We start from the raw sequence: 57,376 nt of genomic DNA on the forward strand, positions 1-57,376 counted from the left end.
TGATCCGTTCGCCGCTGCTCGGGCCGTCCGCACGCTGATCCGTTCGCCGCTGCTCGGGCCGCGCGCACGCTGATCCGTTCGCCGCTGCTCGGGCCGCGCGCACGCTGATCCGTTCGCCGCTGCTCGGGCCGTCCGCACGCTGATCCGTTCGCCGCTGCTCGGGCCGTCCGCACGCTGATCCGTTCGCCGCCGCTCAGGCCGCGCGCACCCTGATCCACGCCACCGTTCAGACCGCCAGCACCCTGATCCCCGCGTCCTCGCACCGCCGTACCGTCTCCGGGTCGACCGCCGTGTCCGTCACCAGGGTGTCCACCAGCTCCGCTCCGCAGATACGGGCGAAGGCGCGGCGGCCCAGCTTGCTGGAGTCGGCGGCGACGACTACCCGTTCGGCGCGCTCGCACAGCAGACGGTTGATGGCGGCTTCCGCCTCGTCGTGTGCCGCCGCCCCGTGCGTGACGTCGAAACCGACGACCCCGAGCACGGCCACGTCCAGTGTGATCTGGCTCAACACGCCGTCCGCGAGCGGGCCGATGAGCTCGTAGGACTGCGCACGCGCCACCCCGCCCGTCACCACGATCTTGAACTGCGGGCGCACGGCGAGCTCGTTGGCGATGTTCAGCGCGTTGGTGACGACGGTCAGCGCGGGCGAGCCGGTGCCGAGATCGCCGCGTACGGCCAGCGCGCGGGCCACCTCCGTGGTCGTCGTACCGCCGGTCAGCCCCACCGCCTCGCCCGGCGCGACGAGTTCGGCCACCGCCTTGGCGATGCGCTGCTTCTCCGAGGCGCGGCGGGCGGTCTTGTAGCGCAGCGGGAGCTCGTACGACACCCCGTGCACCACCGCCCCGCCCCGGGTGCGGACCAGCATCTGCTGCTCGGCGAGCTGGTCGAAGTCCCGGCGGATCGTCGCCGCCGACACCGCCAGTTCGGCGGCCGCCTCCTCGACCTCCAGCCGGCCGCGCTCCACGAGCAGCTCCAGCAGCGCCTTCCAGCGGGCGTCCCGCGACATCCGCAGCCTCCGTTCGCCGACCGGCTCTTCGCACGTCTCCGGTCTCCCGGCGACCTTAGCGCACCCCGGACTGCGCTCGAATGCTTGATTGTGCTCGAAACCTGGCTATATCTTGCAGGAACAATCAGCAAGGGGAGGGTGTGGGCATGACCCATGTCGAGAACGAGCTGAACAGCCAGCCCGAGTGCTGGATACGGGCCGCCGAGCAGGCGGGGCGGCACCGGGGAGCGCTGCCGGCGGCGGGGGAGCGAGTGGCCGTCATCGGGTGCGGGACGTCGTACTTCATGGCCCAGGCGGCCGCCGCGCTGCGCGAGGGAGCCGGGCAGGGCGAGACCGACGCATTCGCCGCGTCCGAGTTCCCGTACGGGCGGTCGTACGACCGGGTCGTCGCCCTCACCCGCTCCGGCACCACCACCGAAGTCCTCGAACTGCTCGGCCGGTTGCGGGGGCGGACGCGCACCACCGCCGTCACCGCCGATCCCCACACCCCGGTCGTGGACGCCGCCGACGACCTCGCCGTCCTGGACTTCGCCGACGAACGGTCCGTCGTGCAGACGCGGTTCGCGACCACCGCACTCACCCTCCTGCGCGCCCACCTCGGGCTGCACACCGACGCCGTCGTCGCCGACGCCCGCACCGCCCTCGGCTCTCCCTTGCCCCGACAGCTCGTCCACTGCACGCAGTTCACCTTCCTCGGACGCGGCTGGACCGTGGGACTCGCCAGCGAGGCCGGTCTGAAGATGCGCGAGGCGTCCCTCTCCTGGACCGAGGCGTACCCGGCGATGGAGTACCGGCACGGCCCGATCAGCGTCACCACCGGGGGCACGGCCACCTGGATGTTCGGCACGGCACCCGGCGGACTCGCCGAACAGGTCCGCGCCACCGGGGCGCTGTGGATCCAGGGAGAACTCGACCCGCTCGCCGAACTCGTCCGCGTCCAGCGGCTCGCGGTCGCCGTTGCCGCCGCCCGGGGGCTCGACCCCGACCGGCCGCGGCACCTCACCCGCTCGGTGATCCTCGCCCCCTGAACCCGCCGGCCCCGTCCCGGAAGGACACCGCACGTGCCCCTCGCACCCACCGGCGAGCTGGTCACCCGGGCCGCCGCCGCCCGCGCCGCCGTCGCCGCGTTCAACGTCATCACCCTGGAACACATCGAAGCCGTCATCGCCGGCGCAGAGTCGGCCCGCTCACCCGTGGTCCTCCAGGTCAGCGAGAACGCCGTCAGATACCGTTACGGACGGCTCCTGCCGCTGGCCCGCGCCGCGGTCGCCGCCGCCGAGAAAGCCGCCGTACCCGTCGCCCTGCACCTGGACCACGTCCAGAGCGACGAACTGCTGCGCCAGGCAGCCGGAGCCGGGTTCGGTTCGGTCATGTACGACGCGGCGCGCCTGCCGTACGCCGAGAACCTCGCCACGACCCGGGCCGCCGCCGACTGGGCGCACTCCCAGGGGCTCTGGATCGAGGCCGAGCTGGGCCAGGTCGGCGGCAAGGACGGCCACCCCCCGCTGGACGCGCACGCGCCGGGCGCCCGGACCGACCCCGGCCGGGCGCGCGACTTCGTCACCGGCACCGGCGTGGACGCCCTGGCCGTCGCCATCGGCAGCGTGCACGCCATGACCACCCGCACCGCCGTGCTCGACCACGGCCTGCTGAAGCGGCTCTCCGCAGTGCTGACGGTGCCGCTGGTGCTGCACGGCTCCTCCGGCGTGCCGGACGGCCAACTGGTCGCGGCCGTGGGCGGCGGCATCGCCAAGGTCAACGTCGGCACCGCCCTCAACATCGCCATGACCGGCGCGATCCGCGCGTTCCTCGCCGCCCACCCGGAGGCGGTCGACTCCCGCAAGTACCTCGGTGTCGGACGGGAGGCGATGGCCCACGAGGTGGCCCGGATCATCGGTGTGCTCCGCACCGCCCCCGCCTGACCGGCCGTTCCAGACGACGGGCGCCCCCGCGGCCGCCGGCTCGCGAGGGCCGGCGACCAGGGACGCGCCCCGCGCTAGCCCCTCTTGACGGCCTTCAGCACCACGAACTTCGGATCGCCGGCGACCAACTGGCTGTTGCCGAAGAGCCGCTTCAGCTTCACGTGGTACCCGAGGTGGCGGTTGCCGACCACCCACAGCTCACCGCCCGGCCGCAGCGCGCGTTTCGCCCCCGTGAACATCCGCCACGCCGTCGCGTCCGTGGTCGCCTGATGGGAGTGGAACGGCGGGTTGTTCAGCACCAGGTCCACGCTGCCCGGCGCCACCCCGGCCAGCCCGTCCCCCACCCGGAACTCGGCGTGCCCCGGCACCCCGTTCGCCTTGTACGTCGCCTCCGCCGAGGCCACCGCCTGGAACGACTCGTCCACGAACAGCACCTCGGCCGCCGGATCGGCCAGCGCGACCGCCGTACCGACCACGCCGTTGCCGCAGCCCAGGTCCACCACGCGCCCGGCCCCCGGGGCCGGCAGGTGGCGGAGGAAGAAGCGGGTGCCGATGTCCAGCCGGTCGGCGCAGAAGACACCCGCGTGGTTGACCACCGTCCGCCCCGACACCGCGCCGACGCCGTCCGGGAGGGCGTAGGCGTACGGCCACGGGTTCGCCGGCCGCTCCAGCGCCGGGTCCGGGGTGCAGAAGATCAGCCGCGCCTTCTGCTCGGCCAGCGAGGTCCGGGTCGGCCCGAGGATCCGCTCGAACAACCGGAGCGTCGAGGTGTGGATCTCCTTCACCATCCCGGCGCCGACCACGACCGTGCCCGCGTGCACGGCGGGCGCCAGCCGCAGCAGCTGGTCCTCCAGCAGTGCCAGGCTCTTCGGCACCCGCACCAGCAGCACGTCCACCCGCTCCGGCGGCGGGTCCTGCGTCGTGAGCAGGCGCACGGCACCCGGCTCGACGCCCGCCCGCGCCAGGTTCGCCCGGCTCGCCTCCTGGCTCAGGAAGGAGTCGGTGATCTGCGTCGGCCGGTGTTCCGCCAGCGCGGTGACCAGCGCCCCCCAGCGGTCCCCGACCACCACGACCTCGCCCGTGAGCGGCACCTGCTCCGCGGCGAGATGGCGCAACAGGTACGCGTCGGACGCGTCCCAGGCGCGCAGCCGGTCGCGGGGATCCTCGGGGAAGCGGGTCAGCTCGACCTCGCCCCACGGTGTCGTCATACGGTCGCTCATCGTGCGTCCAGGCTAGCGGAGCCGCAGATCAGAGGCGGTGGGGCAGGATGGGGGGATGGAAGCCGAGCTGTTCCTCCGGGAGCGTGCGGAGGTCGCGCCGGGCGCCGTGCACGTCGTGGACTGGCTGGACGACGAGCGGCAGCGCGCCCTGCTCGCCGCATGCCGGGAGTGGGCGCGGCCGCCGGCCGGGCTGCGCACGGTCCGCACCCCGGGCGGCGGCACGATGACCGCCCGCCAGGTCTGCCTGGGCTGGCACTGGTACCCGTACGCCTACGCCCGCACCGCCGTCGACGGCGACGGCGCGCCCGTGAAACCGTTCCCGGACTGGCTCGGCGAGCTGGGCCGCCGGGCGGTGGCCGACGCGCTCGGCCCGGACGCCGTACCGGCCGCCCCCTACGACATCGCGCTGATCAACTTCTACGACGGCGACGCCCGCATGGGCATGCACCGCGACGGCGACGAGAAGGCCGACGCGCCGGTGGTCTCCCTGAGCCTCGGCGACAGCTGCGTGTTCCGCTTCGGCAACACCGAGACACGCGCGAAGCCGTACACCGACATCGAGCTGCGCAGCGGTGACCTGTTCGTCTTCGGCGGCCCGTCCCGGGCGGCCTACCACGGCGTGCCGCGCGTCCTTCCGGGCACGGCGCCGCGCCGGCTGGGCCTGACCGGACGGCTGAACATCACCTTGCGGGTGAGCGGCCTGTAGCCGGCGGCCCCGGCCACCCCGGGTCCGGATCATGGGAGACTCGCCCTCATGAACGGCAAGGCGGATCCCCGCACGGCGGGGGAGAGGACCACCTCGAGGGCGCGGCTGGACCGGGGGCGCGGTGCCCTCGGACCCGCGCTGGAGCTGGTGCACACCGGACGGGCGCCGACCCGTGCCGTGCTCACCGCCGAACTCGGCGTCACCCGGGCCACGGCCGGCGCGGTGGCCGCCGAACTGGAGGCGCTGGGGCTGATCCGGGTGGACGCCCGGCCCGGCTCGGCGGCCGGCTCACAGGGGCGTCCCTCGCACCGGCTGGAGGTGGCCGAGGACGGGCCGGTGGCGCTCGCGGCGCAGATCCACGCCGACGGCTTCCGGGCCGCGCTGGTCGGCCTCGGCGGGCGGATCGTGGCGACCGCGCCCGGCTGCGAGACCATCGACGCCGACCCGGCCAAGGTGCTCGGCTCCGTGGTCGAGGCGGGCGCCGAACTGCTGCGCACGACCGGCCGGCGCTGCGTCGGCGCCGGACTCGCCGTGCCGTCCGCCGTCGCCGAGCCCGGCGGCCTGGCCCTCAACCCCCTCCACCTGGCCTGGCCCGTCGGCGCGCCCGTCACCCGCATCTTCGCCGAGCAGGTGCGCGCCGCCGGCATCACCGGGCCCGCGTTCTCGGCCAACGACGTCAATCTCGCCGCCCTGGCGGAGCACCGGCACGGCGCCGGCCGGGGCGCCCGGGACCTGCTGTGCGTGGCCACCGGGCACCGTGGCGTCGGCGGCGCCCTCGTCCTGGACGGCCGCCTGCACACCGGCAGTTCCGGTCTCGCGCTGGAGGTCGGCCATCTCACGGTCAACCCGGAGGGCCGTCCCTGCCACTGCGGCAGCCGCGGCTGCCTGGACGTCGAGGCGGACCCGCTGGCCCTGCTCGTGGAGGCCGGCCGCGAGCCCGGCCCCGAGGTGTCGCTGCTCCAGCAGGCCAACGACCTGCTGCGCACCCAGTACGACGACCCGTCCGTCCGCGCCGCCGCCGAAGCCCTCATCGACCGGCTCGGCCTCGGCCTGGCCGGCCTCGTCAACATCCTCAACCCGGACCGCATCATCCTCGGCGGGCTGCACCGCACCCTGCTGGACGCGGACCCCGGCCGGCTGCGCGCCGTGGTCGCCGACCGCAGCCTGTGGGGCCAGAGCGGCGGCGTCCCCATCCTGCCGTGCAGCCTGGACCACAACAGCCTGGTCGGAGCGGCGGAACTCGCCTGGCAGCCGGTACTGGACGACCCCCTGGGGGCGCTGACCGGCGGCGCCTAGGCCGTGTCTTCCGGATCAGCCCGACTCCGGGGTGCGGTTCGTTGGTGGTGCCGGTGAGCGGGGCTTGGTGCGTGCAGCTGCGAGGCGGAGGAGGGAGTCGACGCGGCGCGTCGGCGACCGACGACAACGCGGCAGATGTGCGTGCCAAGCCCCGCGGCCCCGGGGTGATCCGAAAGACACGGCCTAGCCCGCGGTGCCGCCGGCACACCCTCCGTGCGGGGACCGGCGTTCGCACCGTTCGGGTCCGCGTTCGCGCCGTTCGGGTCCCCGTCCGGACCGCACAGGGACCGTTTCGCGGCGTCAGGCGGCCGCGGGTGTGCGGCGCGGCCTTGGTACCAGTTCGCCTCCGCAGTTGGGGCAGGTCTGGCCGAGGGCCGCTCCGCACGCCTCGCAGAACGTGCACTCGAACGAGCAGATCCGGGCCGGTCCGTCCGGCGTCAGACCGGCGGTCGCGCAGCGTTCGCAGCGGGTGCGCATCTCCAGGGCCATGTGTGTCGTCTCCTCGCGGGCGGTCCGGTTGCTGCCGGTACCCATCCTCCGGGTGGGGACCGGCGGAGAAACCGTCCGGCGGGACAGAGATCCCAAGGATCGGGCCACACGCGTGCTCGGCTCCCGCCGGCCCCGACCGCCCGCCCCGGCACCGCCGACCGCCGCGAGGACGCGGTCCGCCGGTCCGCGCCCACCGCCGCGCCCACTGCCCGCGCCCACCGCCCGCGCCGGCCGCTGCCCGGCCCGGCACAGACGGCGCTCACCACTGGCGTCCGTGCGCCACCAGGCTCCGGCCGGGCGCGGACAGGTGCAGCACCTCGAACACCTCGCCCTCCGTCTTGGGCGCGTCGTGCTCCCAGAGCGAGAAGTGCACCAGCTCCCAGCGGTGCGGGTCCACGGCCGCCGCGGCGAGCACGACACCGTCCTGCCCGGCCCGGCGCTCCGCCTCGGCCACCGCGTCCGCCATCAGCGCCGTCAGCTCCGCCCCTTCGGGCACCGGCTGCCGTCGGCGCACGGCGAGGGCGGGGCGGGCGGCGGTCCCCTCGGCATAGGCCAGGCCGGTCCACTGGTGCACCGCAGGCCGGCCGAAGTCGTCGACGAGGTGCTGGAAGGCGCCGCCCCACAGGAAGCGGTTCATGCCCTCGATGGTGTTCCAGAGGTAGAACGGCGCGTACTGGTTCACCGGCGAATCCCGCACGCCCCGCTCGCGCATCAGGTACGTCTTGAAACCGAGCCCCTCCCAGTCCTCCAGCGCGGGACTGACACGGGTGACCCGGGCGCGGATGATGCCCATGTCGTAGTCGGCGGGCAGGGTCAGCTCGTACTGCATGGCCTGCATCAGGCGTTCCTCACATGGTGACGGGCCTGCTCAGCCCGGATAGTCGGCGGCGGACACATGGCAGCCCCACACGGCGACGGTGTCGTCTTCGGCGGCCTCCGTGACCGCGAGGTGCGTCATGGAGGTGCGCGGCCCGGCACCGTGCCAGTGCCATTCGTCCGGCTCGATCCACACGGTGTCGCCCGCGCGGACCTCCTGCACCTCACCGCCCTTGCACTGCACCAGCCCCTCGCCCGCCAGGATGTGCAGCACCTGGCCGTGCGGGTGCAGGTGCCAGGCCGTGCGCGCGCTCGGGGTGAAGTGGACGTTGAAGACGCGCAGCCGGGACGGGGCCTCGGGGACGGCTATCTCGTCCAGCCAGACCGTGCCGGTGAATTCCTCGGCCGAGCCCTGCCGGGTGTCGGGACGCCGTCGGGTGATGTGCATGCGGTCAGTTCTCCTGTCCGGGTGGCGACGGGGTGAGCAGGGAGAGCAGTCCGCGCACGCCGGCGTCGAAGGCGGCCGGCGAGCCGGAGGCGCGGGCGAGGACGTAACCGCCCTGTACGGTGGCGAGGACGGCGGCGGCGATCTCCGCGCCGTCCAGTGCGGGGGCGAACTGCCCCTGCCGCTTGCCCTCTTCGACGGTCCGGGCGATCAGCTCGCGGATGGCGGTGATCGTCTCGTCGACCGGCGCGCGCAGCTCCTCGCTGGCGAACACCTCGGGGTCCATGGTCAGCCGGCCGATCGGGCAGCCCCGCAGCACGTCGCGCTCGCGCAGCAGATACGCCTCGATGCGGTCGTACGGCGTGCCCGGCCCGCGGAGGACGCCCTCGGCGGCGGACCGCAGCTCTTCGGCGGTGCGCCGGATCGCGGCCAGGGCGAGATCCGGCTTGCCCCTGAAGTGGTGGTACATGCTGCCCTGCCCGGCGCCCGCGCGCTCCAGGATCGCCTTGGGGCTGGTGCCGACGTACCCACGGTCCCACAGCAGCTCGCGGGCGGACTCCACGAGCCGTTCCGAGGTGCTCATGCCCTCACTGTACATACCAGTAGTTACAGCCCGCCAGACCATCCGCGCGTGTCGCGCTGCCTGCGCGAACGGCCTCCGGGGGCGTGGACGGTTCCACGCCCGGCCCCGGCCCGGGTCATGGGCGGCGGCGTGCTGCGGTGGCCGGCGAGGACCCTGCCGACAGCGGCCGGGAGGAACGCGCCGGCGGGTTCCTCCGTGTCCGTGCGGACGGTTCCCCGCCCCGCCCGGGGGACTCGGGCGGGGCGGGGAACCGAACGGGTGCCGGTCGTCGGGGTCGTGCCGCAGTCGTGGCGCCGGTGTGGGGCGGTCCGGCGCCGGAGGGGGCGGGGTCGCGCCCGGTCAGCCGGCGACGGTCGACCGGGCGGGGGCCGGTGCTCCGGCCGCCTTGGGGGAGACGGGCACGGGGGCCGGGGTGGAGAGGGGGGCGGTGGCGGGGGTGGGGGCCGCACTCGTGGCCGGCGCCGGCCTTCCGGCAGGTGCCGGTCCGTCGGTGGGCCCCGGTCTATCGAGAGGCCCCTGTCTTTCGACGTGGGTCGTACTGCCGACGGCGGTCGCCGGCACCGGAGCGGCGTCCTCGGCCGCCGCCGGAGCAAGGGCCGGCACAGGGGCCGCGTCCCCCGCCGGTGCCGGAGCACGCGACGGCACGGCGGCGCTCACCGGCACCCCGGCTCCCGCCGGGACGGGGGTGGGCGTCGGAGTGGCCGGTACTCCGGCTCGCGCCGGGACGGGCGTGGGCGTCGGCGTGGTGGGCGCCCCGGCTCCCGCCGGGACCGGCGTCGGCGTGGCGGCCACTCCTGCCCCTGTCGGGACCGGCGTCGGTGTCGGCGGCATTCCGGTCCCCGCCGCGACGGGAGTGGGCGTCGGTGTGGCCGTGGTCCGGGTCGTGCTCCGGCGCGGGCGGGCCGGGCGGCCGCCGTTCGTCGCCGAGGCCTCCAGGGTGAACCAGACGACCTTGCCGTTCTCGCCGTCCGGCCGCGCGCCCCAGCTCTCGCTGACCGCGGCGACCATCGCCAGCCCGCGCCCGCAGGTGGCCAGCGGAGTCTCGTCCGCCGCGTCCGCGGCGTCGGCCGTAACCGGCAGGCGCGGATCGTGGTCGCGTACCGAGACGGTGAGCCGGTCCGTCAGCAGTTCCAGCTCGACGGTGCACGACTTGTCGGGCCTGGCGTGCCGGTGGACGTTGCTCAGCAGCTCCGTCACACCGAGCGCGGCTCGGTCTATCAACGGGTCCAGATGCCAGTAGCGCAACTGCGCAGATACGATTCTGCGGACCTGGCCGATCCGCGACGGCAGGGCTTGGAGCTCCACCGTGCAGTGCCTGCTTGGGTGACTGATCACGGCTGCGACTCCCCGATGTGAGGTCCGGAGGAACCGGAAGAACACGGAGAACAACGGATCCAGCAGGGTGCTTGCGTCCAAACGTCCGCCTGCTGTCGTGGCCGGCGGGCTGGTTCGCAGCGTTATCGCCGGTAAACCCAGAGTGACGTGTGACCAGCGTGACGCAGCGGATGCGCTCGTGCAACTCGCCGCGACGGTGCGCTGCTCAGCCGCCGCGTCCCGCCGCCCGGCGGACCGCCTCGACGAACCGCCGGGCCGCGGGCGGCCCCGGCCGGCCCGGCGCCGGGTCCTGCGCGCCCAGCGTCAGCAGGTACCGCGTGCCGTTGACGTCGGCCAGCGCCCGGTCGTCCGGCGCGAACCACGGCTGGGAGGCGCGCACCGCCTGCACCGGCGCGCTGTCGATCTCGCTGCCGTAGCTGTTGAGCAACTGGAGCCTGCCGTCGCTGATCCGGACCTGTCCGGCCCGGGTGAGCGAACGCAGGTGTTTGCCGATTCGCACGCCTGTGGCCGTGAACTCCGGCTCCGCCATGTCTCGCCGCCCCCTTGCGGTCTCCCCGTGCTTCCGTGGTGCGCCCCCGTTCGGGACGGTCGTCCCGTCGCGTGCAGTCTGCCCCGGCCCGGCGAGGAGCACCAGTGCGCGCGTCACGTCCGCGACCGGCGCCCGCGGCGCGTGCGCCCATGCGCCCCCGCATGGTTCGCACGTCCGTGCCCCAGGGTGTCTTTGGCTGGCTCAAAGATGCGTTTATGCAGGTGGGAAGCGGTGTGAAAGCTGCCTATGCTCGATGTGCCGGCCCGCGTGAGGCGCCGTCGGTGATCAGCGTAAGGAGCCCCGTCGTGAGCACCACCCACCAGACCAGGACCGGCGCCACCCTCGACGTCGACCGCAGCGACGCCGCCTACCGCGGCTGGCTGAAAGAAGCCGTGCGCAAGGTCCAGGCCGACGCCAACCGGTCGGCGGACACGCACCTGCTGCGCTTCCCGCTGCCCGAGCGGTGGGGCATCGACCTGTACCTGAAGGACGAGTCCACCCACCCCACCGGCAGCCTCAAGCACCGGCTCGCCCGTTCGCTGTTCCTCTACGGCCTCTGCAATGGCTGGATCCGGCCGGACCGTCCGGTGATCGAGGCGTCCAGCGGCTCGACAGCGGTCTCCGAGGCGTACTTCGCGAAGCTGATCGGTGTCCCGTTCGTCGCGGTCATGCCGCGCACGACAAGCGCCGAGAAGATCCGCTTGATCGAGTTCCACGGCGGACGGTGCCACTTCGTGGACGACTCGCGCAAGATGTACGAGGAGTCCGCCCGCCTCGCGGTGGAGACCGGCGGCCACTACATGGACCAGTTCACCTACGCCGAGCGGGCCACGGACTGGCGCGGGAACAACAACATCGCCGAGTCCATCTTCCGGCAGCTGCGGTGGGAGCGGTTCCCGGAGCCGGCCTGGATCGTCGCCACGGCGGGCACCGGCGGCACCTCGGCCACGCTCGCCCGCTACGTCCACTACATGCAGTACGACACCCGGATCTGTGTCGCCGACCCGGACAACTCCTGTTTCTTCGAGGGCTGGACCACCGGCGATCCGGACGTCACGTGCGACTGCGGCTCGCGGATCGAGGGGATCGGCCGGCCGCGCATGGAACCGAGCTTCGTGCCCGGTGCGATCGACCGGATGATGAAGGTCCCGGACGCGGCCAGCGTCGCCGCCGTCCGCGCGCTGGAGCAGGCCATCGGCCGCAAGGCGGGCGGCTCGACCGGGACCGGTCTGTGGAGCGCGCTGAAGATCGCCTCCGAGATGGTGGCCGAGGGCCGTACGGGCAGCGTCGTGACCCTGCTGTGCGATCCGGGCGACCGCTACCTCGACAAGTACTACTCGGATGCCTGGCTCGTGGAGCAGGGGCTCGACATCGCGCCGTACTCCGCCGCGATCGACTCGCTGCTGACCACGGGCGTGTGGCCGGATTGAGCCGGTCCTCCGGCGGGCATCCGGCGCCTGACGGGCGGGTGGCGGCGACGTGAGGGTTTGGTGACGGCTCAATTGGGGCTCTGGGCAAGCGGGTTGCGCCTGCGTGACTGATAAGATCATCCCACTTTTCAGTGGGCTGACGACGTGTCATGAACGCGTTCGGGGGGACAGTCTCAGAGGCACCATCGCGCGCAGGCACGCTCTCGGCGCGATGCGACTTGAAGAGAGTCTCATGACGTCATTGACCCAGGATCCACTGCTGTGGATCTTGCTGGTGGTGCTCATCGCTGCGGTCGTCGCAGTGATGCGGGCCCGGAGAACCAACATGGCGCTCCGAAGAACGAGGAAGGACCTGGAGGCAGGACTCGGGGAAGCCCGCAACGATGTCGGCCAGCTGCACAGCCACATCGCCGCGCTGACCGCACAGCACCAGCGCGATCTCGCGGACGTACGGGCGGATGCGGAGGCGTCGACCAAAGCGGTGCTGAAGTCCGCGATGGGAACGCTCCAGTCGCTCGCCGAGGAACAGCAGGTGCTCCTGGACCACCTGCTGAAGAAGTACGGCGACACCACGGAGATGCTGGCCGACCTGATGGCGGTCGACCACACCGGCAGCCAGTTCGGCCGCCGGGCCAAGGGCATCTCCGTGCTGTGCGGCGGCTGGCTGGGCAGGCGGGAGGGAGCCGCCACCGTCTACGACGTCGCCCGCAGCGCCCAGGGCAGGATCAAGGACTTCAACCGGGTCAGCGTCCACTCCCAGGTCAACGTCTCGCTCGTGGGCAAGGCGGTCGAGCCGGTGGCCGTGGTACTGGCGGAGCTGCTGGACAACGCGACGAACTACAGCGCGCCCGGAACGCCGGTCGAGGTCAACATCCAGACCGTGCCGACCGGTGTCTGCTTCATCGTGGACGACGCCGGCCTCGGCATGGACCAGGAGACCAAGGACCGGGCGGCGGCTCTGCTGTCCGTCGACGGTCCCGTCGACATCACCGGTCTCGGCGATCCGCCGCGGTTCGGCTTCGCCGTGTGCGGCATGCTCGCCGCCCGCTACGGCTTCGCCGTCTCCGTCGGTTCCGTGTCCCCCTACGGCGGAGTGCGTGCAGTGATTCGTGTGCCCGAAAGTCTCCTGGCGGCCGACGTTCCCGCCCCCGCTGCGGACGTGCGGGACACCGCGGATCCGGAGGCGGCCCCCCAGCGCCTGGCGCCGGTCCCGGTCGTGGGCCCCTCGCACGTGGTGGGCACGACCTCCGGAGGCCTGCCCAAGCGCCGGCGGCGGGGTGGCCCCGTCACGGTGGTCCCCGCCCTCGACGCCGCCGGCCAGGACGGGCCCGCCGAGCCGGACAGCGAAGTGACGGCGTCACGGCTCGGGGCGTTCGCGCGCGGAACACAGCTCGGCCGCACCACGAACACCACGGAAGGATCTGACAACAAGTGAAGACCGACCTGTCCTGGGTGCTCAACGACGTGCTCGAGGTACGCGGAGCCCGGCACGCGATCCTCGTCTCGGGCGACGGCCTGCTGTTGCAGCGGTCGGACGACATCGCACGGGACGACGCCGAGACGAACGCCGCCGCGATGAGCTCCATGCAGTCGCTCAGCCGTGCCGTCGCGGGGTTCGTGGGAGCGGGACACGGCATCTGGAAGCAGACGCTGCTGGAGTACGACGGCGGCTGGATCTTCCTGATCGCCGCCGGTCAGGGCTCGTACCTCGCCGTCTCGGCCGCGCTGGACGTCGACATGGAGGCCATGTCGTTCCGCATGCAGAAGACGGTGGCCGGTCTGAGCAAGGCGATGAGCGTGGCGCCGCGCACGGACAACGGTGCCGGCGCATGACCACGCCCGGCGAGGAAGCCTCCGTCACCAGCGACTTCGTCCGCTCCTACGTCATCACCGGCGGCCGCAGGCTGCCGGCCTCGGACGATCTGGCGCTGCACACCCTGGTCACCCTGGCCCCCGAGCGGACCCCTCCGCTGGGGGCCGGCCCCGAGGTGATGGCCATCTGGCGGCTGTGCGCGGGCGGCTACCTGTCGGTCGCCGAGGTGGCCGGCCACCTGGAGCTGCCGGTGGGGGTGGCCCGGCTCCTGCTGACCGATTTATTCGAGCAGGGGCACCTGCTGCGCCGCGCCGAGCCGCCCCGCGCTCAGAACGTTGACAGAGCGACCCTCGAGAAGGTTCTGAATGGTCTCCAATCCCTCATCAGCTGAGACGGCCCCCGGATCCATCTACGTCTCCAGCGCGGTGACCAACGCTGCCAAGATCCTCGTCGTCGGCCACTTCGCCGTCGGCAAGACGACCTTCATCGGATCGCTGTCGGAGATCACCCCGCTGCGCACCGAGGAGAAGATGACCCAGGCGTCCCTCCACGTGGACGACCTCAGGGGCGTGACGGACAAGACCACCACCACCGTGGCCCTGGACTTCGGCCGGCTGACCCTCAGCGACGAACTCGTGCTGTACCTGTTCGGCACCCCCGGGCAGCAGCGCTTCATGCAGCTGTGGGAGGACATGGCGCGCGGCGCGCTCGGGGCACTGCTGCTGGTCGACCCGGCCCGGCTGGAGGAGACCTTCCCCGTCATCGACCTCGTCGAGCGGTACGGCCTCGAGTACGCCATCGCCGTCAACAGCTTCCAGCCGGGCGCGGCGTACGAGGAGGCGGAGGTCCGCGAGGCCCTCGACCTGCTCCCGGACACCCCCGTCGTCTACTGCGACGCCCGCGACCGGCAGTCCTCCGCGCACGCGCTGATCGCGCTCGTGCGCCACCTGCTCACCCGAGTCGCCTGACACGCCAATCCGCCCGGACCAACGGCCCGGAGCCAGTGATAGGAACCCCATGGAACGCCAGTCAGTCCCCAGCCCCGGCGGGGCCAGATGCCCCATGCACGACGCCGCGTTCGCCGCCGACCCCCACCAGGTCTACGACCGGCTGCGCGCCCAGGGCCCGGCCGGGCCGGTCGAACTCGCGCCGGGCGTCGACGCGACCCTGGTCGTCGGGCACGAGACGGCTCTGCGCGTACTGCAGAACTCCACCCTCTTCGCCCGGGACGCCCGCCGCTGGAAGGCGCTGACCGAAGGGCGCATCGGGCTGGACCACCCGGTGCTGCCGATGATGGCGTACCGGCCCAACTGCCTGTTCACCGACGGTGCCGTGCACCTGCGGCTGCGCAAGGCCGTCACGGACAGCCTGGCGAGGCTCAACATCACCCGGATCCGCCGGGACGTCGAGCCGATCGCCGACTACCTCATCGACCAGTTCAGCGAGCGCGGCCGGGCCGACCTCATCCACGACTACGCCAAGCTGCTGCCGCTGCTGCTGTTCAACAAGCTCTTCGGCTGCCCGGCGGACATCGGTGACACCCTCACCAGTGCCATGTCGGCCATCTTCGACGGCCAGGACGCCTTGCGGGCCAACGAGGAACTCACCGCCTGCCTCATGGAGCTGATCGCCCTCAAGCGCCGCCGGCCCGGCGACGACGTCACCTCCTGGCTGATCCAGCACCCCGCCGGGCTGACCGACGAGGAGCTCAAGGACCAGCTGGTCATGCTGATGGGCGCCGGCGTGGAACCCGAGCGCAACCTCATCGGCAACGCCCTGCTCGCGCTGCTGTCCCCCGACACGAGCGGACGCGACTCCGGGCTGCTGATCGAGGAGGCGATCGATCACGTGCTGTGGAACCAGACGCCGATCGCCAACTACGCCACCCACTACCCGGTCCAGGACGTGGACCTCGGGGGAGTGGTGGCGGAGGCCAACACCCCGGTCGTCATCAGCTTCGCCGCGGCCAACAGCGATCCCGCGCTGGCCGAGGCCCGCCGGATGCACAGCAAGGGCGCCCACCTGGCGTGGGGCGCCGGCCCGCACGCCTGCCCCGCCAAGGACCCGGCCCAGGTCATCGCCGTCACCGCGATCGAGAAGATCCTCAACGCGCTGCCCGACCTGACGCTGGCCGTCCACGTCAAGGAGCTGGAGTGGCGGCCGGGCCCGTTCCACCGGGCACTGGTGGCGCTGCCCGTGGCGTTCAGCCCGACACCGGCCACCCGCATGGCCTCCGCGCTGCAGAACCGGGGCGTCACGGCCGCGGCGGAGCAGCCGCTCCCCACGGCTGCGGCGCCCACCGCACGTCACGAGCCGGCCAGGAAAAAGGGCTTCTGGAGCACGTTCCTGGACATCTTCCGCGTCTGATGTGCGGCATGTGACGGGAGCAACACTGTCAGGCGCATGATGAAGGAGAGGGGAAGGGTAGGTTCCGGCGGTAACGGTAGCGCCCAGCCACAAAGGAGCTTCGCGTGACCGCCGCTGGCGTCATACGCGGTACCACCTCCGACCGCCGAGTCGTCATTCCCCTTCTCCGCCGCCTCCGTTCCGCGGAGGGCCAGGCCAACCCCCTGCCCGTCTGGGAGGACTTCCGCGCGCTGGGCGAAGTGGTACCCGCTCCCTGGGGCGGGTACTTCGTGACCGGCTTCGAGCTGTGCAACCAGATCCTGCGCGGCAGGAACTGGCTGGTACCCGACTTCGCATGGCAGGAGCGCCAGCCGGACCCGGCACGCTGGCAGGACCCGGCGACGCGGGAGATGACGCGGACGCTCTCCCGCCTCAACCCGCCCGTGCACACCTTCCGGCGGCGCGCCCTGGGCAACCTCTTCGGCCGCGACACCCTCGACGCCCTGCGGCCCCACATCGCCGCCCACGCCGCCCGCCTCCTGGACCGGCTCGAAGCGGAACTGCACACCCACGGAGAGGCCGACTTCGTCGCAACGGTCGCCGACCAGCTCCCCGTCCACACCGTCGGCCACTGGCTCGCCATCCCGGCCGAGCACTACCCGCACATCCTGGACTTCACCCACCGGCAGGTGCACGCCCAGGAACTGATCCCGACCAAGAGCGAACTGGCGATCTCGGCCCAGGCCACCCTGGAGATGAGAGCCTTCTTCACCGGCCTCGTCGCACGCCGCCGCACCCGCCCCGGCAACGATGTCCTCTCGGAGTGGATCCGCTACTGGGACGCCCAGTACCCCGACGACCGCGCGGCGGCGGACCAGATGCTGTACGACCTGACGATGTTCATCACCATCGCCTCGCTGGAGACCACCGCGACCCTGCTCGCCAACCTGGTGTGGTTCCTGACCCAGGAGCCGGCCCGGGCCGACTGGCTGCGCCGGCACCCCGAACACGTCGACGACGCGATCGAGGAGGCGCTGCGCTACGACCCGCCGATCCACCTCAACTCCCGCTTCGCCGCGGAGGACACCGTCCTCGCCGGCGTCCCCGTCGCCAAGGACACCACCGTGCACGTCCTGTACGGCGCCGCCAACCACGACCCGCGCCGCAATCCGCAGCCCCACGTCTTCGACATCCGCCGCAAGGGCGGCCACCTCACCTTCGGCGGCGGCGCGCACTACTGCCTCGGCACGATGCTGGCCCGCCTGGAGGCCCGCCTCCTGCTCACCCGGCTGCTGGAACGGTTCCCCACCCTGCGGCCGACCGGGCGCCCGACCTACGCGAACCGGATGGTCTTCCGGCGCATCACCTCCCTGAAAGTGACGTCATGAACCCCCTGCCCCTCAAGGCCCTCCCGACCGGCGCCCTGCGCCAGACGCTGCGGACACACCGCGAGGGCCCCGTCCTCACCGTCGAGCTGAACACCCCCGAGCCGGGCAACACGGTCACCGACGCCCTGCTCGACGACCTCCTGGCGGTCCTTGAGGACCAGGACCCGGCGGTCCGGGTCGTCGTGCTCTCCGCGCGCGGCGACGACTTCTGCCTCGGCGGGGACCGCGGCGAGTTCAGCCGGCAGCTCGCCCACGACCCCACGGGCGGCGGCATCCGTCTGTCGGGGACCAAGGCGCGGCGCGTCTGCGACGTCCTGACCGCGAACCCCGCCGTCACCATCGCCCGCGTCCACGGCAAGGCCATCGGGGCGGGCCTCGCCCTGGCGCTCGCCTGCGACCTGCGGGTCGGAGCCGAGGACGCGACCTTCCGGCTGCCCGAACTCGCTCTCGGACTGCCCACCGCCTGGGGCGGCCTCCTGCCCCGCCTCATCAGCGAGGTCGGCGCGGCCCGCGTCCGCGAACTCGTCCTCACCGGACGCGCCTTCACCGCGGCCGAGGCCCACTCCCTGTCCATCCTGCAGCGGGTCGTTCCCGCGCACGAGCTGGACGCGGCCGTCGCCGACTGGGCCAGGCCCATCGTCCGCCGCCCGCCTGCGGCGCTGCGCGTCACCAAGACCCTGCTCAACTCGCTCTCCCACGCCTCCCGCCTGGCCGACGTCTCCGCGCTGGACGGGGAGCTGATGGCAGCGGTGGTGACCGAGTCGCAGCGAGCCCGCGGCCTCGTCTGATCAGGCTGCGCCACGCGCCCGCGGCCTCGTCTGATCAGGCTGCGCCACGCGCCCGCGGCCTCGTCCGATCAGGGCTGCGCCACGCGCCGGCGCGGACGGCACCGCCGGGAAGGGGCAGCGCGGTCGGCCGGGCGGGCCACCATGGCCGACGGCACCTCAGATGTCCGCGGCCTCTTCCCCGGGCTCGCCCGCCACCAGCACGCGCAGGTGCTCGGAGATCTCCTCACGCGCCTCGGCGGGCAGACCCGCGTCGGTCACCAGCGTGTCCACCTGCTCCAGCGTGGCGAACGAACTCAAGCCCACCGTGCCCCACTTCGTGTGGTCGGCCACCACCACGACCCGGCGCGCGGACTGCACCAGCCGCCGGTTGGTCTCGGCCTCCGCGAGGTTCGGCGTGGACAGGCCGGCCTCCACCGATATGCCGTGCACACCGAGGAAGAGCAGATCGAAGTGGAGCGTGGCGATCGCCTGGTCGGCCACCGGCCCCACCAGCGAGTCCGACGGAGTGCGCACCCCGCCGGTCAGCACCACCGTGGCCGCCCCCTGCCGCTGCCCCGAGGTGCGCTGCGCCGCGTGGAAGACGTCGGCGACCCGCACCGAGTTCGTCACCACGGTCAGATCGGGCACCTCCAGCAGGTGCTGGGCGAGCGCGTACGTCGTCGTACCGCCGGACAGGGCGATCGCCGCGCCCGGGGCGACCAGCCGGGCGGCGGCGCGCGCGATGTCCTCCTTGGCGCTCAGCTCCAGCCCCGACTTCGCCTCGAACCCCGGTTCGTGCGTGCTCGCCTCGACCACCGGCACCGCACCGCCGTGCACCTTCTCCAGCACCCCCTGGCGGGCGAGCGCGTCCAGATCACGGCGCACGGTCATGTCCGAGACACCGAGCTTGCGGGTCAGCTCGTTGACCCGCACCCCGCCCCGGCGCCGGACCTCGTCCAGGATCAGGGCGCGGCGCTGCTCCGCGAGGAGGTTCTGATTCTCACTCACGTACGCTCCGGTCCTTTCGCCGCAAACCGTCCGACCCGCCCGGCGTACCTGCTCCGACCTGGGGGTTCCGTCCGTCCGGCAGGGCGCGGGCGTCCCATCCTTTCACGGGTCGGTGCCGGCCGCGCCACCACCTGCCCGCCCGGACCCCGGCGCCCGCAGGGCACGCTCGCCCGCCCGCCGTCACACGGATCGGGGAGATTCCGTGACGAGAGGTGCGCACGCCCGCCGGACCGGAGATCCTGGTGCGCGCACGACACAGACGTCAGGGTGTCACGGGGGAGTGCGATGACAGGGGAACGCGCAGGGGGAAGCGGACAGCGCGGGTTACGCGGGGAGCACGGGTCACGCGCCGCCGACCGGTACGACAACGGTCCCGCCGGGCAGCACACGGAGGATCGCGCGGGGCCGCAGACCGATCTGGAACTGCTGGTGCACGGGGTCGGCGGCACCACACCCGAGAAGATGCTCGGCGACCCGCGTACCGTCCGGGTCACCGGCGACGACACCGCCGCCGTCTTCCGGCGCGCCGAGGACGCCGAGGCCGGGGAGACCACGCGGAAGGGGCCGGTCCGCGAGGCGTACGTCTGGTGCAACCTCACCTCCGGCGACGGCAGCCGCGCCCTGTGGCTGTTGCTGCTGCCGTTCATGGTGGTCAACCTCGCCCACTGGATGCGCCCCGACGCGCCCGGCAGGCCGCGTACCGCCCGGCTCTACGGCCTCCTCGTGCGGCTGGCGGCCCTCACCCTGACGGTGCTCCTGGTGGCCGCCGTCTGCGAGGTCGCCCTGGACCTGGTCGCCTGGCAGTGCGCCGGGGTGCAGGCGTGCGCCCGCCGCCACTCCTGGCTGGACTTCCTGACACCCGCCGCGCCCTCGGCGCCCGCCGGGTCCGGCGGCTGGTGGAGCGCACCGGGCCGCCGGCTCGCGCTCGCCGCGGCGGTCCCGACCGGCCTGATCTGCCTGCTCTGGTACCTCTCGCACCGCACGTGGACCGCCTACGAATCCCACCGGCCCCTGTTCCTCGCCCCGGCTCCGCACACCGACGGGCCCGGGGGAGGCACCGACGGGCAGCAGGAGGGGAGCAGCGACGGGCAGGAGGGGAGGACCGACGGGCAGGAGGGGAGCACCGACGGGCAGGAGAGGAGGACCGACCGACCCGACGGGGACACCGGCGGGCCTGAGCCGGACGCCGGAGATCCGCGGTCGGGCGCCGAGGCTCCCGGGGCGGGAGCCGACGGTCCGGGGGCGGACGTCGGTGGTCGTGGGGCGGGGGCTGGTGGTCTCGGGGTGGGGGTCGGTGGTCGGGTGTCGGGTGCCGGAGGACTCGGGGTGGGCGCCGGTGGTTCCGGGGCCGGTGCCGGCGGGTGCGGGCCGGGCGTCGGCGGGACCGGCACCGGCCCGCACGGGAGTGCGTTGGCGCGGCCCGGCTTCTGGTACGGGCGGCGTCTGGTCGCCCGGCTGCGGGCGGCCCACGCCGCGGCGGGCCTGCTGACGGTGGCCGCCGCCGTCGTCACCCCGGCGGCCCGCTTCGACCACCGGCCGGGCGGACCCGCGGCGCTCGACGCCGCCGGCTGGCTGCTGACCGCCGCCCAGCTCGCCTGCGCCGCGACGGTGGTCGGCGTGGTCTGCAGCCGAGGACGCAGCGAGAACCGGCTCGACCAGCGGCTCGACCGGCACCTCGGCCGCCTCCTGCCGCTCGGCGCGCTCGCCCTGCTGCTGCTCGCCCTGCTCTACGCCGGCTGGTCCCGGCCGGGCTGGCGGTCCACCGGGCGACTCCCGGGAGACTCGGCCTTCGGCACCCTCATGCTGGCCCAGGGCCTGCTCGTCCTCGCCCTCGCGGCCGTGGCCCGGAACCTGCACCGGCGCCGCCCCGACCCGCGCGCCGCGATGCGCGGTCTGGGCGGTCCCGCCGTCACCCTGCTCGCCTGCGCGCTGGGCGGGGTGATGTCCGGCGGGCTAGCGCAGCGCGTCGCCGACTGGCTGGACGGCACCCGCGCCCTGCTCGCCGGGCCGCCCGTCCTGCTGACCTGGCAGGCGTCCGCCATCCCGCCGCTCCTCGTGATCCTGCTCCTGCTGGCCGCCCTGCTCGCGCTGGACACCGGCAGGCTCGCCCGCGCCGAACGCGACCGTGTCCGCGGCGAACACCCCGGGGAACCCGAGGACCCGTCCCGCACCCGCGCCATCGCGCACGCCCGGGCCATGGCCACCCTCACCGACCGGGCGCCGCTGATCGTGGCCGTACTCACCGCAACCACCCTGCTGCTGGGCGGTGCGGCCCTGGCCGGAGCCCTGGTCACCCGGAAGACTCCCGACGGAGCGGCCCGCCCCGCCCACCACCTCGTCCAAGCCGTGGCCGAGACCTCCCAGGCACTGGGCTCCTGGCTGGTCGGACTCGGCTTCCTGCTCTTCGTCACCTTGGGCAGGCGCGCCTACAAGGACGCCTCCGCCCGGCGCACCGTCGGCATCCTCTGGGACGTCGGCACCTTCTGGCCGCGCGCCGCCCACCCCTTCGCACCACCCTGCTATGCCGAGCGCGCCGTACCGGACCTGACCTGGCGCATGGCCACCTGGACCCGGCACACCGGAAGCCGGCTGGTGCTGTCCGGCCACTCCCAGGGCAGCGTCCTCGCCGCCGCGGCGGCCTGGCAGCTGCCACCGTCCGTGCGCGGCCGGGTGGCCCTGCTCACCTACGGCTCACCACTGGAGCGCCTGTACGGCCGCTGGTTCCCGGCCCACTTCGGCCCGCCGGCGCTGGCCGCCCTGCACCACGACGTCGTCTGCTGGCGCAACCTCTACCGCCGCACCGACCCGATCGGCGGCCCCGTCCGCGTATCCGACGACACCGCCCCGGACGTCGACCACGACCCCCTGCCGGACCCCCTCGCCTACGGCCGCACCCTCGACCACCCGCTCCCGGCCCCGATCCACGGCCACTCCGACTACCAGGCGGACCCCGCCTTCGGCCGCGAACGGGCCCAGCTCCTGGCCCGCCTGTGCCCCGAGCTGCCGGGCCAGCGACGCGAACCGCACCAGGACGGCGCCGACGCGGGCTGAACGCGGTGCCCGCCGCACTCAGGGCAGTTCCGGCAGGTCCTCCGCGTACAGCAGGGTCAGCTCGTCGGTCGTCGGGTCGGCGAGCTGGGCGACCCGGCCGGCGTGACGCTCCACCATCGCCTCGAACGTCTGCCGGGCCGTACGGCCGTTGCCGAAGGCAGGCCCCTTCGGCATCGCGGTGAAGTACTTCAGCAGCGCCTCGGACGCGCCCGGAGCCAGCCGGTACTCGTGCTCGTCGGCCTGCTGCTCCACGATCCGCAGCAGCTCCTCGGGACCGTAGTCGCCGAAGGTGATGGTGCGGGAGAAACGGGAGGCCACACCCGGATTGACGGACAGGAAGCGTTCCATCTCCGCCGTGTATCCGGCGACGATCACCACCACGGCGTCCCGGTGGTCCTCCATCAGTTTCACCAGCGTGTCGATGGCCTCCTTGCCGAAGTCCCGCCCGGCGTCCTCCGGGGACAGCGCGTACGCCTCGTCGATGAACAGCACGCCGCCGCGCGCCCGTTCGAACGCCTCCTGGGTGCGGATCGCCGTGGACCCGATGTGCTCGCCGACCAGGTCGACGCGGGACACCTCCACCAGGTGCCCCTTCTCCAGCACACCCAGCGAGGCCAGGATCTCGCCGTACAGCCGGGCGACCGTCGTCTTGCCGGTGCCGGGGGAGCCGGTGAAGACCAGATGCCGTTTGACGGAGGCCGCCTTCAGCCCCGCCCGCTGCCGGCGCCGGCCCACCTCGATCATGTCGGTCAGCGCCCGCACCTCGCGCTTGACGCTCTCCAGGCCGACCAGCGCGTCGAGTTCCCCGAGCACGTCCGTCGACGTCCGCCGCGGCGTGTCCGGTTCCGGCACGGCGACGAGGGGCTCCGGCTCCGGCGCCCGCTGCCCGGGGAGCGAGCCCAGCAGGCCGGCGGACTGCGTCACCGTCTGCACGGCCGCCTCCCGGGCCGCCGGCGGCGTCCGCGGGCCGCCGCTCTCGTCGCTGGTGCAGTCCTCCACGACCGGTCCCGATCCGGAGCCCGCGTCCGGGCCGCCGTCGGCGAACTCGTAGCCACCGCGCGCGCAGCGCTCCGTACGGCACTTGCGCAACGTCGTACGACAGCCGTCGATCACATGGAAGCCGTAGCCGCCGCTGCCGCTGACCCGGCAGCCGAGGAAGCTGCCGCGGCCGCCCGCGGAGACGTAGAAACCGGCCTCGGCGGGGGAGTCCACCGTGCAGCGCTCGATGGTCGGGTCGGCGCCCTTGGTGACGATCACACCGGTCTGGGTGCCGTCCAGGGTGCAGTTGTTGAGCGTGCCGCCGCTGCCGTGGTCACGGAACCAGGCGCCGGTGGCCGCCTCCCTGATCCGGCAGTCGTCCAGCTGCGCGGTCGCGCCGTCGCTCACCGACACGGCCGTGTTGCGCACCTGCGACAGATCGCTGTCCACGACGTCCGCGCGGGAACCGCGGTCCAGCACGAACAGCGCGTCCGGCACGTCGTGCACCCGGCAGGAGTCCAGCACGGCGGTGGCGCCGTCGCTCACCCACACCGCCGGGTAGTCGCCGGTGCTGTCGAAGATCTCGCACTGGTTGGCGTCCACCCGTGTGCCCGGGTCCCACACCGACAGGCCGTTGCGCCCGAACTGACGGACCGTCGTCCTCGTCAGGGTGAGCACCGAACGGGAGCGCAGGTCGACCGCGTTCTCCGGGATGTCGTGCAGGTGGCAGTCGGCGAGCGTGAGCACCGCGTCCGTGTCCAGCGTGATGCCGTCGGCGGTGGTGCGGTGCACATCGCAGTCGGTCAGGTGTGCGGTGGCCCGCTGGGTGACCTGCACCCCGGAACCGCGTACCTCGTAGATCTCGCAGCCCACCGCCTCCAGCGAGGTGTTCTCACCGGTCGCGGTCAGTCCGGTGCCGGAGGCGTGGTGCACCCGGCAGCGGTCCAGGCGCGGATGCGCACCGCCGCGCACCGCCACGCCCGCCTGCCCGGCCGCGACCACCTCGCACTCCTCGAACACCCCACCAGCGCCGTCGAGTACGACGATGCCGATGCCGGCCGGGTTGTCGACGGTGCAGCGGCGCACGGTCGGGCGGGCGCCGCCACGCACCTCGATGCCGGCGGCGGACCGCGTGACGATCCGCACGTCCATCAGCTCGGGCGTGCCCTCCTCGACCAGCAGGGCGGGCGCCGCCGCGTCCTGGCCCTCCACGTGCAGGTCCTGCACCACGGCCGAGGCCCGCACGGTGAGCGGCACCCCGTCCGCGGGCGCGATCCGCACCGAGCCGGGTGAGCCCTCGGGCCCGCGCAGTGTCACCGCCCGCTGGACGACGAGGTTCTCCCGGTAGGTGCCGGGGGCGATCGTGAGGACGTCGCCGTCGGCGGCGGCCTCCAGGGCGGCGGTGAGCGAAGCGTACTCACCCGTGCGGCGCCGCCACCGCGACGTACCGGTGTGCGTCACCTGGACCGTGCCCTGTGCCATGGCGTTGCTGTGCCCCCACCTCGTCGTACTGATGGCTCGCTGCCCGCCGGGGGCGCTGCCGTCGGTGCCGGGACCGCGACCGTGCTCGGCCCCGGGGCGTGAGCGCGCTCGCGCCGCCCGGAACCCGCGCGCCCGGGGTGCACGCACCCGCGGGTCGCCGCCGGAAGCGCTTCGGCCGGTCCACCGTAGCGTGTGCGTGCACACGGAGTTGACCAGAGCCGGAAGCCGGTCAGCTGCCGGTGCCCGCCTTGCCCCAGTCCGGACCCGCGCGGTCCCAGGCCCGGTCCCAGCACGCGTACCGCCGGCGGACCAGGCGCCAGACGGTCAGGCGCCGGCCGGCCTCGACCAGGACCGCGGTCAGCAGGGCCGCGCCGAACCCGGCGAGCACGGCGTGCGCCGTCGCCGTGGTGGAGTCCAGCGGGCGGGTCGATATTCGTCCGTGCGGGTCGGTCCAGAGGTCGAAGTGGTCACCCGGGTGCGGGGACTTGAGGTCGGTGAGCACCGGGCCGTGCTGCCGGGTGCCGTCCGGCGCCGTCCAGTCGGCGAGGACGCGGCTGCGGGCCTCGTCCGCGGAGGAGGTGTCCGGATCGGCCTCCGGCAGGGTCCCGCCCAGATCGCGCACCACGGTGGCCGTGACGAGGTGGCGCGCGTGCTGCTGCTGCCGCACGGCGCGCTGGAGCGAGTCCTGGGCCGACAGACCGACCAGACAGCCCGTCACGGGTGCGGCCACGACGATCAGCACCAGCGCGACGAGGGCCGCCCACGCCTCGGCCAGATCGGTCGTGCGGCGCAGCGGATTGCGCCGCCAGCGCCACAGCCCACTGAGTGCACGCATCTCCCCGCCCCCCTTCCGGTCCGTCATAGCCCCCGGTGACGGCGCCCGCTTCCGGTTCGGACCGGAAGAGAGCGACATCACGTCCACCGCGGCGTGTGACGCACGCGGTCTCACGAATTTCTCACGCCCTCTCAACGACCGGCTTACCGCCCCGGGTTCCCGGCCCGCGTTCCCGGCCGGGCGGTCTCACGGGAGGGGAGAGAGGGGTGGCCGGGGGCGAGCCGGCGGCCTCGGGGTGGCTACTCGAGCACCCGGACCGGGTCGCCCACCCTGATCGTGCCGCGGGATACGGGCACGAGGTTCTTCCCGAACAGCAGCTTCGCGTCGACCCTGCGGTGGCGGGCCAAGGTGTACAGCGGCTCCCGGCCGCGTGCGGCGGTGTCCTGGTCGGTGGTGGTCACGACGCACCGCGCGCTCGGCTTGGGCGCCCGGAAGACCACCTCGCCGACGGAGATCCGCCGCCAGCCGTCCTCGGCCCAGGCCTCGGTGCCGGCCACGACCACGTTGGGCCGGAAGCGGTTCATGGGCAGCGGGCCCTCGTGGGCGTGCGGGCCGGCGGCTATCAGGGAGTTCAGCGCGTCCAGCGAGGCCACCGTGGTGACCAGCAGGGGGTAGCCGTCGGCGAAGCTCACCGTCTCGCCGGGCAGGGCGTACTCGGGCTCGACCGGGCGGCGGTGGGCCGGGTCGTCCATGTGGACCAGGCGGACCTCGATGCCCAGGTAGGCACTGCACCACTCGTGCGCGGCCGCGGTGGCCGGCACCGCCTCCACCTTCGTGCCGAAGACGCTGGCGGGCACGGTCGCCACCGGCGGCGGTACCTCGACCGTCAGCGGCGCCCGGCCGGGCGCGGACAGACGAAGGCCGCCGCCGGCCAGTGGCTCGGCGGCGGCCAGCGCGAGCCGCGGGTGCTCACGCTGCGTGACGACCTTTCCCCCGTGGTCGATCAGTGTCCAGCGTCGGTCCCCGGCCAGGCCCCAGGGCTCCACCACGGCCTCCCTGGGCGACGTGCCCCGGAACGCCTTGACCGGATGGACGTGGAGCGACTGCACTTCGGCGTTTCCCATGCCGTCATCGTGCCAGGAGACACCGACGGCCGGGGGTGCCGGTCAGTAGCCCCGGTACTGCTGGTTGTTGTACGGGTCCTGGTAAGGAGCCGGCGCCGGTCGCGGCGCGGCCGGGCGCATGGCCTCGTACCCGTTGCCCGCGGCCATCGGCCGCTGCGGCTGGGGGGCCTGCGCCCCCGGGTAGCCGCGCGGGGCGCTCGCCTGCTGCGGAATGTACGCCGTGGGCGCGTGCTGCAGCGGCGCGGGCTGCGGCGTCTGCGGGTAGCCGTAGGCGGGCTGCTGAGGGGACGGGGCCGCCGGGAGCGCGGGGAGGGCCGACGGCAGGGCGGGGAGGCTGCTGCCCGTGTCGTAGGCGGCGGGGACCCGGATCGGGGCGATCTGCGGGGTGCCCCGCTCGGCCACGAGCGAGTCGTAGATCGGGGTGTCCGGGAAGGAGGCGGAGTAGTAGCCGCCACCATAAGTGGAGCGGGGGGAGGTCATGGCACATAAGTTAAGCCCACGATGTGCTGGTTGGGGAGACCGATAAGAGGGTTGTTTTCCGTGTCGGCATGCGTCAGGGATCCCCAATCCGAGCGAACTTGGCAAAAAGGGACGCCGATCAACGTTTGGATCGCGTAAAGGGCAGGTTCTTCCGGGGTTACCGCCGGTTGACCGGCGATCTTGCTGTGCCGTTCGTGGGGCGTGAGGTACCCATGGAGAGGTGGTGCGGGTAGGGATGACCCGGACCGCCGGGCAAAACCCGGGAGCCGAGACGCCAGGGGGCGGACATGTCAATGCCGAAAGGTGCGAACACGCCGGTGCCGACGACGGCACTGCGCGTCGAACTGGGCTGGCGCACCGGGCCGGGCGTGCCGGACGCCGATGCCTCGGCGCTGCTGCTCGCCGCCGGGAAGGTCCGCTCGGACGGCGACTTCGTCTTCTACAACCAGCCCGCCCACTCCTCCGGCGCGGTACGCCACGAGGGCAAGCGGACGGCCGGCGGACGCGTCACCGACACCCTGACGGTCGACCTCGCGCGCGTGGAGGGCGCGGTCGAGCGGATCGTCCTCGCCGCTTCCGCGGACGGCGGCACGTTCGGACAGGTCCCGGACCTCTACATCGAGGTGGCCGACGCCGCGTCGGGCCGGACGGTCGCCCGCTTCGACGACCCCGGCGCGACCGTGGAGACCGCCTTCGTGCTCGGCGAGTTCTACCGCCGCCAGGGCGCCTGGAAGTTCCGTGCCGTCGGCCAGGGTTACGGCAGCGGCCTCGAGGGCCTGGCCACGGACTTCGGCATCACCGTGGACGAACCCCAGCACAGCGCACCGCCCACGGCCCCCGCGGCCGCACCCCCGCCCTCCGTCACGGCCCCCGTGCCCCCGCGTCCCGTCACCGCCCCCGCGGCCACGCCGCCCCGTCCCGGTACGGCGGCACCGCCGCCCGCGGCCCCTCCCGCGCCCCCCGCCCAGCCGGTCCGGCTGTCCAAGGTCACCCTCACCAAGGCGTCCCCGTCGGTCTCGCTGGCCAAGCAGGGCGGCACGTCCGGTGCCATGCGGGTGAACCTCAACTGGCAGATGCGCAAACAGTTCCCGGGCTGGGGCCGGTGGGGCGGCGCCGGCGACGTCGACCTCGACCTGTGCGCGCTGTACGAACTCACCGACGGCCGCAAAGGAGTCGTCCAGGCACTCGGCAACGCCTTCGGCTCGCTCCACCGGCCGCCGTACATCCACCTCGACGGCGACGACCGCACCGGAGCCGTGGCGAGCGGCGAGAACCTCACCATCAACCTCGACCACAGCCAGGACTTCCGGCGCATCCTCGTCTTCGTCACCATTTACCAGGGCGCCAGTTCCTTCGCCGACCTGCACGCCACCGTCACCCTCCAGCCGCAGCACGGCGCGCCCATCGAGTTCTCGCTGGACGAGTGCACCGTCGCCTCCCCGGTGTGCGCGCTCGCCCTGATCACCAACACCGGCGGCGACCTCGTCGTCCAGCGCGAGGCGCGGTACCTGGTGCCCGAGCGCGGATCGAGCCCGCAGCGGACCATGGACCGCGCCTACGGCTGGGGCATGAACTGGACCCCCGGCCGCAAGTGACCGGGCCCGGCCCCCGCCGGGCTCAGTGCGCGTCGGGTACGGCGCCCGCCGGGCTCAGCCCTCGTCGGGCACGGCGCCCGGGCGGGCGTAGGTGCGGCCCTTCCAGGCGGCTCCGCGCCCCCGGTAGTGCCGCACGGCCGAGTCGACCGTCATGAGCAGGTACAGCAGGGCCGTGAACGGCAGCAGCGGAGCGAGCCACAGCGGCTGCCGGTAATAGCGCAGCATCGGCAGGTACGTCCCCGCCATCACCGCCCACGCCGCCGTCCCGGCGAGCGCCGTCGCCGCGTCGCTGCCGGCCGCGCCCACGGCCACGGCGGCCGGCGGCACCAGGTAGACCAGCACCAGCCCGGCGACCGTGCCCAGGAGCAGCAGGGGGTGGTGGCGCAACTGCGCGTAGGCGCTGCGCGAGACCATCCGCCACAGATCGCCCAGCCGCGGATAGGGGCGCACACTGTCCACCCCGTCCGCCAGCCCCAGCCAGACGTGACCTCCCACGGCCTTCACCGCGCGCGCGAGCGCCACGTCGTCGATGACGGCGTGCCGGATGGCGTCCGGGATGCGCGCCTTCTCGGCCATGCCGGCGTCCAGCAGCACACAGCCGCCCGCCGCCGCGGCCGTACGCGCGCCCTTCCGGCCGATCCACCGGAAGGGGTACAGCTGCGCGAAGAAGTACACGAACGCCGGGACCACGAGCCGCTCCCACCCGCTCGCCACCCGCAGCCGCGCCATCTGCGACACCACGTCGAAGCCCCCGGTGCGGGCCGCCGCCACCAGCTCGCGCAGGCTGTCCGGCGCGTGCGCGATGTCCGCGTCCGTCAGCAGCAGGTACGCGGGGCCACACGCGCGTGCCAGACCGATACCGTGCCGCACCGCCCACAGCTTGCCCGTCCAGCCCGCCGGCGGCTCACCCGGCGACGCCACCGTGAGCGGCAGCCCGCCGTGCCGCCGGGACAGCTCGCGGGCCAGCTCCCCGGTGCCGTCGGTGCTGCCGTCGTCGACCAGGAAGACCTCCGCCCGCCCCGGATAGTCCTGCGCCAGCAGCGACGGCAGACTGGCCGGCAGTACGGCCGCCTCGTCGCGGGCCGGTACGACCACGCACACCGGCGGCCACGTGTCCGGCTCCCGGCGCCGCGGCAGCCGGACGTCCGTGCGCCAGAAGAAGCCCTGGCCCAGCAGCAGCCAGCACCAGGTGGCCAGCGATACGACGGTGATCCACAGGAAGGCGCTCACGGCCGCAGTCTGCCCCACCGGAACGGGCCGCGAGGGCGCATCGTCTATCGTGGCCGGGTGAAGATCGCGCTCATGGACTCCGGAATCGGCCTGCTGCCCGCCGCCGCCGCGGTACGTCGACTGCGGCCCGACGCGGATCTCGTGCTGTCGTGGGACCCGGACGGAATGCCCTGGGGGCCGCGCACCCCGAAGGACATCACCGAGCGGGCCATCGCCGTCGCCGAGGCCGCCGCCCTGCATGAGCCCGATGTCCTGATCGTCGCGTGCAACACCGCGTCGGTGCACTCCCTGCCGGCGATGCGGGCCCGCTTCGAGCCGGACCTGCCGATCATCGGCACGGTACCGGCGATCAAGCCGGCGGCCGCGGGCGGCGGACCCGTCGCGATCTGGGCGACGCCGGCCACCACGGGCAGCGCCTATCAGCGCGGACTGATCGAACAGTTCGCCGCGGGCGTCGCCGTGACCGAGGTGGCGTGCCCCGGCCTCGCGGACGCCGTGCACCACGCGGACGAGGCGGCGATCGACACCGCGATCGCCTCGGCCGCCGCCCGCACCCCGGACGACGTGACCACGATCGTCCTGGGCTGCACCAACTACGAGCTGGTCGCCGAGCGCATCCGGGCGGCCGTCCAGCAGCCCGGCCGCCCGCCCCTCGTCCTGCACGGCACGGCCGGAGCGGTGGCCGCCCAGGCGCTGCGCCGCATCGGCGTGGAGCCGGCCCCGGCCGCCGTCGCCGACAGCACCCTCACCGTGCTGCTGAGCGGACGTGACGCGACGCTCCCCGACACGGCGCTGTCCTACGAGGAAGGCCGCTACCTCCAGGCCGTCACCCCCGTCCGCTGACCGGCGCGGGGCCACGCGGCGGCACCGCGCGCGCGGCGTGTGCCCCGCCGGTCGGGGCGGAGCCGTCGGGGCCGAGATCCGGCCCGCCACCCTCCGCCCGGGCCGGTCACCCTGCGCCACGCCTCCCCGCGCAGCGAAACCTGAGTAGTCTCGTAGACATGAGGGACCACCCCGAGGCCGTCGACAGCCGGCATCCGGACGTCTGGACCGGACGCGCCACGAACCGGGTCCAGTGGGTGCTGGCCCTGGCGGGTGCCGCGTGCATGGCGCTCGGCATCGGGCTGGCCGTGGACTCGGCGTGGACCTCCGGCATCGCCCCTCTGGTGATGTCCGTCGTGGGCTGTATCGCGGCCGGCCTGCTGGTCCTCTTCGGAACGCTCGCCTTCGTGCACGTCGACCTCAAGCTCGACAGGGAGTGCGTCGAAGTGCGCTGCGGGCACATGGGGCTGCCGCGCCGCCGCATCCCGCTCTCCCAGGTGGCCGGCGCCGACTTCACCGCCCACGTCACCCCGCGGCACTGGGGCGGCTGGGGATACCGCTGGCGCCCCGAGAAGGGCACCGCGGTCGTCGTGCGCAAGGGTGAGGGCATCGTGCTGCGCCTGTGGGACGGCCACACCTTCACGATCACCGTGGACGACGCCGAGACGGCGGTACGGGTGATCCGCGAGCGGCTGCGGACGATCACCCCGGGAACGGCCGGCTGAGCCGGCCGGCCGCCGGCCGACCGCCTTCGCGGCGCGGTCCGGCACGGTGCGTCGGTGGCCCGTTTGCCGGCCGTTTGCCGGTGGGCCGGGCTCTCAGGATCGGGGCGTGGCGGGTGTGCCGGATGGTTCGGGTCCCGTTCGGGTCGGGGCGTGCCGGGTGCGGCGGTCGGGCCGGGTTCCGTTCGGAGCCGTGCTGTGCCGCAAATGGTTCGGGCCCGCTCACGGCCGGAGCGTGCCGGGCGGGCCGGGTTCCGCTCACGGCCGGGGCGTGCCGGGCGGGCCGGGTTCCGCTCACGGCCGGGGCGTGCCGGCGGGCCTGGGTTCCGTTCACGGCCGGGCCGTTCCCCCGCCCGTCCACGGCCTGGCCGTCGCCCAGCCGGCCAGGAGTCCCGCGCCCGCCGTCACCGTCGTGAAGCTCAGCGCGTTGCCCACGGAAGCCAGCGCGGCCAGCGCCGTCAGGGCCGCGCCCGCGGTGAGGACCACCGGCGTGGAGCGGGGGCTGCGCCACAGCGCGTACAGGACCCAGCAGAACACCGCGACCAGCAGGAGCACTCCGACCAGGCCCTGCTCGGCCGCCTGCTGGAGCGGGGCCGAGTGCGCGGTGGCGTCGCCCAGCGGTGTCCGCTGCCTCACCGGACTCGGCTCGCCGAACCGGCCGGGGCCGATACCCAGGCCGCCGTGGCGCTCCGCCAGCCGCAGGGCGTCCCGCCACAGCCCGACCCGGTGCGCAGAGAACCGGCCCTCGACCGGCCCGGCGAGGCCGTCGGGCAGCGCCCGCGCGGCGACCGCCCAGATGGTGACCGCCACCAGGCCCGCCGCCCCGGCCAGTCCCGCCAGCCACCTGCCCCGGCCGCGCGCCGAGCCCGCGGCGAGCGAGCACAGCAGGACCGCCGCGCCGGCCGCGCACCCGGCCGCCGACCCCAGCAGGACCCCGGCCGGCACGGTGGCGCAGGCCAGCACCCGCAGGGCGAGCCGCAGCACGGGGACCTTCGTGGCCCAGGCGGCACCGCACGCGGCCCCGGTGGCCAGCGCCAGCAGGGCGGCCGTGGCACCGGCGTGCCCGACCGGTCCGGCGTACCAGGGACCGGCGGAGAGCCCGGGCAGCGCCACGGCCAGGGCGAGGCCGGCCATCGCGCCGGCGCACGGCGCGGCCACCGGCAGCAGCGCGCCGGAGACCCGGCCCGCGGCATAGCCGGCGGCCACGGCGAGCACCGCCAGCAGGATGCCCTCCGGCCGTCCGCCGTGGGCCGCCGCGGTGATCAGCGACCACCCCGCACAGGCCCCCAACAGGATCATGCCCGTCCCGTCGGAAACGTTTCTTCGCGTGCTCCAGGCGTCCGCACCGGACACACCGGTCGCGGACCCCGTCCCCGTCGACCCCACCCGTCGCCCCTCGTACCCGGTCCCCCGACCTGTGGCATGCCAAGGCCGCGCGCCGGGTCCGGCCGCGCCGCCGAGGCTGGGCACACCGTAACGGCTGACGACCGGTTCGGACACGGGGCGCGACGGAACGCGCTGCCCGAGCCGGCCGCCGGCCGCCTTGCGGGACAGGTGCTCACCGGCGACAACCGCCGCCCCCAGGACAGGCGCTCACCAGCGACAACCGCCCCCGCCCGGGCGCCCGCCCACGCTGTCGGCGCCGGCGCCGACCGCCGTACACTCACCCGGGTGACCGTCACCGCACCTTCCGTGGACCAGCAGGACCAGCGTGAGCCGCGCCCCGCCTCCGGCGCGCGCGGCCGCCTGCTGCGCCTGGTCCCGGCCGCCGCCTCCGCGCTCTGCGGAGTGCTGCTCTACGTCAGCTTCCCGCCCCGCACCCTGTGGTGGCTCGCCCTGCCCGCCTTCGCCGGCTTCGGGTGGGTCCTGCGCGGCCGGAGCTGGAAGGCCGCGCTCGGCCTCGGCTACCTCTTCGGCCTCGGCTTCCTGCTGCCGCTGCTGGTGTGGACCGGCGTGGAGGTCGGTCCGGGCCCCTGGCTGGCCCTGGTCGCCATCGAGGCGCTCTTCGTCGCCCTGGTCGGCGTGGGCGTCGCCGCCGTCTCCCGGCTGCCCGCCTGGCCGGTGTGGGCGGCGGCCGTGTGGGTCGCGGGTGAAGCGGCACGCGCGCGTGCCCCGTTCGGGGGTTTCCCCTGGGGCAAGATCGCCTTCGGTCAGGCGGACGGCGTCTTCCTGCCGCTCGCCGCGGTGGGCGGCACCCCCGTGCTCGGTTTCGCGGTCGTCCTGTGCGGATTCGGCCTGTACGAGGCCGGCCGGCTGATCGCCGAGCGGCGCCGCACCCGTTCCGTACGACGCGCCGCCGCGGCCGCCGCGCTGCTGAGCGTCGCCGTACCGGTGGCGGGCGCATTCGCGGCCCGCGCGCTGGTGAGCGACGCGGCGGAGGACGGCACCGCGACCGTGGCGCTCGTCCAGGGCAACGTGCCACGCTCCGGGCTGGAGTTCAACGCCCAGCGGCGGGCCGTGCTCGACTATCACGCGCGCGAGACGCACAAGCTCGCCGCCGCCATCAAGGCGGGCAGGGTTCCCCGGCCGGACTACGTGCTGTGGCCGGAGAACTCCTCCGACATCGACCCCTTCGCGTACCCGGACGCCGCCGCCGTCATCGAGCAGGCCGCCGAGGACGTGGGCGTCCCCGTCTCCGTCGGCGGGGTGGTCGAGCGGGACGGCAGGCTCCTCAACGAGCAGATCCTGTGGGACCCGGTCAAGGGACCGACGCAGACCTACGACAAGCGGCAGATCCAGCCCTTCGGCGAGTTCCTCCCCCTGCGCTCGCTCGTCGGAGCGATCAACGAGGACTGGACCGCCATGGCCCACCAGGACTTCAGCCGGGGCGGCAAGCCGGGCGTCTTCACCATGGACGGCACCAAGGTGGGCCTCGCCACCTGCTACGAGGCCGCCTTCGACTGGGCTGTCCGGGACACCGTGACGCACGGCGCGGAGATGATCTCCGTGCCGAGCAACAACGCCACCTTCGACCGCAGCGAGATGACCTACCAGCAGCTCGCCATGTCCCGCATCCGCGCCGTCGAACACAGCCGCACCGTGACCGTGCCGGTGACCAGCGGTGTCAGCGCGATCATCATGCCCGACGGGAAGATCACCCAGCGGACCGGCATGTTCGTGCCCGCCTACCTGGTCCAGAAGGTGCCGCTGCGCTCGTCCACCACCCCCGCCACCGAGCTGGGCGTCCTGCCGGAGATCGCCCTGGTGCTGGTCGCCGCGGGCGGGATCGGCTGGGCCGTCGGGTCCGGCCTGCGCGCCCGGCGCGCCGGTGACGCGTAGCCGTACCCGTGCCGTACGCGGGTCGTACTGCCTTCGTACGACGGTCGTACGACCCCGGAACCGGCCGTGTGCGGCGCACCCGCCGGTTAGGGTCGGGTCATGGCGATTCCCGATTTCCTCCGCACGCTCAGGGCGTCCGCCGGGCAGCAGCTGCTCTGGCTCCCCGGTGTCACCGCGATCGTCTTCGACGACGAGGGCAGGGTGCTGCTCGGCCGGCGGACCGACACGCGCAAGTGGTCGGTGATCGGCGGCATCCCCGAGCCGGGCGAGCAGCCCGCGGCCTGCGCCGTGCGGGAGGTGTTCGAGGAGACGGCGGTGCACTGCGTCGCCGAGCGCGTGGTCCTGGTCCAGGCCGTGGACCCGGTCACCTACCCCAACGGCGACATCTGCCAGTACATGGACATCACCATCCGCTGCCGGGCCGTGGGCGGCGAGGCCCGGGTCAACGACGACGAGTCGCTGGAGGTCGGCTGGTTCACGGTGGACGCGCTGCCGGAGCTGAACGAGTTCGGGCTCTTCCGGATCAAGCAGGCCATGTCCGAGGAACCCACATGGTTCGACCCCATGACGGCCGACCCTGTGACCGCCGCCCCCATGACCGCCGCCCCTATGACTGCTGGCCCTACGACTGCCGGCTGAAGTATGGGTGGTCGCCACATGTGGTGACCGTGGGGTCCCGCTTAGGGTCGGCACATGACCTCGCCCACCCCCCTCGCCGGCGCCCGGCTCCAGCCCCTCGCTCTCGACCTCGACGGCCGCACCGCCCTCGTCACCGGTGCGGCCAGCGGCATCGGCCGCGCCTGCGCCCTGCGGCTGGCCGCCGCCGGAGCCTCGGTGCGCGCCGTCGACCGGGACGCGGCCGGCCTGGCCGAGCTCGCCCGGCAGGCGGAGCGGGCCGGTGACCTCGCCGGCACCGTCGTACCGCGGGTCGTGGACCTCACCGACCTGGACGCCGCCGAGCGCGCCGCCGCCGGCACGGACGTGCTGGTCAACAACGCCGGGTTGCAGCTGGTGCGGCCCATCGAGGAGTTCCCGCCCGAGGTGTTCCACACGGTGCTGACCGTGATGCTGGAAGCCCCGTTCCGCCTCATCCGCGGCGCCCTCCCGCACATGTACGCGCAGGGCTGGGGCCGCATCGTCAACGTGTCCTCCGTCCATGGTCTGCGCGCCTCCGCCTTCAAGTCCGCCTATGTGGCCGCCAAACACGGCCTCGAAGGCCTGTCGAAGACGGCCGCGCTGGAAGGCGCCGCCCATGGAGTGACCTCCAACTGTGTGAACCCGGCCTATGTGCGCACCCCACTGGTCGAGAAACAGATCGCCGACCAGGCACAGGCGCACGGCATCCCCGAGGAGCGCGTGCTGTCCGAGGTCCTGCTGAAGGACAGCGCGCTCCAGCGGCTCATCGAGCCCGCGGAGGTCGCCGAGGCCGTGGCCTATCTGTGCAGCCCACAGGCGTCCTTCGTCACCGGTACCTCGCTCGTCCTGGACGGCGGGTGGACGGCCCACTGACCGGCCCCGCGGTACCGGCTCCGGGAGTTTTCCACAGGCCTGCCGGGCCCGACGGCCGATACGGAATCCTGTGACCATGTCCCGCGATCATCTTCAGCCGGCCACCTGCGGCAGCGCCGAGGCCCCGTACCTCGACCTGCTGGCCCGCGACGCCTCGGTGGAGGCGTACGAGCAGCCCGTCCTGCGTGCCCGGGCCGAGGGCGAGCCGGCCGGCCGGATAGCCGCGCTGGAACAGGCCAGAGCGCTCGCCCTGCGCGTACGGGCGGAACTGGAGGGGCGCCGGCGGCGCGAGGCGGAGCTGTCGGCGCTCTTCGAGACCGCCCACGACCTCGCCTCACTCCGCGATCTCGACGCCGTCCTCCAGGCGATCGTGCAGCGCGCCCGCTCCCTGCTCGGCACGGATGTCGCCTACCTCAGCCTCAACGACCCGGTGCGCGGCGACACCTACATGCGGGTCACGGAGGGCTCCGTCTCCGCCCGCTTCCAGCAGCTGCGCCTCGGCATGGGCGAAGGGCTCGGCGGACTCGTCGCCCAGACCGCGCGGCCCTACGTCACCGACGACTACTTCAAGGACGACCGCTTCCAGCACACGCTCGCCATCGACACCGGCGTCCGCGACGAGGGCCTCGTCGCCATCCTCGGCGTGCCCCTGATGCTGGGCCCGCACGTCATCGGCGTCCTCTTCGCGGCCGACCGGCGGGCGCGGGTCTTCGAACGCGAGCAGATCGCCCTGCTCGGCTCCTTCGCCGCGCTCGCCGCGGCGGCCATCGACACCGCCAACCTGCTCACCGAGACCCGCTCCGCCCTGGCCCGGCTGGAGCGCGCCAACGAGATCATCCGGGACCGCAGCGGCGTCATCGAGCGCGCGTCCGAGGTCCACGACCGCCTCGCCGAACTCGTCCTGCGCGGCGGGGGAGTTCACGACGTGGCCGCCGCCGTCTCCCAGGTCCTCGCCGGCACCGTCGAGTTCACCGAGGCCGCGGCCGCACCGGCCGGGGCGCTGGAAGCGTCCCGCGCCGAGGCGCACGCCGTACGGCACGGCGGTGACTGGATCGCCGCCGTGACAGCGGGCGGTGAACTGCTCGGCGCCCTGGTGCTGCGCGGCCACCCCGGCCTCGACCCCGTCGACCAGCGCACCCTGGAGCGCGCGGCGATGGTCACCTCCCTGCTGCTGCTCGCCCGTCGCTCCGCGGCGGAGGCCGAACAGCGCGTGCGCGGCGAACTGCTCGACGACCTGCTGGACGCGCGCGACCGCGACCCGCGCCTGCTGCGCGAACGCGCCAGCCGCCTGCACGCGGACCTGGCCGCCACCCACGTCGTCCTCGCCGCCCGCCTCGACGGCCCGGCGGCCGATGCCGACGAGGAGGCCGCGGCCCGCCGCCGGCTGTGGTCCGCCGCCTCCCACCTCGCCGCCACCCGGCACGGCCTGGCCGCGGCCCGTGACGGCGGCACCGTCCTGTTGCTGCCGCTCGGCGCCGGCGACACCGCCACCGAGGTGGCCCGCCGCACCGCCCGCCACCTGGGTACGGCCGTTCACCAGCCCGTCACGGTCGGCGCCTCCGCCCCCGTCACCGACCTCGCCCGGCACCCCGAGACCGTCGCCGCCGCCTACGCCGAGGGCCGCCGCTGCCTGGACGCGCTGCGGCTGCTCGGCCGGAGCGGGGACGGCGCGGCGGCCGAGGACTTCGGCTTCCTCGGCCTGCTCCTCGCGGGCGAACGGGACATCGCCGGCTTCGTCGACCGGACCATCGGCCCGGTGGTGTCGTACGACGAGCGCCGCGGCACGGAGCTGTTGCGCACCCTGGACGCCTACTTCGAAGGCGGGATGAGCCCGGCCCGCACCAAGGACGCGCTGCACGTGCACGTGAACACGGTGGCGCAGCGGCTGGAGCGGGTGGGCCGCCTGCTGGGCGGAGACTGGCAGACACCCGCCCGGGCCCTGGAGATCCAACTCGCCCTGAGACTGCACCGGCTGGCCGCGCCGGGGCCACGCTGACCGGCCCCGCACGGGGGCCGGCCGCTGCGGACGGGCGCGGCGCAGGCGCCGGTCAGCCGGTCCGCGCCTCGACGGCAGGGCTCGCCTCGGCGGGTTCCCCGTCCCCGCCCGCGACCTGGGCGAGATCACGGTGCCGGGTCTCCCGCCCCAGAGCCACCGCGATCAGGGTGAGCACCGCGGCGGCGATCACGTACAGGGCGATGGGGGTGGAGCTGTCGTAGTCGGACAGCAGCGCGGTGGCGATGAGCGGGGCGGGCGCACCGGCCGCCACGGAGGCGAACTGGGCGCCGATGGACGCGCCCGAGTACCGCATCCGGGTGCCGAACATCTCGGAGAAGAACGCGGCCTGGGGCGCGTACATGGCGCCGTGCAGCACCAGCCCGACGGTCACGGCGAGCACCAGGTACCCGAAGGCGCCGGTGTCGACCAGAGAGAAGAACGGGAACATCCATAGACCGACGCCGGCCGCGCCGAGCAGGTACACCGGCCGCCGGCCCACCCGGTCGGAGAGCGCGCCCCAGCCCGGGATGACGGCGAAGTGCACGGCGGAGCCGATGAGTACGGCGTTGAGCGCGGTCTGCTTGGAGACGCCGGCCGAGGTGGTGGCGTAGACGAGGATGAACGCGGTGATCACGTAGTAGCTGATGTTCTCCGCCATACGGGCGCCCATCGCGACGAGCACGTCCCGCCAGTGGTACCGCAGCACCGACACCAGGGGCGGCTTCTCGTCCACGTCGTCCCGGTGCGACTCGGCCCGCCGCAGCGCCTCCTTGAAGACGGGCGATTCGTCGACGGACAGGCGGATCCACAGACCGACGAGCACGAGCACTCCGGAGAGCAGGAACGGGATGCGCCATCCCCAGGAGCCGAAGGCGTCGTCGGACAGTACGGCGGTGAGCAGCGACAGCACGCCGGTCGCGAGGAGCTGCCCGGCCGGTGCGCCGGTCTGCGGCCACGAGGCCCAGAAGCCGCGCCGGCGCGCGTCCCCGTGCTCCGACACCAGCAGGACGGCGCCGCCCCACTCACCACCGAGCGCGAAGCCCTGCACCAGCCGCAGCATGGTGAGCAGCACCGGCGCGGCGGTCCCGACGGTGTCGTACGTGGGCAGCAGACCGATGCCGAAGGTCGCCCCGCCCATCAGCAGCAGGCTCAGCACCAGCAGCTTCTTGCGCCCCAGCCGGTCACCGTAGTGCCCGAAGACCAGCGCTCCCAGCGGGCGGGCCGCGAACCCGACGGCGTACGTCAGGAACGACAGCAGCGTCCCGACGAGAGGATCGGAGTTCGGGAAGAACAGCTTGTTGAACACCAGCGCCGCGGCCGAGCCGTACAGGAAGAAGTCGTACCACTCGATGGTGGTCCCGATGAGGCTGGCGGCGACGATCCTGGGGAGGCTGGCGGGGGGTGGGGGAGCGGTCGTTCCGGAGGCCATGTGCGCCACTTCCTCGTGTGCGGTGGGGACGGGTACGTGTCGGCACACGGTAGGAAGATGCAGGTCATGGGCACATGTGGTGGGGCAACATAGTTCGGGGGTTGGTTATGCGCGCGGCCACCATGCCGGGTCACTTCAGGGCAGGCCGCATCCGCTCACCCCGGCGCCGCGCCGCCGCCCGCCGCTCCTGCTCTCCGATCCAGCGGTCGATGCAGGACTGGTCCCGTGTCTCCACGCTCAACCACGAGACTCGCCGACGCCCCCGCGAAACGGGACAAACACGCCCTCGCCGCGTGACGGAACGGAACCGGGTCCAGGAGCGCGGGGGAACTTCAGCGGTGCTCCGCAGCCGATGTCTCGAGCGCCCGGGAGAGGTCCTCCCGGGAGACGATGCCGAGTTTTCGGTACGCCTGGGTGAGGTGCCACTCCACTGTCTTGACCGTCACGAAGAGCGTCTGGGCGATGTCCCGGTTGCTCAGGCCATCGGCGGCGAGGGCCGCCACCCGTTCCTCGGAGGGCGTCAGCGTGGACGGGGACCGCTTGCGGCGACCCGGGCCGCGGGCCGGGACCCCGAGTGACAGCAGCTCCTCCCGGGCCCGGCCGTGCAGTGGGTACGCCCCGCACTCTGCGGCGAGTTCGACGGCGAGCCGGAGTTGCGCGCGTGCCGGCGAGGACTTGCCGGCCCTGCCCAGCAGCCTGCCGTGGGCGTAGAGGGTGCGGGCCCGTTCGAGGAGGGCCGGTGAGCCGTCCAGCAGGTCGACGGCCTCTTCCAGCAGCCGCAGGGCGCGGTCCGGGGTCGCGGTCGCGGCCAGGGTCCGCAGCACCACGGCAAGGGGACGGGCCGCTCCGAAGCCGTGCGCACGGGCGAGTTCCTCCTTGCCCAACTCCTGTGCCTCCCGCACCCGTCCACTGCGGTGCAGGGCCGTGACGAGCGGGGCCCACATACCCACCGAAGCGGCCGTCGGGCCGAGTTCCGCGTCGAGTCCTCGTCCCCTCAGCAGGTCGGCCACCCCGGCGTCGGTCTGCCCGAGTGCGAGCCGTAGCCGTCCACGGGCGCGCAGCAGAGGGAGGTGGACGGCGGTGTCGCTCTCGGCGTGCAGCAACTCGCGGCTCGACAGTTCGGTGGTGGCCCGCTCCAGTTCACCCAGCTCGATCAGCGACTCGACCAGGGCTGCCGCCGCGATCGGTTGCGCGATCGTGGGGCGGCCCGCTGACTCGCTCGCCTCCAGCGCCGTCGCGGCGAGTTCGGCGGCGGCGGACACCTGACCGAGCTGCAGCTCGACGTAGGCCCGCAGGCAGTGGTCCAGGTGGAAGAGATGGCCTCCCCGGCGCCGGGACTCGTCCGTCACCGTCCGCAGGGCGCGTCGCGCCTGTGGGAGCCGGTCGCAGATCGCCAGGGACCAGGACGCGGTGAGGGCCGCGCTCCAGCCGACGCCGTTCTCGGCGGACAGGCCCGCCCGGCGCAGTACCTGGTCGGCCGAGTCCGCCATCCGCCGGGCGTCCGTGCCGTTCCACAGGTGTTCGAGGAGGCCGTGAACGGTGCCGGGGAAGCCTGTTCCGGCCGTCCGCTCCTCGATCTGGGCCAGGCGCTGCCGCCTGAGGTCACGGGCGCCGGGGGACAACCTGCCGATCCAGGAGAGCGCGTCGTACAGGTCTCCGAGAGTGTCCGACGCCGGGAGTCCGACGATGGTGTCGGCCAGTACGGTGACGGCTTCCTCGAATCGGAAGCCGGCGGCGAGCGCCCAGGCCAGGTCGCGTGCGACGGCGCCGCGCGCGTCCGGTGCGGAGGTGTGCTCCAGGGCCTTCCCGAGGTGTGCGGCGGCCGCCTCGTGGTCGACGGACAGCTCCGCTGTGCCGAGGCGGCTCAGGACCATCGGCAGATCGCGGTCGGCCGGGGGCTCGCGCAGAGCGCGGCGCAGATAGGACACGGCGTCCGGCTCGCCCCGCGCGGTCGCTGCTGCGGCGGCGTCGAGCAGACTTCTGACGGTCCGCTGGTCGGCCCGTGCCGGCGCTTCCAGCAGATGGCCGGCGATCTGCTCCGGTGAGGCCCCGGTGGTGGCCAGCGCACGCGCCGCGCGGGCGTGCAACTGGCTGCGGGTGACCAGCGGGGTGCTGTCCTGGACCGCCGTACACACCAGCGGATGGGTGAACCGCAGTACCGGTCCGTTCACCAGGATCTCCGCGTCGATCAGCGCGGCGAGCGCCTTGTCGACCCCGGCTTCGGCGCGGCCGGTGGTCCGCTCCACCACCCATGGCTCCGTCGCACGGCCCAGCACCGCCACCGCCTGTGCCAGTTCGAGGGACGGCTCCGGAAGGCTGCGCAGCTTGCGGACGATCCAGCGTATGAGACTGCGGGGGGCGCGTTCGGTCAGCCGGTCCAGGCTGGTCCCGGCCGCCCGCCCGGTCCCGGTGGCGGCTTCGTCGAGCACCGCCCGCACCAGCATCGGGTTGCCGTCGGTCGCCTCGAAGAGTGACTCGGCGATCGCCGAGGGGTCGGGTCCGCCGATGGTCTCCGTGACGACCTGTTCCAGGGCCCGCAGGCTCAGCGGCGCCGGCCGGAGCACGGTCGACTCGAACGAGGTGACCACGGCGCTCAGCAGATCGGCGGCCGGACCGGGACCCCGGGGTTCCATGGCGACGGTCAGCACGATGGGGCTCCGCCCGACCCGGGCGGCGAGGTAACTGAGGAACCGTAACGAGGGCAGATCGGCCAGTTGCGCGTCGTCCACCAGGAGGACGAGGCGCCGGTCACCGGCGAGATCCAGAAACACCTGGTGTAATTCGTGGAGCAGTGCGCGCCATTCCGTCGGGCGCGCCTCCTCGGGTAATTCGCCGTGCAGCAGGTGCGCAATGCGCGATGCGTGCAGTCGGGCGGACAGTTCCCCGTCCGGGGGGTCCTCGACCATGGATTCAATCAGTTGCGCGACTGCTCCCAGGGCGAACGAGGCCTCGAATTCGTTGCCTCTCGCATGGAGTACCAGGAACTTGCTGTCGACTGCCTTGCAGTGCAGGTGGTGAAGGAGGCTCGACTTGCCCGTGCCCGGTGCGCCTTCGACCGCTATGACTCCACCGTATCCGCTGCGTAGATCGTCGAGCCTTTTCTCGATCGCGGATATTTCAGCTTGCCGTTCGAGAAGTTCGGTGCGCGTTCTGTCGCATACATTGATTACCACGGTCAGCGTTTCCCCGTATCGCCTGGCCGAGAACATCTCACTGCTATTTACTTGAACGCGTGAAGGAATCCGAGACTACACGACCTCTGCGCGAGCGTCCAGGATGGTTCTGGACAGGTGGCGCTCAACGGCCTTCGTCCCGAAATAAGAAACCCGTTAGTCGGTGTGCTCCTCGCCCTCCGCAATTCCGTGCGGGATGGGTGCCGGGCCGCGTCGCCGCCGGTCGTGTCCGCACCCCAGAGTTTTTGCGACGCCCCCTGGAATCGGGGCGGACGAGGCATGGAGAACACTGGGGTTCTGCCTGGCGCGGGTGTCGGACACACTCGGCTCGTCCCCTCACCCCAGGAGCTTTCGGTATGCCACGTGGTCGGCCGGTCACCGCGCTTTCCTCGCTGGAGCTCTGCGACCCAGACCTCTACGCCCACGGACACCCCGAGGAGCTCTGGCAGCGGATGCGGCGCAGCGCCCCCGTGCACGAGGGCGAGTACGACGGCCGCCGGTTCCACGCCGTGCTGTCGCACACGGAGATCTCCCGGGTCGTCAAGGACACCCGGCACTTCACCTCCCAACAGGGCATGCGGCTGGACCAGAACCCCGCGGCGACGGCGGCGGCCTCGGGCAAGATGCTGATCATCACCGATCCGCCGCGCCACGGCGGGATCCGGCGGATCGTCAGCGGCGCCTTCACCCCGCGCATGGTGGCCCGGCTGGAGCAGAGCATGCGCGAGACGGTCACCGCCGTACTGGACCAGGCCCTGGAGGCCGGCGAGTGCGACTTCACCGACATCGCGGCCCGGCTGCCGCTCTCGGTGATCTGCGACATGCTCGGAGTGCCGCCCGGCGACCGCGACTTCATGCTGGATCGCACCATGGTGGCCTTCGGCGAGGGAGGGCGACCGGCGGCCGACCCGCTCGCGTCGGCCGAGGCGCACGCGGACATCCTGTCGTACTACGAGGAGTTGCTGGCCCGCCGCCGACGCGAACCCCAGGAGGACATCGTCACCGCGCTGGCGCACGGCACGGTCGACGGCGTTCCCCTCACCGACGAGGAGATCTTCCTCAACTGCGACGGGCTCGTCTCGGGAGGCAACGAGACCACGCGGCACGCGAGCGTCGGCGGCCTGCTGGCGCTGGTGCGCCATCCGGCACAGTGGACGATGCTGCGCGAGGATCCGGAACTGCTGCCGACCGCCGTGCAGGAGATCCTGCGGTTCACCAGCCCCGCCATGCACGTGCTGCGCACCGCCACCGCCCCGGTCGAGGTCGCCGGCCACGCGCTGGCCCCTGGAAACCAGGTCGCGCTGTGGCTGGCGGCCGGCAACCGCGACGACACCGTGTTCGAGGATCCCGACCGATTCGACGTGACCCGCCGTCCCAACCCCCACCTCGCCTTCGCGGCCGGCGTCCACTACTGCCTCGGCGCGGCACTCGCGACCCGGGAACTCACCGTCCTCTTCGAGGAACTGCTGCGACGGGTCCGCGACGCCGAGTTGACCGGCCCGCCGCAGCGGACGCGGTCGATCCTGATCTGGGGCTACGACGCGCTGCCCGTGCGACTCGTCGCCGCCTGACCCACCGCGCGAGCCGGAGGAAGCGACCATGAGCGAGGAACGGACCGCGCACGACGTATCCGGCGCGATGCGGCGGGAGGTGAGCCTCCCGGACGGCCGACGGGTGTCGTGCACCAGCCCCGCTGAGGCGCTGCTCATCTGGCGGGAGGCCACGGGCGACGGCCTGTACGGGCTTGCCGCACGCCGGTTGCGCCCCCACGACACGGTTCTCGACATCGGCGCCAACATCGGGCTGGTGTCGATCGCGTTCGCCGACGCGCAGCCCACACTGCGGATCGTCTCCGCCGAACCCGTACCCGACGTCTTCGCCTGTCTGCGGGACAACCTCACCCGCCATGTCCCGGCAGCGACCCCGGTGTGCACCGCCGTGGGAGCCGTGCCCGGTGTCCAGGACTTCACCTACTACCCGGCGGCCCCCGGCAACTCCGGCCTCTACGCCGACCGTGCGGCCGACGACGCCCTCACCAGGACCTTCCTGCGCCACGGTGGTCTCGACGAGGAGGCCGTCGACATGATGATCGACGGACTGCACGAGGGCCGGACCATCCAGGTTCCGGTCACCACCGTCTCCGACCTCATGCGCGAGCACGACCTCCGATCCGTCGCACTGCTCAAGGTCGATGTCGAACGCGCGGAACTCGACGTCCTGCGCGGGGTCGACGCCGCCGACTGGCCGCGTATCGGCGCGGTCGTGGCCGAGGTCCACGACGAGGGCGACCGGCTCGCACGGCTGAGCGAGCTGCTGCGGGAGGTGGGCTTCTCCCTGCGCGTGCGGCAGGACCCCGCGCTGCGGGGCACCGAGATGTACGAGGTCCACGCCTACCGGGCCGAGCACAGCCGGCAACCGGTCGTGACGTACGACGCCCACGGGGAGGCCGGCCGATGACCGCCGAGGAGGCAGGCCGATGAACGTCGAGCAGGCGGCGCTCGTCACGATGGGCACCGAGCGGCCGAGGGCGGACCGGACACTGGTCTGCGTGCCCCACGCCGGGGGCAGCGCCGTGGCCTTCCACTCCTGGCACCGGGTGTTCGGCCCGCGCGGTTTCGCGGTCCGGGCCGTGCACTGGGACCGGCCCGCCGGATCGGACGGCCGCTCCGGAATCGGATGCCGCGCCGCCGCCCTCGCGAGCGCGGTGCGCGAACTGCCGGAGCCGTGGATCCTGCTGGGCCACAGCCTCGGCGCGCTGATCGCCGCGGAGACGCTGCGCCTGCTGGAGGACTCGGCCGGGCCGCTCCCGGAGCTCACGGTGCTGTGCGCCGCCGCGCCTCCCGGCTCCCGGCGGACCTTTCCACCCGATGTGCTCAGCGCCTCCGACGAGCACATGACCGCCTATGTCCGACGGCTCGGCGGCACGGACGAAAGCCTCCTGACCGACCCCGAGTTCGGCCCGCAGCTCCTGGCCGGGCTGCGGGCCGACCTGGATCTCATCGAGCGGTACACCCCGGATTTCACGCACCCGTTGAAGTCGCCGGTCTCGGTGTACGGAGCCGCGGCGGACCTCGACGTCCCGGCCGAGTCGCTGGAGGGGTGGCGGGAGCTGGCCCCGCAAGCCCGGATACGCGTCTTCGACGGCACCCACTTCTTCCCGCACGAGGACCCGGCCGCGGTCTGCCGGGCGGTGACGGCGGACTGCACGCAGGACGACCGCCACCGGGCCCGGGACTAGACTCGCCCGGTGCCGACACACCGTCCGGGCCCACCTTCCCCGCACCCCGTACTCGGAGCCGTCCGTGTCCGATAGGCCACCGAACCCCTACACGACCGCCGCGCTGGCCCGTCTGGTCCTCGCCGACCGGGCCCGCGACACCGTCGACGAGGCACTCCGTCTGGTTCCCACCCTGGACGACGACCGGTACACCGCGCAGGAACTGCTGCTCCAGGCCCTCCGGGTGCGCTCGTGCGTCGACAGACTGGTGGAAGCCGCCGTCCTGCACGCACGGGAGAACGGCACCGACTGGACCGGCATCGCGGTCGCGATGGGCATCCGCACCGAGTCCGTCGCCGAGCGGTGGCTGCCGCGGGAGCAGCGCTGGCAGGCAGGGCTGGCCCAGCCGATGCGGCAAGAGCCCGGAGACGACCTCCCGGAACTGACCATCCCGCAGGCCGCCTACGCGCCGCAGGCCTACGCCCACGACCTCGACCACTGGGCCGGCCGCCACCTCGATCCCGTCGAGAGTGAACGATGGCGCGACCGAGGGCTCGACGCGACCCGCCCCGTGTCCGGAGGACTGACGCGGAACCCGGACGAGGCCGACGCCGGCGACCGGTGAGACCACCTGGCGTCAGCGGCACCCTCGCCGCCGGCGGACGTGCTGCCGGCCCGTGGGTCCCCGCCAGGCGGACCTGCTGCCGGGCCACAGTGTCCCCGCCGACAGGCGACGTGCCGTCCGGCCCGGGGCGGTCAGGCGGGCCGTAAGACCCTGCCCGGCTGGGCTCCGTTCAGCAGCAGCGGCAGGCGCTCCAGCTTGCGCATGCCTGACACCGGCTGCCAGTTCAACTCCTCGGGGCTCACGGCCAGTGACAGGGAGGGCCAACGGGTGAGCAATCGGCTGAGGGCGATCTCGGCCTGGTGGCGGGCCAGGCCGGCGCCGAGGCAGTAGTGCGGGCCGGCCCCGAAGGACACATGTGCCTCCCCGCGGGTGCGGTGCCGGCGGGTGACGTCCAGGCGCTCCGGGTCCGGGAACTCCCGAGGGTCGTGATTGGCGCCGCTCAGCGCGGCCATCACCGCGTCCCCCGCCTGGAACGACGCCCAGCCGAGGTCGGCGTCCTCGGTGACGTACCGCAGCCGCGACACCAGGACGGGTCCGCACCACCGCAGCAACTCGTGCACCGCCTGCGGCATCAGCTCCGGGTCGGCGCGCACCAGCGCCAGCTGGTCGGGGTGGGTCAGCAGAGCCCAGACGCCGTTGGCGAGGAAGTTGGCCGTCGTGTCGTGTCCCGCGATGACCAGGCTGAGCACCATCGTGACCAGTTCCCGGTCGGTGAGCCGGTCACCGTCCTGCGCCCGGATCAGCTCGCTGATCAGGTCGTCCGCCGGCCGGGCTCGGCGCCGTTCGACCAGCGCCTGTGTGTAGTCCACGAGCGGTCCGAGCGTCTCGCCCAGTTTCTCCTGCTCGAACGACAGGGCGTGGGTCCAGCGCAGCCAGGCGGGCCGGTCGGCCATCGGCACGCCGACGAGTTCACAGATCACCGTGATGGGCAGCGGATAGGCGAACAGGCTGAGGAAGTCGACGACACCGTCCTCGGCGTGTTCCGCCATCTCGTCCAGGAGATCGTCCGTGAGCCGCTCGATACGCGGACGGAGGGCGAGGATCCGCCGCGCGGTGAACGCGGGTGCCACCAGTCGCCGCAACCGGCTGTGGCCCGCGCCGTCGTTGTCGAGGAGGGTGTCCGCGAGATACGGGATGAGATCCTCGGCGAGACCCAGCTTCCGCATCGCGTTGACCTGCATGAGCGGTGCACCAGCCGAGGCCGGATCGTTCGCGAACCGGGGGTCGGCGAGCACCGACCGTACGCCCTCGTGGCGTCCGACCACCCACATCAACGACCCGTCGAGCGAGCGCATGGGACAGGCGGCCGCCTGCTCCCGCATGTGCGTGTACACGGCGTGCGGGTCGGTGAGGACATCGGGCGGCGGCTGCTGATCACTGACAGGCTGACCACTCACGGATGCCCTCCGTTTGCACCGGATACGCTCGCTGCCCCCACCCTCCGTGTCCGGGCCCGCCCCCACAACCCTGGACTACGCAGCGTCCGTGCCGGCTCATCCTGGGGTTGTTCTGGGGTGCTCCCCTGGTGCGGTGAGCGACCGTCGTCGCGAAGGATTGCCGAAGATCTTCCGAAAGCACGACGGGGGCGATGTGAGCGTGGACGGATCTTCGGCAGGTATACGCGTATGCGGTGAATCGGTGCGTGCACGCGTCCGCGCCGAATCGGCATCATGACGGCCCCGGCGTACTCGCTCGACGGCGGACGCTCGCTGCACCGGTGGCTGCGGGACATGCGGACGCACCACCCGGTGCACCGCGACCCCCTCACCCGGGTGTGGACGCTCTACCGGCACGGTGACATCACACGGGCCACCGCCGACCCGGCCACCTTCTCGTCGGAGCTGTGGCGGTATCTGCCCGGGGAGATGGGCACCGGTGATCTCACCGCGGGTAACCTGACGGCGATGGATCCGCCCCGGCACCGCCTGGTGCGTGATCTGGTCAGCCGCTCGTTCACGGCTCGCGCGGTCGCGGGACTGCGGCCCGGGATCGCGGCCATCACGGATCGACTGCTCGACGCCGTCGCCGACCGCGGCGAGATGGACGTCGTCGCCGATCTCTCCGATCCGCTGCCCGTCCTGGTGATCGCCGAGCTGCTCGGTCTGCCGCAGGAGGAGGGAGAGCTGTTCCGCGACTGGGCACAGCGCCTGCTCTCCTTCGACAAGGGCGACCTGACGGACGAGGCCGTCCGCAGACGCGTGACGGACACCCAGAAGGAACTGCTGGACCACCTGAGGGTCCACTGCCGGCGACGCCGGGCCGACCCCCAGGACGATCTGATCAGCCATCTCACCCGGGCCGAGGTCGACGGGGAGCGGCTCACCGAGGAGGAGGTGGTGAACTTCGCCAACCTCCTCCTGCTCGCCGGCCATGTGACGACCACGCTGCTGCTGGCGAACATCGTCCTGACACTCGCCGAGCACCCCGCCGCGGAGGCTGCGATACGCGCCGACCGGGCACTGATCCCGGGAGCCATCGAGGAGACCCTTCGCTACCGGCCGGTGATCGTCAGCAACATGCGGGTCACCACCCGCCCGGTCACGGTCGGCACGGAGCGGCTGCCGGCGGGCCAGTTCGTGTCGCTGTCGTTCATCTCCGGCAACCGCGACGAACAGCACTTCACCGACGCCGACCGGTTCGACATCCACCGTGACACCCGTCGGCATCTGGGGTTCGGCCACGGCATCCACTACTGCCTGGGCGCCCCGCTGGCCCGCCTCGAACTGGGCATCGCGCTGGAGGCGATGCTCGACCGGTTCAGCCGGTTCGAGGTGACGGGCACGCCCGTCGACTACTACGACACGCCCGGGGTCGCCGGTCCGCGTTCCCTGCACGTCGCCTTCCGCCACCACTGATCCGACACCACGGGTCGCCGCACCTGACGCGACCGTCGGTCACCACGTCCTGCCGACCAGGTCCACGCGGAGAAACCCATGAGACTCACCGAGGAACAACTCGCCAGCTACCACAACGACGGATTCGTCCTGCTGGAGAACGTGTTCTCCGCCGATGAGGTCGAGAACCTGTGCAACGCGCTGGCAGAGGACCAGCGCGTGCCCGGCCCACGGCTGATCACCGAGAACGATGGCGTCACCCCCCGGTCGATCTACGCCTCGCACACCCGCCACCCGGTCTTCGAACGGCTGGTGCGCACCGAGCGGCTGCTCGGCCCGGCCCGGCAGATCGCCGACGACGACCTGTACGTCCACCAGATGAAGGTCAACTCCAAGCAGGCCTTCGGCGGCGGGGAGTGGGCGTGGCACCAGGACTACATCGTCTGGCGCGACGCCGACAACATGCGGGCCGCCTCCCAGGTCAACGTCGCGCTCTTCCTCGACGACGTCACCGAGTTCAACGGCCCGGTGGTCTTCCTGCGCGGCTCGCACCGGCTGGGCACGCTGGAACGCGGCGCGTCCGCGCGGGACCACGGTTCCGGCCACATCGACCCCGACGAGTACTCCCTGACCCCCGTCGAACTCGCCGATCTGGTCAAGCAGCACGAGATGGTCAGCCCGAAGGGAGCGCGGGGCAGCGTATTGCTGTTCAGCCCGCAGATCGTCCACGGCTCCGGGACCAACGTCTCCCCCTTCGCCCGCCGTTTGCTGATCTGCACCTACAACCCGGTGTCGGCCGCGCCGTCCCCGGTCGGCGCACCGCGCCCCGATCACCTCGTCGGCCGCGACCACACGCCGCTGCGGATCGACCACGGCCGGCTCGACCGTCCCTGAACGCGACCCTTCCGCACGACCGTTTCCGAGCACGATCCGCCGCCCCGACGACCCGATGGAAGTGAGCATGAGCTCTGCTGATGTAGCGGCCGCCACTCGACTGCCCGGCGCGCGGCACACAATCGTCCGGCTGTACGAGTCGATGGTCGAGGCGCACCCCGACGCGCCGGCGATCACCGACGGGAGCCGCTCGTGGTCGTACCGGGAGCTGAACGCGGCGGCCAACCGCGTCGCGTGGTGGCTGATCGGGCGGGGCGTCGGGCCCGAGCGGACGGTGGGCGTCGCCCTCCCGCGCGGCCTCGACCAGGTCGCCGCGCTGCTCGGCACGCTCAAGGCGGGCGCCGTCTATCTGCCGCTCGACCCGGTCCTGCCGGCAGAGCGCATCGGATACCTGCTGGACGACGCCGCCCCCAGCCTGGTCCTGACCGACGGCACGGGCACCGGCTTCCCCGGGGCCGTCGACATCGGCGACCCGTCCGTCGTCGCAGCGTGGGCCGCACACCGAGAGGACGACCCCGGAGACGACGACCGGGTCCACGCGCTCACCGCGGACCACCTCGCGTACGTCATCTACACCTCCGGCTCCACCGGCACACCGAAGGGCGTGGGCGTCAGCCACGGCAGCGCCGTCAACCTCGCCCACACCGTCACCGGCCAGTACGCCCCCGGCGACACCCCGCGCGTGCTCCAGCTGGCGTCGCTCGGCTTCGACGTGGCGATCTGGGAGCTGCTCACCGCCGTGGCCACCGGCGGCACCCTGGTCGTCCCCCGCGCCGAGCAACTGGTGGGCGACGACCTGCTCCGGGTGCTGCGCGAGGAACGGATCACCTGTGTCACGCTCCCGGTACCGGTGCTGGCCTCACTGCCGGCGGACGCCGAGAACCAGCTGCCCGGCCTGACCACCGTGCACATCGGTGGCGAGACCTGCCCGCCCGAGCTGGTACGCCGCTGGTCGACGGGGCGCCGGCTGATCAACGGGTACGGCGCCACCGAGACCACCGTCGCCGCCACCCTCACCGCACCACTGACCGGCACCCGCGCCCTGATCGGCACCCCCATCGAGCACACCCGCGTCCACGTCCTGGACGACGCCCTCGCGCACCGCGCCCCGGGGCAGCCGGGCGAGCTGTACGTCGCGGGCGCCAACGTGGCACGCGGATACCTGCGCCGCCCCGGCCTGACCGCCACCCGCTTCCTCGCCGACCCCTACGGGCCGCCCGGTGCACGGATGTACCGCACCGGCGATGTCGGCGTGCGGCACCCGGACGGACGGCTGGAGTTCCTGCGCCGCGCCGACGACCAGGTCAAGATCCGAGGCGCCCGGGTCGAGCCCGGCGAGCTCGAAGCGGTGCTGCGGCGGCGGGCCGACCTCGTGGACGCGGCCGTCGCCGTACGCGCCGACACCCGCGGCGAACCGCGCCTCGTCGCCTACGTGGTGCCGTCCCCGTCCAGCGCGACGAGCGCGGCGGAGCTGCGCGACGAACTGCGCGCCACACTGCCGCCGTCCCTCGTCCCGGCGAGCGTCGTGCCCCTCGACAGCCTGCCGCTGACCCCGAACGGCAAGGTCGACCGCGACGCCCTCCCCGACCCCCGCTACACCCCGGCCGGGCTCCAGCGGACCGCGCGCAGCCCGCTGGAGGACATGCTCCGGACGCTGTTCGCCGAGATCCTCGAACTGCCCCAGACCGGATTCGACGACGACTTCTTCGACCTGGGCGGACACTCCCTGCTGGCCGGCCGGCTCATCGGCCGGATCCGGGGCGCTCTCGGCCTCCACGTCGACATGCGGGACTTCTTCGAAAGGCCGACCCCGGCGGGCCTCGCCGCACACCTCCAGCGGCAGGAGGCCAGCCCGGCCCGCGCGGAGCTGACCCCGCTGCCACGGCCCGAGCGGATCCCGCTGTCCTTCGCACAGGCACGCCTGTGGTTCCTGCACCGGCTCGAAGGCCCGTCGGCGACCTACAACATGCCGCTCGCCCTCCACCTGACCGGCGTGGTCGACACCGCCGCGCTCGCGGAGGCCCTGGCCGACGTCGTCCGGCGGCACGAACCGCTGCGCACCCTCTTCCCCGAGACCGACGGACAGCCGTACCAGCGGATCGCCGACCCCGACGAGGTACGTCCCGACCTGCCCGTCCGCCGGATCGACGCGGCGGACCTGGACGAGGAACTGCGCCGGTCCGCGCGGTACGAATTCGACCTGGCACGTCAGTTCCCCATCCGGGCCGAACTGCTCATCCTGGGCCCCGACGAGTCCGTGCTGATGCTCGTCATCCACCACATCGCCGGTGACGGCTGGTCCGGGGCGCCGCTGGCCCGCGACCTGGTCACCGCCTACTCCGCGCGGCGCGACGACACGGCACCGCAGTGGCTGCCGCTCCCGGTCCAGTACGCCGACTACACGCTCTGGCAGCGCGCGCTGCTCGGCGACGAGAACGACCCGACCGGCCTCCTGAACGAGCAGTTGCGGTACTGGCGCGGGCAACTCGCCGAGCTGCCCGACGAGATCACCGTGCACGGCGACCGGCCCCGCCCCGCCGTGGCGACCTACCGGGGCGGCGTCGTCCCGATCACCCTGGACGCGGAACTGCACGCCGCGGTCACGGAACTCGCCCGGGACAACGGCGCCACCGTCTACATGGTTCTGCAGGCGACCCTCGCGGCCCTGCTGACCCGGCTCGGCGCGGGCACCGACATCGCCATCGGCGCCGGTGTCGCCGGCCGGTCCGAGCCCGCCCTCGACGACCTGGTCGGACTCTTCGTCAACATGCTGGTGCTGCGCACCGACACGTCCGGCTCCCCGAGGTTCGCGGAACTGCTCGATCAGGTGCGCGACACCAGCCTCGCGGCGTACAGCCACCAGGACATCCCGTTCGAGCACCTGGTGGAGAGCCTCAACCCGCACCGGAGCGCCGGGCGCCAATCGCTGTTCCAGGTCGCCCTGGTCCTGCAGAACAACACCTCTGTCCCGTTCGACCTGCCCGGACTCCGGGTACGCGCCGAGGCGGTACCGACCGGTACCGCCCGCTTCGACCTCTCGCTGAGCGTCACGGAGAACACGGCACCCGACGGCACCCCGGCCGGCATCGGCGGGACGGTGGAGTACGCCACCGACCTCTACGACCGGCCGACGGTGCAGGCCGTCGTCGAGCGCTGGACCCGGCTGATCCGCCAGGTCGTGGCGGACCCCGGCCGCCGGATCGACACCCTGGACGTCATCACCCCCGACGACGAGTCGCGGCTGGCCGGATGGCGCCGGTACGAGCGGGACGTCGAGCCGCTGACGTTCAGCGAACTGTTCGAACGGCAGGCGGCGGCCACCCCCGGCGCCGTCGCCGTGAGCGACGGCGCCGACACCTGGACCTACGGCGAGCTGAACCGGCACGCCAACCACATCGCCGGCCGGCTCATCGACCGGGGCATCGGCCCGGAAGACCTGGTCGGCATCGCGGTGCCGCGCTCAGCCCGCCTGGTCGCCGTCCTGCTGGGAGTGCTCAAGGCCGGTGCTGCGTACGTACCGGTGGACCTCGTCTTCCCGGCGGGCCGCAACCGGCATGTGCTCACCGACTCGGCCCCCCGGCTGGTGCTGACCTCCCGCGCCGCAGCCGAGGACCTGCCCTCCGACCTGACCTGCGAACTGGTCATGGTCGACGAGGACGGGTTCATGCGCGGTGGGCCGGGCCGGGAGGACAACCCCACCGATCGTCACCGCGTCCGCCCCCTGGTCGTCGACCACCCGGCGTACGTCATCTACACCTCCGGTTCGACCGGCCGCCCCAAGGGCGTCGTGGTGACCCACCGCGGCCTCGCGGCCTTCGCCGAGACCCTGCGGCAACGCTGCGCGGCGGACGAGAACAGCCGCGTACTCCAGCTGTCGTCGCCCAGCGTGGACGCCTCGGTACTGGAGATGGTGTGGGCGTTCAGCTCCGGGGCCCGGCTGGTCATCGCCGGCCAGCACCGTCTGGCCGGCGACGAACTCGCCCAGGCACTCGCCGAGCACCACATCACCCACGCGCACATCCCGCCGTCCGCACTGAGCACCCTGGCACCGGAGACGGCCGGCCGGCTGCCCGAGTTCCGCATGCTCAGCGTCGGCGCGGAGGCATGCCCGCCCGACCTCGTGCGACTGTGGCTGCCGGGCCGCGAATTCGTGAACGCCTACGGCCCGACCGAGTGCACCGTCGCCGCCTCGCACACCTTCCCGCTGACCGAGGCGCGCGCACCGATCGGCAGGCCGGTGCTCGACGCCGAACTGCACGTCCTCGACGAGACCCTCCGGCCCGCCGCCCCCGGCGTACCGGGCGAGCTGTACATCGGCGGCGCGGGCCTGGCCAGGGGCTACCTCGGCCGGGGCGGCCTGACGGCGTCACGGTTCGTCGCGAACCCGTTCGGCACCCCCGGTTCGAGGATGTACCGGACCGGCGACGTCGTCCGCTGGAACGCCGATGGAGAACTGGAGTACCTGGGACGCTCCGACGAGCAGGTGAAGATCCGTGGCTTCCGCGTCGAACCAGGCGAGATCGAGCGCGTCCTGGCGAACCATCCGTCGGTGGAGCGGGCGGTGGTGGTACCGCGCCGGGACCGTTCGGGAGCCGTCTCCCTGGCCGCGTACACCGTGCTGGCGGCGCGGGCGACGGCCGAAGGCTTCGACGATCAGCTCTCCGAGTGGAACGACCTCTACGACCAGGTCTACACCGGCTTCTCCGGGGACGCGGGCAACGACTTCGTGGGCTGGAACAGCTCGTTCACCGGCGGCCCCATCCCCGTCGAGGAGATGCGGGCATGGCAGCGCGCCGCGGTGGACGCAGTGCTGCGGTTCCGCCCCGCCCGGGTCCTGGAGATCGGCGCGGGTTCCGGTCTGCTGATGACCCCGCTGGCGGACGAAGTCGACGAGTACTGGGGCACCGACCTCTCGCAGGTCTCCGTCGACCGCCTCCGTGACTTCGCCCGCCAACGCGGCTGGGATCACGTGCGGCTGTCCTGCCAGGCGGCGCACGACCTCTCCGGGCTGCCCCGCAGCCGATTCGACACCGTCGTCATCAACTCGGTGGTGCAGTACTTCCCGAGCGCCGACTATCTGCGCGATGTGCTGACACGGGTCATGGATCTCCTCGCCGACGGCGGCAGGGTGATCGTCGGCGATGTCCGGCACTACGGACTGCTCCGTGTGTTCCAGACTGCCGTCCACGACTTCCGCGGCACTTCAGGAGCGCGCGCGGCGGTCGAGCGCGCGATCGCGGTGGAGAAGGAACTGCTGCTGGCTCCGGAGTTCTTCACCTCCTTCGAGCATCCGGCGCTCTCCGGTGTCGAGGTGTCGCTGAAGGCGGGCGGGGCGTCGGCCGAACTGTCCGGCTACCGCTACGAGGTCGTCCTGCACACCGCACCGGCGCGGCGGCTCGCCGACCTGCCCGTCCTCGTATGGGGCCGCGACATCACCGATCTGGGCCGGCTGACCGGCCCGGCACGGGTGACGAACATCCCGAACCCCCGGCTGGCCGACGGCGTCGCCGCGATACGGGCGCTGGACGGCGCGGACGCGGTGCCGACCCCGCCAGGGCCCGAGCTGGAGCCCGAGACGGTGCGGCAATGGGCGGCGGCACACGGTATGCGGGCGGTGCCGACCTGGTCGTCGCAGCGCTGGAACACCTACGACGTGGTGCTGACGGACGCCGCCGAGGCGGAGCCGCTGGCCGAGGTGTACCGCCCCGCCGAGGCCGTCGAGCAGGCCAACGTGCCCGCGGTGGCCCGTACGGTCGGCGAACTGGTCTCCGAACTGCGCGCGACCCTGAAGGGACAGCTGCCGGACTACATGGTTCCGGCGACGATCACCCCGATCGAGCGGATTCCGGTCACCCCGAACGGAAAGATCGACCGCCGAGCGCTGCCCGACCCGGAGGTCATGGTCTCGGACGGCCGGCGGCCGCGCACCCCGCAGGAGCAGATCCTGTGCGAGCTGTACGCCGACATCCTGGGCCTCGAGCGGGTCGGACCCGACGACAGCTTCTTCGATCTGGGCGGCCACTCCCTGCTCGCCACCCGGCTGACCAGCCGCATCCGCTCGGTACTGGGCGTGGAAGCGCTCCTGCGCCAGATCTTCGCGGCGCCTTCGCCGGCGGAGTTGGCGGTGGTGCTGGGGGAGGGGCAGGGCCGGGTCCAGATGGCGCTGGAGCGGGTGGCGCGTCCTGTGTTGCTGCCGTTGTCGTCGGCTCAGCAGCGGTTGTGGTTCCTGCATCGGCTGGAGGGTCCGTCGGCGACGTACAACTCGCCGTTGGCGCTCAGGTTGTCGGGGGCGTTGGACGTGGAGGCGTTGCGGGCCGCGCTGGGTGATGTGGTGGGTCGTCACGAGGCGTTGCGGACGGTGTTCGCCGAATCGGAGGGGGTGCCGTATCAGCGGGTTGTGGATGCCGCTGGGGTCGAGCTGCCGGTGCGTGAGGTGTCGGAGGAGGAGTTGCCGGGGGTGTTGCGGGAGGCAGCGCGTTACGCCTTCGATCTCTCGCGTGAGATTCCGTTGAGGGCGGAAGTGTTCGCCACGGGCCGGGACGAGTGGGTGCTGCTGCTGGTGGTGCATCACATCGCGGCGGACGGCTGGTCGTTGGGTCCGCTGGCGCGGGATCTGGCCAGGGCGTACACGGATCGGCGTGCGGGTCGTGTTCCGTCGTGGGCGCCGTTGCCGGTGCAGTACGCGGATTACACGCTGTGGCAGCGGCGGCTTCTCGGTGACGAGGGTGACCCGGACAGTGTGTTCGGGCGTCAGCTTGCGTACTGGCGTGAGAGGTTGGCGGGGTTGCCGGAGCAGGTGACGCTGCCGGCGGACCGGGCCCGGCCGCAGACGGCGTCCTATGCGGGCGAGGTGTGCATGTTCCGCATCGACGCGGATCTGCATGCCGGTCTGCTCGGGCTGGCGCGGCAGAGCGGGGCGACGCTCTTCATGGTGCTCCAGGCGGCGCTTGCCGCTGTGCTGACACGCTCGGGTGCGGGGACGGACATTCCGATCGGCAGTCCCGTCGCCGGGCGTACCGACGAGGCGCTGGATGATCTGGTGGGTTTCTTCGTCAACACTTT

General features: G+C 73.1%; 44 protein-coding genes and 1 pseudogene. 27 read left to right on the forward strand and 18 right to left on the reverse strand.

The window, feature by feature from the left end; genetic code table 11:
- Nucleotides 1-226: 226 nt before the first annotated feature.
- A complete protein-coding gene (locus ABZ576_RS30435; RefSeq protein WP_360747895.1) occupies nucleotides 227-1,006 on the reverse strand; it encodes a DeoR/GlpR family DNA-binding transcription regulator in 780 nt (259 codons plus the stop codon).
- Between the two features lie 146 nt (nucleotides 1,007-1,152).
- On the opposite strand from ABZ576_RS30435, the gene ABZ576_RS30440 reads away from it, so the two are divergent.
- Together ABZ576_RS30440 and ABZ576_RS30445 are read left to right on the forward strand one after the other, a co-directional pair.
- A complete protein-coding gene (locus ABZ576_RS30440; RefSeq protein ID WP_360747898.1) occupies nucleotides 1,153-2,034 on the forward strand; it encodes a sugar isomerase in 882 nt (293 codons plus the stop codon).
- 33 nt (nucleotides 2,035-2,067) lie between these two features.
- Complete coding sequence (locus ABZ576_RS30445) at nucleotides 2,068-2,928, forward strand: class II fructose-bisphosphate aldolase (RefSeq protein ID WP_360747901.1); 861 nt, start codon at nucleotides 2,068-2,070, stop codon at nucleotides 2,926-2,928.
- A 74-nt stretch (nucleotides 2,929-3,002) separates the two neighbouring features.
- On the opposite strand, the gene ABZ576_RS30450 is transcribed toward ABZ576_RS30445, so the two are convergent.
- The gene (locus tag ABZ576_RS30450) at nucleotides 3,003-4,136 is read right to left on the reverse strand and encodes a methyltransferase (RefSeq protein WP_360747904.1); all 1,134 of its coding nucleotides are present in this window, start codon (nucleotides 4,134-4,136) and stop codon (nucleotides 3,003-3,005) included.
- Nucleotides 4,137-4,203: 67 nt separating this feature from the next.
- Here ABZ576_RS30450 and ABZ576_RS30455 point away from each other — a divergent pair, with 67 nt between their 5' ends.
- Entirely contained in the window at nucleotides 4,204-4,854 is a 651-nt protein-coding gene (locus ABZ576_RS30455) for an alpha-ketoglutarate-dependent dioxygenase AlkB (protein ID WP_360747907.1), read from the forward strand.
- A gap of 48 nt (nucleotides 4,855-4,902) precedes the next feature.
- Nucleotides 4,903-6,150: an ROK family protein gene (locus tag ABZ576_RS30460; protein ID WP_360747910.1), complete on the forward strand. Its 1,248-nt coding sequence runs from the start codon at nucleotides 4,903-4,905 to the stop codon at nucleotides 6,148-6,150.
- A 300-nt stretch (nucleotides 6,151-6,450) separates the two neighbouring features.
- Here the strand turns inward: ABZ576_RS30460 and ABZ576_RS30465 are convergent, their stop codons facing one another.
- From ABZ576_RS30465 to ABZ576_RS30490, 6 genes and pseudogenes are all read right to left on the reverse strand, one after another.
- Nucleotides 6,451-6,639, reverse strand: coding sequence for a DUF1272 domain-containing protein (locus ABZ576_RS30465; protein ID WP_360747913.1), 189 nt, complete (start codon nucleotides 6,637-6,639; stop codon nucleotides 6,451-6,453).
- 259 nt (nucleotides 6,640-6,898) lie between these two features.
- Nucleotides 6,899-7,477 (reverse strand): DUF4865 family protein, encoded by a 579-nt coding sequence (locus tag ABZ576_RS30470; protein ID WP_360747916.1) that lies wholly within the window; start codon nucleotides 7,475-7,477, stop codon nucleotides 6,899-6,901.
- Nucleotides 7,478-7,507: 30 nt separating this feature from the next.
- On the reverse strand, nucleotides 7,508-7,903 hold the full coding sequence (locus ABZ576_RS30475) for a cupin domain-containing protein (protein WP_360747919.1): 396 nt from the start codon (nucleotides 7,901-7,903) through the stop codon (nucleotides 7,508-7,510).
- A 4-nt stretch (nucleotides 7,904-7,907) separates the two neighbouring features.
- Entirely contained in the window at nucleotides 7,908-8,498 is a 591-nt protein-coding gene (locus ABZ576_RS30480) for a TetR/AcrR family transcriptional regulator (RefSeq protein ID WP_360747921.1), read from the reverse strand.
- A gap of 912 nt (nucleotides 8,499-9,410) precedes the next feature.
- Nucleotides 9,411-9,818 (reverse strand): annotated as a pseudogene (locus ABZ576_RS30485) (ATP-binding protein); the annotation flags it as partial.
- A 205-nt stretch (nucleotides 9,819-10,023) separates the two neighbouring features.
- Nucleotides 10,024-10,347, reverse strand: coding sequence for a hypothetical protein (locus ABZ576_RS30490; protein ID WP_360747923.1), 324 nt, complete (start codon nucleotides 10,345-10,347; stop codon nucleotides 10,024-10,026).
- Between the two features lie 305 nt (nucleotides 10,348-10,652).
- Between ABZ576_RS30490 and ABZ576_RS30495 the strand changes: the two genes are divergently transcribed.
- The 8 genes from ABZ576_RS30495 (at nucleotide 10,653) to ABZ576_RS30530 (ending at nucleotide 18,112) form a co-directional block, all read left to right on the forward strand.
- On the forward strand, nucleotides 10,653-11,777 hold the full coding sequence (locus ABZ576_RS30495) for a PLP-dependent cysteine synthase family protein (RefSeq protein WP_360747925.1): 1,125 nt from the start codon (nucleotides 10,653-10,655) through the stop codon (nucleotides 11,775-11,777).
- A 232-nt stretch (nucleotides 11,778-12,009) separates the two neighbouring features.
- Nucleotides 12,010-13,212, forward strand: a complete 1,203-nt coding sequence (locus ABZ576_RS30500) for an ATP-binding protein (RefSeq protein WP_360747927.1) — start codon at nucleotides 12,010-12,012, stop codon at nucleotides 13,210-13,212.
- A complete protein-coding gene (locus tag ABZ576_RS30505) occupies nucleotides 13,209-13,610 on the forward strand; it encodes a roadblock/LC7 domain-containing protein (protein ID WP_360747929.1) in 402 nt (133 codons plus the stop codon). Before ABZ576_RS30500 ends, ABZ576_RS30505 begins: the two co-directional genes overlap by 4 nt.
- Nucleotides 13,607-13,981: a DUF742 domain-containing protein gene (locus tag ABZ576_RS30510; RefSeq protein WP_360747932.1), complete on the forward strand. Its 375-nt coding sequence runs from the start codon at nucleotides 13,607-13,609 to the stop codon at nucleotides 13,979-13,981. The genes ABZ576_RS30505 and ABZ576_RS30510 overlap by 4 nt, the downstream gene beginning before the upstream one ends.
- Entirely contained in the window at nucleotides 13,956-14,558 is a 603-nt protein-coding gene (locus tag ABZ576_RS30515) for an ATP/GTP-binding protein (RefSeq protein WP_360747935.1), read from the forward strand. The genes ABZ576_RS30510 and ABZ576_RS30515 overlap by 26 nt, the downstream gene beginning before the upstream one ends.
- A 94-nt stretch (nucleotides 14,559-14,652) precedes the next feature.
- The gene (locus ABZ576_RS30520; RefSeq protein ID WP_360747938.1) at nucleotides 14,653-15,957 is read left to right on the forward strand and encodes a cytochrome P450; all 1,305 of its coding nucleotides are present in this window, start codon (nucleotides 14,653-14,655) and stop codon (nucleotides 15,955-15,957) included.
- A 104-nt stretch (nucleotides 15,958-16,061) separates the two neighbouring features.
- A complete protein-coding gene (locus ABZ576_RS30525) occupies nucleotides 16,062-17,324 on the forward strand; it encodes a cytochrome P450 (RefSeq protein WP_360747941.1) in 1,263 nt (420 codons plus the stop codon).
- On the forward strand, nucleotides 17,321-18,112 hold the full coding sequence (locus ABZ576_RS30530) for an enoyl-CoA hydratase/isomerase family protein (protein ID WP_360747944.1): 792 nt from the start codon (nucleotides 17,321-17,323) through the stop codon (nucleotides 18,110-18,112). Before ABZ576_RS30525 ends, ABZ576_RS30530 begins: the two co-directional genes overlap by 4 nt.
- A 156-nt stretch (nucleotides 18,113-18,268) precedes the next feature.
- On the opposite strand, the gene ABZ576_RS30535 is transcribed toward ABZ576_RS30530, so the two are convergent.
- On the reverse strand, nucleotides 18,269-19,099 hold the full coding sequence (locus ABZ576_RS30535; RefSeq protein WP_360747947.1) for a DeoR/GlpR family DNA-binding transcription regulator: 831 nt from the start codon (nucleotides 19,097-19,099) through the stop codon (nucleotides 18,269-18,271).
- A 285-nt stretch (nucleotides 19,100-19,384) separates the two neighbouring features.
- On the opposite strand from ABZ576_RS30535, the gene ABZ576_RS30540 reads away from it, so the two are divergent.
- Complete coding sequence (locus tag ABZ576_RS30540; RefSeq protein ID WP_360747950.1) at nucleotides 19,385-22,150, forward strand: hypothetical protein; 2,766 nt, start codon at nucleotides 19,385-19,387, stop codon at nucleotides 22,148-22,150.
- An 18-nt stretch (nucleotides 22,151-22,168) separates the two neighbouring features.
- Here the strand turns inward: ABZ576_RS30540 and ABZ576_RS30545 are convergent, their stop codons facing one another.
- The 4 genes from ABZ576_RS30545 to ABZ576_RS30560 all read right to left on the reverse strand — a co-directional run bounded on the left by ABZ576_RS30545 (nucleotide 22,169) and on the right by ABZ576_RS30560 (nucleotide 26,989).
- Nucleotides 22,169-24,610: a right-handed parallel beta-helix repeat-containing protein gene (locus ABZ576_RS30545; protein WP_360747953.1), complete on the reverse strand. Its 2,442-nt coding sequence runs from the start codon at nucleotides 24,608-24,610 to the stop codon at nucleotides 22,169-22,171.
- A gap of 229 nt (nucleotides 24,611-24,839) precedes the next feature.
- Entirely contained in the window at nucleotides 24,840-25,445 is a 606-nt protein-coding gene (locus ABZ576_RS30550) for a hypothetical protein (RefSeq protein ID WP_360747956.1), read from the reverse strand.
- Nucleotides 25,446-25,684: 239 nt separating this feature from the next.
- Entirely contained in the window at nucleotides 25,685-26,509 is an 825-nt protein-coding gene (locus ABZ576_RS30555; protein WP_360747959.1) for an MOSC N-terminal beta barrel domain-containing protein, read from the reverse strand.
- A 42-nt stretch (nucleotides 26,510-26,551) separates the two neighbouring features.
- Complete coding sequence (locus ABZ576_RS30560; protein ID WP_360747962.1) at nucleotides 26,552-26,989, reverse strand: DUF6643 family protein; 438 nt, start codon at nucleotides 26,987-26,989, stop codon at nucleotides 26,552-26,554.
- A 293-nt stretch (nucleotides 26,990-27,282) separates the two neighbouring features.
- On the opposite strand from ABZ576_RS30560, the gene ABZ576_RS30565 reads away from it, so the two are divergent.
- Nucleotides 27,283-28,584, forward strand: coding sequence for a TerD family protein (locus ABZ576_RS30565; RefSeq protein ID WP_360748022.1), 1,302 nt, complete (start codon nucleotides 27,283-27,285; stop codon nucleotides 28,582-28,584).
- Nucleotides 28,585-28,638: 54 nt separating this feature from the next.
- Here ABZ576_RS30565 and ABZ576_RS30570 read toward each other — a convergent pair whose 3' ends face one another.
- Entirely contained in the window at nucleotides 28,639-29,814 is a 1,176-nt protein-coding gene (locus ABZ576_RS30570) for a glycosyltransferase (RefSeq protein ID WP_360747965.1), read from the reverse strand.
- A 57-nt stretch (nucleotides 29,815-29,871) separates the two neighbouring features.
- On the opposite strand from ABZ576_RS30570, the gene ABZ576_RS30575 reads away from it, so the two are divergent.
- Together ABZ576_RS30575 and ABZ576_RS30580 are read left to right on the forward strand one after the other, a co-directional pair.
- Nucleotides 29,872-30,657, forward strand: a complete 786-nt coding sequence (locus ABZ576_RS30575) for an aspartate/glutamate racemase family protein (RefSeq protein ID WP_360747968.1) — start codon at nucleotides 29,872-29,874, stop codon at nucleotides 30,655-30,657.
- A gap of 158 nt (nucleotides 30,658-30,815) precedes the next feature.
- Complete coding sequence (locus tag ABZ576_RS30580) at nucleotides 30,816-31,361, forward strand: hypothetical protein (protein WP_360747971.1); 546 nt, start codon at nucleotides 30,816-30,818, stop codon at nucleotides 31,359-31,361.
- A gap of 327 nt (nucleotides 31,362-31,688) precedes the next feature.
- On the opposite strand, the gene ABZ576_RS30585 is transcribed toward ABZ576_RS30580, so the two are convergent.
- Nucleotides 31,689-32,657: an O-antigen polymerase gene (locus ABZ576_RS30585; protein ID WP_360747974.1), complete on the reverse strand. Its 969-nt coding sequence runs from the start codon at nucleotides 32,655-32,657 to the stop codon at nucleotides 31,689-31,691.
- Between the two features lie 372 nt (nucleotides 32,658-33,029).
- On the opposite strand from ABZ576_RS30585, the gene lnt reads away from it, so the two are divergent.
- From lnt to ABZ576_RS30605, 4 genes are all read left to right on the forward strand, one after another.
- Nucleotides 33,030-34,637: an apolipoprotein N-acyltransferase gene (gene lnt / locus ABZ576_RS30590; RefSeq protein ID WP_360747977.1), complete on the forward strand. Its 1,608-nt coding sequence runs from the start codon at nucleotides 33,030-33,032 to the stop codon at nucleotides 34,635-34,637.
- Nucleotides 34,638-34,736: 99 nt separating this feature from the next.
- Complete coding sequence (locus ABZ576_RS30595; protein ID WP_360747980.1) at nucleotides 34,737-35,276, forward strand: NUDIX domain-containing protein; 540 nt, start codon at nucleotides 34,737-34,739, stop codon at nucleotides 35,274-35,276.
- 54 nt (nucleotides 35,277-35,330) lie between these two features.
- Nucleotides 35,331-36,146 (forward strand): 3-hydroxybutyrate dehydrogenase, encoded by an 816-nt coding sequence (locus tag ABZ576_RS30600; protein WP_360747983.1) that lies wholly within the window; start codon nucleotides 35,331-35,333, stop codon nucleotides 36,144-36,146.
- Between the two features lie 76 nt (nucleotides 36,147-36,222).
- Nucleotides 36,223-38,142 carry a GAF domain-containing protein gene (locus ABZ576_RS30605; protein ID WP_360747986.1) on the forward strand — a complete coding sequence of 640 codons (1,920 nt, stop codon included), beginning with the start codon at nucleotides 36,223-36,225 and terminating at the stop codon, nucleotides 38,140-38,142.
- 52 nt (nucleotides 38,143-38,194) lie between these two features.
- On the opposite strand, the gene ABZ576_RS30610 is transcribed toward ABZ576_RS30605, so the two are convergent.
- Nucleotides 38,195-39,571, reverse strand: a complete 1,377-nt coding sequence (locus ABZ576_RS30610) for an MFS transporter (RefSeq protein WP_360747989.1) — start codon at nucleotides 39,569-39,571, stop codon at nucleotides 38,195-38,197.
- A 332-nt stretch (nucleotides 39,572-39,903) separates the two neighbouring features.
- A complete protein-coding gene (locus ABZ576_RS30615; RefSeq protein WP_360747992.1) occupies nucleotides 39,904-42,780 on the reverse strand; it encodes an AAA family ATPase in 2,877 nt (958 codons plus the stop codon).
- Nucleotides 42,781-43,100: 320 nt separating this feature from the next.
- Here ABZ576_RS30615 and ABZ576_RS30620 point away from each other — a divergent pair, with 320 nt between their 5' ends.
- From ABZ576_RS30620 to ABZ576_RS30635, 4 genes are all read left to right on the forward strand, one after another.
- Nucleotides 43,101-44,315 carry a cytochrome P450 gene (locus ABZ576_RS30620; RefSeq protein ID WP_360747995.1) on the forward strand — a complete coding sequence of 405 codons (1,215 nt, stop codon included), beginning with the start codon at nucleotides 43,101-43,103 and terminating at the stop codon, nucleotides 44,313-44,315.
- 28 nt (nucleotides 44,316-44,343) lie between these two features.
- Complete coding sequence (locus ABZ576_RS30625; RefSeq protein ID WP_360747998.1) at nucleotides 44,344-45,201, forward strand: FkbM family methyltransferase; 858 nt, start codon at nucleotides 44,344-44,346, stop codon at nucleotides 45,199-45,201.
- A 19-nt stretch (nucleotides 45,202-45,220) separates the two neighbouring features.
- On the forward strand, nucleotides 45,221-45,982 hold the full coding sequence (locus ABZ576_RS30630; RefSeq protein ID WP_360748001.1) for an alpha/beta fold hydrolase: 762 nt from the start codon (nucleotides 45,221-45,223) through the stop codon (nucleotides 45,980-45,982).
- Nucleotides 45,983-46,046: 64 nt separating this feature from the next.
- Nucleotides 46,047-46,586 (forward strand): hypothetical protein, encoded by a 540-nt coding sequence (locus ABZ576_RS30635; protein WP_360748004.1) that lies wholly within the window; start codon nucleotides 46,047-46,049, stop codon nucleotides 46,584-46,586.
- A gap of 131 nt (nucleotides 46,587-46,717) precedes the next feature.
- On the opposite strand, the gene ABZ576_RS30640 is transcribed toward ABZ576_RS30635, so the two are convergent.
- Nucleotides 46,718-47,983, reverse strand: coding sequence for a cytochrome P450 (locus ABZ576_RS30640; protein WP_360748007.1), 1,266 nt, complete (start codon nucleotides 47,981-47,983; stop codon nucleotides 46,718-46,720).
- A 273-nt stretch (nucleotides 47,984-48,256) separates the two neighbouring features.
- Here ABZ576_RS30640 and ABZ576_RS30645 point away from each other — a divergent pair, with 273 nt between their 5' ends.
- The 3 genes from ABZ576_RS30645 to ABZ576_RS30655 all read left to right on the forward strand — a co-directional run.
- Nucleotides 48,257-49,441, forward strand: coding sequence for a cytochrome P450 (locus ABZ576_RS30645; protein ID WP_360748010.1), 1,185 nt, complete (start codon nucleotides 48,257-48,259; stop codon nucleotides 49,439-49,441).
- A gap of 78 nt (nucleotides 49,442-49,519) precedes the next feature.
- A complete protein-coding gene (locus tag ABZ576_RS30650; protein ID WP_360748013.1) occupies nucleotides 49,520-50,314 on the forward strand; it encodes a phytanoyl-CoA dioxygenase family protein in 795 nt (264 codons plus the stop codon).
- Nucleotides 50,315-50,381: 67 nt separating this feature from the next.
- Nucleotides 50,382-57,376: amino acid adenylation domain-containing protein (locus tag ABZ576_RS30655; RefSeq protein WP_360748016.1), on the forward strand; the 6,995-nt coding region annotated here is incomplete at its 3' end.

Origin of the sequence: Streptomyces sp. NPDC013455, from assembly GCF_040632975.1 — a bacterium.
Taxonomy (GTDB): Bacteria; Actinomycetota; Actinomycetes; order Streptomycetales; family Streptomycetaceae; genus Streptomyces.

Bases quoted from the DNA above. Each gene is read 5' to 3' on its own strand.
- ABZ576_RS30435 (WP_360747895.1), bottom strand. From the start codon at position 1,006: ATGTCGCGGGACGCCCGCTGGAAGGCGCTGCTGGAGCTGCTCGTGGAG.
- ABZ576_RS30440 (WP_360747898.1), top strand. From the start codon at position 1,153: ATGACCCATGTCGAGAACGAGCTGAACAGCCAGCCCGAGTGCTGGATA.
- ABZ576_RS30450 (WP_360747904.1), bottom strand. From the start codon at position 4,136: ATGACGACACCGTGGGGCGAGGTCGAGCTGACCCGCTTCCCCGAGGAT.
- ABZ576_RS30455 (WP_360747907.1), top strand. From the start codon at position 4,204: ATGGAAGCCGAGCTGTTCCTCCGGGAGCGTGCGGAGGTCGCGCCGGGC.
- ABZ576_RS30460 (WP_360747910.1), top strand. From the start codon at position 4,903: ATGAACGGCAAGGCGGATCCCCGCACGGCGGGGGAGAGGACCACCTCG.
- ABZ576_RS30465 (WP_360747913.1), bottom strand. From the start codon at position 6,639: ATGGCCCTGGAGATGCGCACCCGCTGCGAACGCTGCGCGACCGCCGGT.
- ABZ576_RS30470 (WP_360747916.1), bottom strand. From the start codon at position 7,477: ATGCAGGCCATGCAGTACGAGCTGACCCTGCCCGCCGACTACGACATG.
- ABZ576_RS30475 (WP_360747919.1), bottom strand. From the start codon at position 7,903: ATGCACATCACCCGACGGCGTCCCGACACCCGGCAGGGCTCGGCCGAG.
- ABZ576_RS30480 (WP_360747921.1), bottom strand. From the start codon at position 8,498: ATGTACAGTGAGGGCATGAGCACCTCGGAACGGCTCGTGGAGTCCGCC.
- ABZ576_RS30490 (WP_360747923.1), bottom strand. From the start codon at position 10,347: ATGGCGGAGCCGGAGTTCACGGCCACAGGCGTGCGAATCGGCAAACAC.
- ABZ576_RS30500 (WP_360747927.1), top strand. From the start codon at position 12,010: ATGACGTCATTGACCCAGGATCCACTGCTGTGGATCTTGCTGGTGGTG.
- ABZ576_RS30510 (WP_360747932.1), top strand. From the start codon at position 13,607: ATGACCACGCCCGGCGAGGAAGCCTCCGTCACCAGCGACTTCGTCCGC.
- ABZ576_RS30515 (WP_360747935.1), top strand. From the start codon at position 13,956: ATGGTCTCCAATCCCTCATCAGCTGAGACGGCCCCCGGATCCATCTAC.
- ABZ576_RS30520 (WP_360747938.1), top strand. From the start codon at position 14,653: ATGCACGACGCCGCGTTCGCCGCCGACCCCCACCAGGTCTACGACCGG.
- ABZ576_RS30530 (WP_360747944.1), top strand. From the start codon at position 17,321: ATGAACCCCCTGCCCCTCAAGGCCCTCCCGACCGGCGCCCTGCGCCAG.
- ABZ576_RS30540 (WP_360747950.1), top strand. From the start codon at position 19,385: ATGACAGGGGAACGCGCAGGGGGAAGCGGACAGCGCGGGTTACGCGGG.
- ABZ576_RS30545 (WP_360747953.1), bottom strand. From the start codon at position 24,610: ATGGCACAGGGCACGGTCCAGGTGACGCACACCGGTACGTCGCGGTGG.
- ABZ576_RS30550 (WP_360747956.1), bottom strand. From the start codon at position 25,445: ATGCGTGCACTCAGTGGGCTGTGGCGCTGGCGGCGCAATCCGCTGCGC.
- ABZ576_RS30555 (WP_360747959.1), bottom strand. From the start codon at position 26,509: ATGGGAAACGCCGAAGTGCAGTCGCTCCACGTCCATCCGGTCAAGGCG.
- ABZ576_RS30560 (WP_360747962.1), bottom strand. From the start codon at position 26,989: ATGACCTCCCCCCGCTCCACTTATGGTGGCGGCTACTACTCCGCCTCC.
- ABZ576_RS30565 (WP_360748022.1), top strand. From the start codon at position 27,283: ATGCCGAAAGGTGCGAACACGCCGGTGCCGACGACGGCACTGCGCGTC.
- ABZ576_RS30580 (WP_360747971.1), top strand. From the start codon at position 30,816: ATGAGGGACCACCCCGAGGCCGTCGACAGCCGGCATCCGGACGTCTGG.
- ABZ576_RS30585 (WP_360747974.1), bottom strand. From the start codon at position 32,657: ATGATCCTGTTGGGGGCCTGTGCGGGGTGGTCGCTGATCACCGCGGCG.
- ABZ576_RS30595 (WP_360747980.1), top strand. From the start codon at position 34,737: ATGGCGATTCCCGATTTCCTCCGCACGCTCAGGGCGTCCGCCGGGCAG.
- ABZ576_RS30600 (WP_360747983.1), top strand. From the start codon at position 35,331: ATGACCTCGCCCACCCCCCTCGCCGGCGCCCGGCTCCAGCCCCTCGCT.
- ABZ576_RS30605 (WP_360747986.1), top strand. From the start codon at position 36,223: ATGTCCCGCGATCATCTTCAGCCGGCCACCTGCGGCAGCGCCGAGGCC.
- ABZ576_RS30610 (WP_360747989.1), bottom strand. From the start codon at position 39,571: ATGGCCTCCGGAACGACCGCTCCCCCACCCCCCGCCAGCCTCCCCAGG.
- ABZ576_RS30615 (WP_360747992.1), bottom strand. From the start codon at position 42,780: ATGTTCTCGGCCAGGCGATACGGGGAAACGCTGACCGTGGTAATCAAT.
- ABZ576_RS30620 (WP_360747995.1), top strand. From the start codon at position 43,101: ATGCCACGTGGTCGGCCGGTCACCGCGCTTTCCTCGCTGGAGCTCTGC.
- ABZ576_RS30625 (WP_360747998.1), top strand. From the start codon at position 44,344: ATGAGCGAGGAACGGACCGCGCACGACGTATCCGGCGCGATGCGGCGG.
- ABZ576_RS30630 (WP_360748001.1), top strand. From the start codon at position 45,221: ATGAACGTCGAGCAGGCGGCGCTCGTCACGATGGGCACCGAGCGGCCG.
- ABZ576_RS30645 (WP_360748010.1), top strand. From the start codon at position 48,257: ATGACGGCCCCGGCGTACTCGCTCGACGGCGGACGCTCGCTGCACCGG.
- ABZ576_RS30650 (WP_360748013.1), top strand. From the start codon at position 49,520: ATGAGACTCACCGAGGAACAACTCGCCAGCTACCACAACGACGGATTC.